General features: G+C 62.8%; 59 protein-coding genes, 2 tRNA genes and 1 pseudogene (1 of these 62 running past the window's edge). 39 read left to right on the forward strand and 23 right to left on the reverse strand.

The window, feature by feature from the left end; all coding sequences use genetic code 11:
• Entirely contained in the window at nt 1-1116 is a 1116-nt protein-coding gene (gene aroB / locus D618_RS0108810; RefSeq protein WP_017671144.1) for a 3-dehydroquinate synthase, read from the reverse strand.
• Nucleotides 1104-1628, reverse strand: coding sequence for a shikimate kinase (locus tag D618_RS0108815; protein ID WP_040370491.1), 525 nt, complete (start codon nt 1626-1628; stop codon nt 1104-1106). The genes aroB and D618_RS0108815 overlap by 13 nt, the downstream gene beginning before the upstream one ends.
• Nucleotides 1629-1747: 119 nt before the next feature.
• Here D618_RS0108815 and D618_RS19685 point away from each other — a divergent pair, with 119 nt between their 5' ends.
• The 5 genes from D618_RS19685 to D618_RS0108840 all read left to right on the forward strand — a co-directional run bounded on the left by D618_RS19685 (nt 1748) and on the right by D618_RS0108840 (nt 7286).
• Nucleotides 1748-1957, forward strand: a complete 210-nt coding sequence (locus D618_RS19685) for a hypothetical protein (protein WP_152414611.1) — start codon at nt 1748-1750, stop codon at nt 1955-1957.
• Nucleotides 1958-1961: 4 nt separating this feature from the next.
• On the forward strand, nt 1962-3785 hold the full coding sequence (locus D618_RS0108825) for a hypothetical protein (protein ID WP_152414612.1): 1824 nt from the start codon (nt 1962-1964) through the stop codon (nt 3783-3785).
• A 3-nt stretch (nt 3786-3788) separates the two neighbouring features.
• A complete protein-coding gene (locus tag D618_RS0108830) occupies nt 3789-4709 on the forward strand; it encodes a tyrosine recombinase (RefSeq protein ID WP_017671148.1) in 921 nt (306 codons plus the stop codon).
• Between the two features lie 18 nt (nt 4710-4727).
• Nucleotides 4728-5675, forward strand: a complete 948-nt coding sequence (locus D618_RS0108835) for an acetyl-CoA carboxylase carboxyltransferase subunit alpha (protein WP_026091472.1) — start codon at nt 4728-4730, stop codon at nt 5673-5675.
• 129 nt (nt 5676-5804) lie between these two features.
• Nucleotides 5805-7286 (forward strand): M48 family metalloprotease, encoded by a 1482-nt coding sequence (locus tag D618_RS0108840; RefSeq protein ID WP_026091473.1) that lies wholly within the window; start codon nt 5805-5807, stop codon nt 7284-7286.
• A gap of 81 nt (nt 7287-7367) precedes the next feature.
• On the opposite strand, the gene D618_RS0108845 is transcribed toward D618_RS0108840, so the two are convergent.
• Both D618_RS0108845 and D618_RS19365 read right to left on the reverse strand, forming a co-directional pair.
• The gene (locus D618_RS0108845; protein ID WP_017671151.1) at nt 7368-7538 is read right to left on the reverse strand and encodes a Flp family type IVb pilin; all 171 of its coding nucleotides are present in this window, start codon (nt 7536-7538) and stop codon (nt 7368-7370) included.
• A 138-nt stretch (nt 7539-7676) separates the two neighbouring features.
• Nucleotides 7677-7847 (reverse strand): Flp family type IVb pilin, encoded by a 171-nt coding sequence (locus D618_RS19365; protein WP_017671152.1) that lies wholly within the window; start codon nt 7845-7847, stop codon nt 7677-7679.
• A gap of 88 nt (nt 7848-7935) precedes the next feature.
• Here D618_RS19365 and D618_RS18090 point away from each other — a divergent pair, with 88 nt between their 5' ends.
• From D618_RS18090 to D618_RS0108885, 7 genes are all read left to right on the forward strand, one after another.
• Complete coding sequence (locus D618_RS18090) at nt 7936-8391, forward strand: (deoxy)nucleoside triphosphate pyrophosphohydrolase (protein ID WP_040370385.1); 456 nt, start codon at nt 7936-7938, stop codon at nt 8389-8391.
• A 66-nt stretch (nt 8392-8457) separates the two neighbouring features.
• A tRNA-Arg gene (locus tag D618_RS0108860) sits at nt 8458-8534 on the forward strand.
• A 163-nt stretch (nt 8535-8697) separates the two neighbouring features.
• Nucleotides 8698-9801: a 4-hydroxyphenylpyruvate dioxygenase gene (gene hppD, locus D618_RS0108865; RefSeq protein WP_017671154.1), complete on the forward strand. Its 1104-nt coding sequence runs from the start codon at nt 8698-8700 to the stop codon at nt 9799-9801.
• Complete coding sequence (locus D618_RS0108870; RefSeq protein WP_017671155.1) at nt 9798-10346, forward strand: VOC family protein; 549 nt, start codon at nt 9798-9800, stop codon at nt 10344-10346. The genes hppD and D618_RS0108870 overlap by 4 nt, the downstream gene beginning before the upstream one ends.
• An 11-nt stretch (nt 10347-10357) precedes the next feature.
• Nucleotides 10358-10621: a hypothetical protein gene (locus D618_RS0108875; protein ID WP_017671156.1), complete on the forward strand. Its 264-nt coding sequence runs from the start codon at nt 10358-10360 to the stop codon at nt 10619-10621.
• 2 nt (nt 10622-10623) lie between these two features.
• Nucleotides 10624-10803, forward strand: coding sequence for a DUF4169 family protein (locus tag D618_RS0108880; RefSeq protein ID WP_026091474.1), 180 nt, complete (start codon nt 10624-10626; stop codon nt 10801-10803).
• On the forward strand, nt 10803-11006 hold the full coding sequence (locus D618_RS0108885) for a hypothetical protein (RefSeq protein ID WP_017671158.1): 204 nt from the start codon (nt 10803-10805) through the stop codon (nt 11004-11006). The genes D618_RS0108880 and D618_RS0108885 overlap by 1 nt, the downstream gene beginning before the upstream one ends.
• Here D618_RS0108885 and D618_RS0108890 read toward each other — a convergent pair.
• On the reverse strand, nt 11003-11908 hold the full coding sequence (locus D618_RS0108890) for a haloalkane dehalogenase (RefSeq protein WP_026091475.1): 906 nt from the start codon (nt 11906-11908) through the stop codon (nt 11003-11005). The genes D618_RS0108885 and D618_RS0108890 overlap by 4 nt on opposite strands.
• Before the next feature lie 185 nt (nt 11909-12093).
• On the opposite strand from D618_RS0108890, the gene D618_RS0108895 reads away from it, so the two are divergent.
• The 3 genes from D618_RS0108895 to D618_RS0108905 all read left to right on the forward strand — a co-directional run bounded on the left by D618_RS0108895 (nt 12094) and on the right by D618_RS0108905 (nt 14056).
• Complete coding sequence (locus D618_RS0108895; protein ID WP_026091476.1) at nt 12094-12729, forward strand: TIGR02281 family clan AA aspartic protease; 636 nt, start codon at nt 12094-12096, stop codon at nt 12727-12729.
• Between the two features lie 350 nt (nt 12730-13079).
• Nucleotides 13080-13562 (forward strand): cytochrome c oxidase assembly protein, encoded by a 483-nt coding sequence (locus tag D618_RS18095; protein ID WP_343207525.1) that lies wholly within the window; start codon nt 13080-13082, stop codon nt 13560-13562.
• A 107-nt stretch (nt 13563-13669) separates the two neighbouring features.
• Entirely contained in the window at nt 13670-14056 is a 387-nt protein-coding gene (locus D618_RS0108905) for a hypothetical protein (RefSeq protein WP_193746702.1), read from the forward strand.
• Here the strand turns inward: D618_RS0108905 and D618_RS0108910 are convergent.
• Complete coding sequence (locus D618_RS0108910) at nt 14020-14532, reverse strand: DUF2231 domain-containing protein (RefSeq protein WP_017671163.1); 513 nt, start codon at nt 14530-14532, stop codon at nt 14020-14022. The two genes, D618_RS0108905 and D618_RS0108910, sit on opposite strands and share 37 nt — an antisense overlap.
• 36 nt (nt 14533-14568) lie before the next feature.
• Here D618_RS0108910 and D618_RS0108915 point away from each other — a divergent pair, with 36 nt between their 5' ends.
• From D618_RS0108915 to D618_RS18100, 3 genes are read left to right on the forward strand one after another with little or no spacing between them, the layout of a single operon-like run.
• Nucleotides 14569-15264, forward strand: coding sequence for a hypothetical protein (locus D618_RS0108915; RefSeq protein ID WP_017671164.1), 696 nt, complete (start codon nt 14569-14571; stop codon nt 15262-15264).
• Nucleotides 15261-17786 (forward strand): cytochrome c oxidase subunit I, encoded by a 2526-nt coding sequence (locus tag D618_RS0108920; RefSeq protein ID WP_017671165.1) that lies wholly within the window; start codon nt 15261-15263, stop codon nt 17784-17786. The genes D618_RS0108915 and D618_RS0108920 overlap by 4 nt, the downstream gene beginning before the upstream one ends.
• Nucleotides 17783-18103, forward strand: a complete 321-nt coding sequence (locus D618_RS18100) for a hypothetical protein (protein WP_040370386.1) — start codon at nt 17783-17785, stop codon at nt 18101-18103. Before D618_RS0108920 ends, D618_RS18100 begins: the two co-directional genes overlap by 4 nt.
• A 15-nt stretch (nt 18104-18118) precedes the next feature.
• Here D618_RS18100 and D618_RS0108930 read toward each other — a convergent pair whose 3' ends face one another.
• Nucleotides 18119-18922, reverse strand: a complete 804-nt coding sequence (locus D618_RS0108930) for a formate/nitrite transporter family protein (protein WP_017671167.1) — start codon at nt 18920-18922, stop codon at nt 18119-18121.
• A complete protein-coding gene (locus tag D618_RS0108935; RefSeq protein WP_017671168.1) occupies nt 18919-21207 on the reverse strand; it encodes an FdhF/YdeP family oxidoreductase in 2289 nt (762 codons plus the stop codon). Before D618_RS0108935 ends, D618_RS0108930 begins: the two co-directional genes overlap by 4 nt.
• Before the next feature lie 274 nt (nt 21208-21481).
• On the opposite strand from D618_RS0108935, the gene D618_RS0108940 reads away from it, so the two are divergent.
• Nucleotides 21482-22543, forward strand: coding sequence for a hypothetical protein (locus D618_RS0108940; protein WP_017671169.1), 1062 nt, complete (start codon nt 21482-21484; stop codon nt 22541-22543).
• Nucleotides 22544-22659: 116 nt separating this feature from the next.
• Here the strand turns inward: D618_RS0108940 and D618_RS0108945 are convergent, their stop codons facing one another.
• Together D618_RS0108945 and D618_RS19020 are read right to left on the reverse strand one after the other, a co-directional pair.
• On the reverse strand, nt 22660-23322 hold the full coding sequence (locus D618_RS0108945) for a response regulator transcription factor (RefSeq protein WP_017671170.1): 663 nt from the start codon (nt 23320-23322) through the stop codon (nt 22660-22662).
• 54 nt (nt 23323-23376) lie between these two features.
• Nucleotides 23377-25281: a sensor histidine kinase gene (locus tag D618_RS19020; RefSeq protein WP_193746703.1), complete on the reverse strand. Its 1905-nt coding sequence runs from the start codon at nt 25279-25281 to the stop codon at nt 23377-23379.
• A gap of 239 nt (nt 25282-25520) precedes the next feature.
• Here D618_RS19020 and D618_RS0108960 point away from each other — a divergent pair, with 239 nt between their 5' ends.
• The 5 genes from D618_RS0108960 (at nt 25521) to D618_RS0108980 (ending at nt 28966) form a co-directional block, all read left to right on the forward strand.
• A complete protein-coding gene (locus D618_RS0108960) occupies nt 25521-25829 on the forward strand; it encodes a hypothetical protein (RefSeq protein ID WP_017671172.1) in 309 nt (102 codons plus the stop codon).
• A 331-nt stretch (nt 25830-26160) separates the two neighbouring features.
• Nucleotides 26161-27000: a hypothetical protein gene (locus tag D618_RS0108965; protein WP_152414613.1), complete on the forward strand. Its 840-nt coding sequence runs from the start codon at nt 26161-26163 to the stop codon at nt 26998-27000.
• A 104-nt stretch (nt 27001-27104) separates the two neighbouring features.
• Nucleotides 27105-27866: a copper resistance protein CopC gene (locus D618_RS0108970; RefSeq protein ID WP_152414614.1), complete on the forward strand. Its 762-nt coding sequence runs from the start codon at nt 27105-27107 to the stop codon at nt 27864-27866.
• A gap of 144 nt (nt 27867-28010) precedes the next feature.
• Complete coding sequence (locus D618_RS0108975; protein ID WP_081590465.1) at nt 28011-28451, forward strand: copper resistance protein CopC; 441 nt, start codon at nt 28011-28013, stop codon at nt 28449-28451.
• 116 nt (nt 28452-28567) lie between these two features.
• A complete protein-coding gene (locus D618_RS0108980; RefSeq protein WP_017671176.1) occupies nt 28568-28966 on the forward strand; it encodes a hypothetical protein in 399 nt (132 codons plus the stop codon).
• Nucleotides 28967-29060: 94 nt separating this feature from the next.
• On the opposite strand, the gene D618_RS0108985 is transcribed toward D618_RS0108980, so the two are convergent.
• Nucleotides 29061-29150 (reverse strand) — tRNA-Ser (locus D618_RS0108985).
• 207 nt (nt 29151-29357) lie between these two features.
• On the opposite strand from D618_RS0108985, the gene D618_RS0108990 reads away from it, so the two are divergent.
• From D618_RS0108990 to mazG, 10 genes and pseudogenes are all read left to right on the forward strand, one after another.
• Complete coding sequence (locus D618_RS0108990) at nt 29358-30452, forward strand: lytic murein transglycosylase (protein ID WP_017671177.1); 1095 nt, start codon at nt 29358-29360, stop codon at nt 30450-30452.
• A 24-nt stretch (nt 30453-30476) separates the two neighbouring features.
• Nucleotides 30477-31604, forward strand: a complete 1128-nt coding sequence (locus D618_RS0108995; protein ID WP_017671178.1) for a septal ring lytic transglycosylase RlpA family protein — start codon at nt 30477-30479, stop codon at nt 31602-31604.
• Between the two features lie 57 nt (nt 31605-31661).
• The gene (locus D618_RS0109000) at nt 31662-32807 is read left to right on the forward strand and encodes a D-alanyl-D-alanine carboxypeptidase family protein (protein ID WP_017671179.1); all 1146 of its coding nucleotides are present in this window, start codon (nt 31662-31664) and stop codon (nt 32805-32807) included.
• A 6-nt stretch (nt 32808-32813) separates the two neighbouring features.
• A complete protein-coding gene (gene tmk / locus D618_RS0109005; RefSeq protein ID WP_017671180.1) occupies nt 32814-33440 on the forward strand; it encodes a dTMP kinase in 627 nt (208 codons plus the stop codon).
• A 4-nt stretch (nt 33441-33444) separates the two neighbouring features.
• Entirely contained in the window at nt 33445-34455 is a 1011-nt protein-coding gene (locus tag D618_RS0109010; protein WP_017671181.1) for a hypothetical protein, read from the forward strand.
• Between the two features lie 39 nt (nt 34456-34494).
• A pseudogene (gene metG, locus D618_RS0109015) lies at nt 34495-36069 on the forward strand (methionine--tRNA ligase); the annotation flags it as partial.
• Nucleotides 36069-36848 (forward strand): TatD family hydrolase, encoded by a 780-nt coding sequence (locus D618_RS0109020; protein ID WP_017671183.1) that lies wholly within the window; start codon nt 36069-36071, stop codon nt 36846-36848. The pseudogene metG and the gene D618_RS0109020, both read left to right, overlap by 1 nt.
• Complete coding sequence (locus D618_RS0109025; RefSeq protein WP_017671184.1) at nt 36845-37624, forward strand: MBL fold metallo-hydrolase; 780 nt, start codon at nt 36845-36847, stop codon at nt 37622-37624. The genes D618_RS0109020 and D618_RS0109025 overlap by 4 nt, the downstream gene beginning before the upstream one ends.
• Nucleotides 37621-38238, forward strand: a complete 618-nt coding sequence (locus D618_RS0109030; protein ID WP_017671185.1) for a TIGR02281 family clan AA aspartic protease — start codon at nt 37621-37623, stop codon at nt 38236-38238. Before D618_RS0109025 ends, D618_RS0109030 begins: the two co-directional genes overlap by 4 nt.
• Before the next feature lie 44 nt (nt 38239-38282).
• Nucleotides 38283-39086, forward strand: a complete 804-nt coding sequence (mazG, locus tag D618_RS0109035) for a nucleoside triphosphate pyrophosphohydrolase (protein WP_017671186.1) — start codon at nt 38283-38285, stop codon at nt 39084-39086.
• On the opposite strand, the gene hflX is transcribed toward mazG, so the two are convergent.
• The 7 genes from hflX to dusB form a co-directional block, all read right to left on the reverse strand.
• Nucleotides 39081-40388 carry a GTPase HflX gene (gene hflX / locus D618_RS0109040; RefSeq protein WP_017671187.1) on the reverse strand — a complete coding sequence of 436 codons (1308 nt, stop codon included), beginning with the start codon at nt 40386-40388 and terminating at the stop codon, nt 39081-39083. The genes mazG and hflX overlap by 6 nt on opposite strands.
• Before the next feature lie 39 nt (nt 40389-40427).
• Nucleotides 40428-40925 carry an RNA chaperone Hfq gene (gene hfq, locus D618_RS0109045; protein ID WP_017671188.1) on the reverse strand — a complete coding sequence of 166 codons (498 nt, stop codon included), beginning with the start codon at nt 40923-40925 and terminating at the stop codon, nt 40428-40430.
• A 151-nt stretch (nt 40926-41076) separates the two neighbouring features.
• Nucleotides 41077-42441, reverse strand: a complete 1365-nt coding sequence (locus D618_RS0109050; protein ID WP_026091480.1) for a sigma-54 dependent transcriptional regulator — start codon at nt 42439-42441, stop codon at nt 41077-41079.
• A gap of 3 nt (nt 42442-42444) precedes the next feature.
• Entirely contained in the window at nt 42445-44778 is a 2334-nt protein-coding gene (locus tag D618_RS0109055) for an ATP-binding protein (protein ID WP_238550630.1), read from the reverse strand.
• A gap of 75 nt (nt 44779-44853) precedes the next feature.
• Nucleotides 44854-46269: a sigma-54 dependent transcriptional regulator gene (locus D618_RS0109060; protein WP_017671191.1), complete on the reverse strand. Its 1416-nt coding sequence runs from the start codon at nt 46267-46269 to the stop codon at nt 44854-44856.
• Nucleotides 46270-46283: 14 nt separating this feature from the next.
• Nucleotides 46284-47360 (reverse strand): ATP-binding protein, encoded by a 1077-nt coding sequence (locus tag D618_RS0109065; RefSeq protein ID WP_017671192.1) that lies wholly within the window; start codon nt 47358-47360, stop codon nt 46284-46286.
• Nucleotides 47360-48367, reverse strand: coding sequence for a tRNA dihydrouridine synthase DusB (dusB, locus tag D618_RS0109070; RefSeq protein ID WP_017671193.1), 1008 nt, complete (start codon nt 48365-48367; stop codon nt 47360-47362). Before dusB ends, D618_RS0109065 begins: the two co-directional genes overlap by 1 nt.
• 87 nt (nt 48368-48454) lie before the next feature.
• Here dusB and D618_RS0109075 point away from each other — a divergent pair, with 87 nt between their 5' ends.
• From D618_RS0109075 to D618_RS0109085, 3 genes are read left to right on the forward strand one after another with little or no spacing between them, the layout of a single operon-like run.
• Nucleotides 48455-49639 carry a bifunctional 2-C-methyl-D-erythritol 4-phosphate cytidylyltransferase/2-C-methyl-D-erythritol 2,4-cyclodiphosphate synthase gene (locus tag D618_RS0109075; RefSeq protein ID WP_051041315.1) on the forward strand — a complete coding sequence of 395 codons (1185 nt, stop codon included), beginning with the start codon at nt 48455-48457 and terminating at the stop codon, nt 49637-49639.
• Between the two features lie 18 nt (nt 49640-49657).
• A complete protein-coding gene (locus D618_RS0109080) occupies nt 49658-50212 on the forward strand; it encodes a hypothetical protein (protein WP_017671195.1) in 555 nt (184 codons plus the stop codon).
• Nucleotides 50209-50712: a CinA family protein gene (locus tag D618_RS0109085; RefSeq protein ID WP_017671196.1), complete on the forward strand. Its 504-nt coding sequence runs from the start codon at nt 50209-50211 to the stop codon at nt 50710-50712. The genes D618_RS0109080 and D618_RS0109085 overlap by 4 nt, the downstream gene beginning before the upstream one ends.
• Here D618_RS0109085 and D618_RS0109090 read toward each other — a convergent pair.
• Entirely contained in the window at nt 50670-51134 is a 465-nt protein-coding gene (locus tag D618_RS0109090) for a type II toxin-antitoxin system RatA family toxin (RefSeq protein ID WP_017671197.1), read from the reverse strand. The genes D618_RS0109085 and D618_RS0109090 overlap by 43 nt on opposite strands.
• Nucleotides 51135-51144: 10 nt before the next feature.
• A complete protein-coding gene (gene lipA / locus D618_RS0109095) occupies nt 51145-52086 on the reverse strand; it encodes a lipoyl synthase (RefSeq protein WP_017671198.1) in 942 nt (313 codons plus the stop codon).
• A gap of 107 nt (nt 52087-52193) precedes the next feature.
• Here lipA and D618_RS0109100 point away from each other — a divergent pair, with 107 nt between their 5' ends.
• On the forward strand, nt 52194-52832 hold the full coding sequence (locus D618_RS0109100) for a pyridoxamine 5'-phosphate oxidase family protein (RefSeq protein WP_017671199.1): 639 nt from the start codon (nt 52194-52196) through the stop codon (nt 52830-52832).
• Between the two features lie 37 nt (nt 52833-52869).
• On the forward strand, nt 52870-53628 hold the full coding sequence (locus D618_RS0109105) for an NYN domain-containing protein (protein ID WP_017671200.1): 759 nt from the start codon (nt 52870-52872) through the stop codon (nt 53626-53628).
• Between the two features lie 3 nt (nt 53629-53631).
• Here D618_RS0109105 and guaA read toward each other — a convergent pair whose 3' ends face one another.
• The 3 genes in view from guaA to D618_RS0109125 are tightly spaced (at most 45 nt apart) and all read right to left on the reverse strand, a layout consistent with a single transcriptional unit that may run on beyond the window.
• Nucleotides 53632-55197, reverse strand: coding sequence for a glutamine-hydrolyzing GMP synthase (gene guaA, locus D618_RS0109110; RefSeq protein ID WP_017671201.1), 1566 nt, complete (start codon nt 55195-55197; stop codon nt 53632-53634).
• Nucleotides 55198-55237: 40 nt separating this feature from the next.
• Nucleotides 55238-55687, reverse strand: a complete 450-nt coding sequence (locus D618_RS18105; protein WP_040370387.1) for a GxxExxY protein — start codon at nt 55685-55687, stop codon at nt 55238-55240.
• Nucleotides 55688-55732: 45 nt separating this feature from the next.
• On the reverse strand, nt 55733-55747 hold the final stretch of the coding sequence (locus D618_RS0109125; RefSeq protein ID WP_017671204.1) for a class I adenylate-forming enzyme family protein. Its footprint extends 1542 nt past the window's final position; 15 of the gene's 1557 nt are visible here — the last part of the coding sequence; its start codon lies off the right edge, out of view; it ends in the stop codon at nt 55733-55735.

The following is a 55747-nucleotide window of genomic DNA, read 5'->3' on the forward strand; positions in this document are numbered from 1 at the left end:
TCATTCTGCGGCGCGACGGTGCTCCTGGTCGAGGAACTGAGCGACATCGTCCAAATCGACGTCGTGACAGACGAAAGTCTGGCCGATCCCGCGCAGAAGCAGGAAGGGGAGTGTCCCTCCGGTCATCTTCTTGTCGTGGCGCATGTGATCCACCAACGCTGCTCCATCGGCAGTGACACCTGCTGCTGCAAGTGTGGTCGGCATGTTGCAGGCAGTCAGGTGCGCCGCGAGCCGATCCGCATCGGATGGGGCGCACAGGCCGCGCCGCGCCGAATAGCGCAACGCCAGTACCATCCCGGTTCCGACAGCCTCGCCGTGCAACAGCCTGTCGCCAAAGCCGGTATCGGCCTCCAGAGCGTGTCCGAACGTGTGCCCCAGATTGAGCAGCGCCCGGCGATCCTTGGTCTCGCGCTCGTCTTCGCCGACGATCCTTGCCTTCGCAGCCACGCTGGTCACGATCGCCTGCTTGAGCGATGAGGCTTGCCGGGCCAGGACGTTCTGGCCATGCGTCTCGCACCAGTCAAAGAAGGGTGCATCGTCGATCAGGCCATATTTCACGATTTCGGCATAGCCCGCCCGCATTTCGCGCGGAGGCAGCGTGGCCAGGACCAGCGGGTCGATCAGCACGAATCGCGGCTGGTGGAAGGTCCCGACCAGATTCTTGCCTGCTGCAGTGTTAATCGCGGTCTTGCCTCCCACAGAGCTGTCCACCTGCGCCAACAGGGTCGTGGGGATCTGCACGAATTCACACCCGCGCTTGACGATCGACGCGGCAAACCCGGTGAGGTCGCCGATCATGCCGCCGCCGAGCGCAAAAATGGTGTCGCTGCGCTCGACGCCTTTCTCGAGCAGCCAGTCGATGATGCGCGCCAGCTCCGCCCAGCTCTTGCTCGCCTCGCCTGCTGGCACGATGTGGAGATGCGCCGCGATCCCGGCTGACGCCAGCTGGGCTTCGATTTTGGGCCAATGATGCCGTGCTACCTGGCTGTCGCTGATCCACAAGGTGCGACCGCGCTTGATCCAGGGGCTCAGGTGATCGGAGATCCGGTCAAGGGTGCCGGCTTCCACCAGGATATCATAGCTGCGCTGACCCAGCGCGATGTTCAGCTGTGCCATTGGGTCAATGCCTCCAGAATGGAAAGAACCGTGCGATTGTGCGGGCCGTCCTTGCTGCGGACATGCAGTTGCGCCTGCGCGTAGATCGGGTTGCGGACGTCCGCCAGCCGCGCGAGCACTTCTGCGGGGTCGCCATTGCGCAGCAACGGCCGGGTATTGCGGCGGCTGACCCGGTCGACCAGTGTCTGAAGATCGGCATTCAGCCAGATCGCGATCGCGCCGCCGAGGATCAACGTGCGGGTTTCGTCATTCATGAAAGCGCCACCGCCGGTGGCGATGACTCGCGGTGTGCCATCGATCAGCCGTGAGATCACCCGCCGCTCGCCATCCCGGAAATAGGGCTCGCCGAATTTCTCGAAGATCTCGGCGATGCTCATCTGCGCAGCCTTTTCGATCTCCTCGTCGGCATCGATAAAGTCGATTCCCAGATCGCCTGCCAGTCGCTTGCCAACGGTCGATTTGCCCACGCCCATCAGGCCCACCAGCACGATGGGCCGGTCAAGCCAGCGCATGATATCGCCCGCCAGCTGCGCGGGGTCTGATTTTCGGTTCTGCAGCATTGCCGCGCAGCCTATAAATAGGCTAGGCGGTGGCGCAAGCTATCTTGACCTATACGGAGCATATCCTGGCCATGGCCATTCTGGGACAGAATTACGGACGACGCAGACGGCCTGTGGGGCCGATCATCCTGGCAGCGCTGGGCGTGGTGTTGATCGCGTTCGTGGTCCTCGCCTGGTCGCGCGGCGGCGAAGTGCCGACCGAGCGCGTCGAAAAGACGATCCCGCTGCCGACTGCCGCTGCGAGCAGCGCCGGTCCGGACGCTTCACTGCCTGAAGGCTGATACAATGCGGCGGGGGATGTATCTGGCCTGCGCCAGCCTGTTGGCGTTGGCATTCGTTTCGGCACCGGTGATTGGACAGAACGAGGCCCCTGAATCGCTTCTGCCACCGGGGTTCAACGATCCCGCGCCAGCACCCTCCCAGGCTGAACCACTGCCGCTCGCAGAACCCGGCAGGGCAGTACCGGCGCCCGGCCCGGCCGTGCCTGTGCCTGTGGTGCCGCTGCCTTCGGTTGCCGAGCAGGAACCCACTGACGAGGAACTGAGCGCGGAGCTGGCGAAGCTGCAGGAAGAGATGGCAGCGCAGCTGGCGTTGACCCAGGCGCTTCCGCCCAGCGCCCGCCGTTCGCTCGATCGGATCGGCCCGCTGACCGAAAGCCACGGCGGCTATGCCGCAGCTTCGCTCGGCAATATCGGCGGTGCCTATGCACAGACACTGGTGCGCCGGACGGGCGGACGCATAGTCTCCCGTTGGGCTTCACTGGGTCTGCAAAAGCTGCTTCTGAGCGAACTTGCGACACCGCAGGGGCTCAACGGCGCGAACTGGGCCGCTGAGCGTGCGGCATTGCTGTTGCGGATCGGGTCCGCCGATGGCGCGGTGCGCATGGTGCAGGCGGTCGATCCGCCAGCAGCCACTCCCCGCCTGCTCAACGTCGCGCTCGACAGCTATGTGGCATCTGCCGACCCGTTGGGCATGTGTCCGCTGATCCCGTTCGTCGGTGCCTCTGCCAAGGGCAACCAGTGGCAGCTGATCCGTGCCATCTGCTCGGGCTTTTCGGGCGAGGGCGGTTCGGCGCGCGAGCAGATCGACCGCGCCAGGCGTCAGGCCGATATCGACCGGATCGATGTCGTGCTGGCCGAGAAGATCGTCGGGGCCAGCCAGAACGGCAGGCGCGCGGTGACCGTGCAATGGGACGACGTCAATCAGCTCACCCGCTGGCGCTTTGGTCTGGCGATGACCGCAGGGGTAGAGCCGCCCGAGGCGTTGTACGCCCGAGCCGACCGTAATTATCAGGCATGGCGCGCCCGCGCTCCCATGGCGCCGCTCGCCTCGCGCGTGCAGGCCGCCGACATGGCAGCGGCGATGGGTGTGCTGTCCAGCGCCGACATGATCGACCTTTATGGTGCGACGTTTGACGATCCAGGGACCAATGAGACCTTACGCGATCGCACCGCCCTGCTGCGCACAGCCTATGTCGCCGCCGACGTCGACGATCGCATTCGGGCGATGCAGGCGCTCTGGAACCGTTCGGAAAATGCGTTTGTCCGTTATTCGGCCCACATCCTGACTGCACATGCCGCCGCGCGCGTCGCGCCGTCTGAAGAACTGTCCGATTACGCAGACGACCTGATCGTTTCGATGGTCTCGGCAGGGTTCGATACCAGCGCTTCGCGGTGGATGCAGGTTGCTCCACAGGGCAGCCTTGGCTGGGCCGTGCTTGCGGTGGCGCTCCCCGGGCGCTCGCAGCTATCCGCGTCGGACGTCGGCGAGTTCTTCGACAACGATGACAGTGAAAGCGGGCGCAAGAGTGCGTTTCTGGTCGCTGGCCTTGCCGGACTCGGGCGCATCAGTGGAGCAGACCGGGATTCGCTGGCCAGTGACCTGGGCATCGCGTTCGGTGGTGAATCGCGCTGGTCGCGCGCCATCCGGGCTGCGGCTTCCGAAGGGAATGACGGCCTGGTGACCTTGCTGGTCGGCATGGGCATGCAGGGCAATGACTGGTCGGCGATGACCCCGCGACAGCTGTATCATGTTGTCGCTGCGCTTCGCGTTGCCGGACGGCAGGCCGAGGCCCGGATGATCGCCGCAGAAGCCGTCAGCCGCGCCTGACCGATGGCTGGCGACGACGCCCGGCTGATCGAACGGTATCTGGAGATGATGGCGGCAGAGCGCGGCGCATCCGCCAACACTTTGGCCGCCTATCGCCGCGATCTGGAGCAGGCATCCGATGCGCTGGGTGGCAGGCTGTGCCAGGCAGAAGATGATGCGCGCGCGGTACTCGATCACCACTGGCGCACCCTTGCATCGAGCACCCTGGCCCGCAAAAGTTCAGCACTGCGGGGTTTCTTCGCGTTTCTGAAAGACGAAGGGCTGGGGACGTCGCCCCGGCAGGCGCAGGCCATGCTCGCGCGCCCGAAGGTGCAGCGGCCGTTGCCGAAGATCCTGAGCCATGACGATATCGCCAAGCTCTTTACCCTTGCCGAAGACCGGGCATCGGCGCCCGACGCACGCCCGGCGGATATCCGCCTGTTGGCGCTGATCGAACTGCTCTACGGGTCAGGCCTGCGGGCGAGCGAGCTCGTCAGCCTTCCGCGCGGTGCGGCGCACGCCGGACGGCCACTGCTCGCGATCACCGGCAAGGGCGGCAAACAGAGACTGGTGCCGATATCGTCGCGCGCGCGCGCGGCGCTGGCGCGCTGGCTGGATGTGCCGGTCGCAGATCCGCGCTGGCTTTTTCCATCGCGCACCGGGCACATCAGCCGCATCAGGTTGTACCAGCTGGTCAAGGAGTTCGCCGCCGGTGCCGGGATCGATCCGGCGCGAGTCAGCCCGCACGTGCTTCGCCATGCCTTTGCCACGCATCTGCTCGAAGGCGGGGCTGATCTGCGCACCTTGCAAACCTTTCTCGGCCATGCCGACATCGCCACGACGCAAATCTACACGCATGTCGATAGCCGCCGCCTGATCGAACTCGTCAACAGCCGCCATCCCCTTGCGCAAATGAACCTTGCCGATACGCGGCGGCATGGCTAGCAGGACTGCATCATGACTATCACAAGCTATCTGGAATTCGAGAAACCGATCGCCGCGCTCGACGCGCGCATTGCCGAACTGCGCGAAACCGCAGACACCGGCGAGATCGACATCGAAAGCGAAATCGAGCGGCTCGCGGCCAAGTCGCGCAAGCTGCTGGCCTCCACCTATGCGGGTCTGACCCCGTGGCAGAAGACGCAGGTGGCCCGCCACCCTGCGCGCCCGCATTTCAAGCATTATGTCGCCGGCATGTTCGATGATTTCCTGCCGCTAGCTGGCGATCGCGCCTTTGGCGACGACAAGGCGATCATGGGCGGCTTTGCGCGCCTGGGCGAGCTGCGGGTGATGGTGATCGGGCATGAAAAGGGCGACACGACCGAAAGCCGCATCCGTCACAATTTCGGCATGGGCAAGCCCGAAGGGTATCGCAAGGCCATCCGGATGATGGATCTCGCTGACCGGTTTGGCCTGCCGGTGGTCACGTTGGTCGACACATCGGGTGCATTTCCCGGTGTTCAGGCCGAGGAGCGCGGACAGGCCGAGGCGATCGCCCGGTCGACCGAACGCTGCCTGACGCTGGGTGTGCCCATGGTTTCGGCCATCGTCGGCGAAGGTGGATCGGGCGGCGCGGTCGCTCTGGCCTCTGCCGAGCGCGTGCTGATGTTCGAACATGCTGTCTATTCGGTGATTTCGCCCGAAGGCTGCGCCTCGATCCTGTGGCGCACCGCCGACCGGGCTGCCGATGCGGCAGAAGCCATGCAGGTGACGGCAGCCGACCTCAAGCGGCTCAATGTCATCGACCGCATCGTCAAGGAACCAGTGGGCGGTGCCCATCGTGACCACGCCCAGGCGATCCGCGACCTTGGCAAGGCCATCCGCGAGGAGCTGGAAACGCTCAAGGCGCTCAGCCCTGGCGAGCTCAAGGCCGCGCGCGAGGCCCGGTTCCTTGCCATCGGCGCGCTCTGACCCAGCTGTAAAATCACGCAACCGCAGCGCTCCTGCATCGTTGTGCGGGCAACGCCATTTGATCCTGCGACCGCAAGGCGGCATCATGCAGGCAAAGGGCAGGGGCCCGTAACAATGAAGGAGAGCAACATGGCGCGTCGAACCAGGCATTTGGCGATCATGGCAGCGGCAGGCGCGAGCGCGCTTGTCCTGTCGAGCGGCGGCATCGCGCCGCGGGCCGAGGCGCTGGTAGCGCAGGCTCAATCGATCACTGCGGCTGAAAAGAAGCAGGGATCAGAGGTTCACCCGAAACTGCTGGAAGAGTTCGGCGGGGCCTATCAGGTGCCGCAGACCGCTTATGTGGTGCAGGTGGGCAAGGGAATCGCCGTGCAGTCTGGCCTCGGCAATGCGCGTGATGATTTCACCGTCACATTGCTCAATTCACCGGTCAACAACGCCTTCGCGATCCCCGGTGGCTATGTCTATGTCACCCGCCAGCTGATGGCGCTGATGAACGACGAGGCCGAACTGGCAGGCGTTCTGGGCCATGAAGTCGGCCACGTTGCTGCGCGTCATTCGGAAAAGCGGCAAAAGGCCGCGCAGCGCAACAGCATCATCGGCCTGCTCGGCCAGATTGGTGCTGCAGTGCTGCTGGGCGATGGCGCTGCTGGGCAGCTCGGCCAGCAGGTGTTCGGCACCGGCAGCCAGCTTTTGACGCTGAAATATTCGCGCAAGCAGGAGGAAGAGGCGGACGATCTGGGTGTGCGCTATCTCAGCACCGCAGGCTATGATCCGCAGGCTCTGTCCTCGATGCTCGCCTCGCTGGCAGCGCAACAGGCGATCGATGCCCGCGCACAGGGCGGCGATGCGCGTTCGGTGCCGGCTTGGGCGAGCACGCACCCCGACCCTGCACGCAGGGTCAGCCGCGCGGCGACCAACGCCCGAAAATTCGGTGGTACGAATCGCAATCGCGATGTGTTCCTGACCCGGCTGGACGGGCTGCTCTATGGCGATGATCCCAAGCAGGGCATGGTGCAGGGCAGGGAGTTCCTGCATCCCGAACTGGGGCTGAAGTTTGCGGTGCCGGCAGGCTATGCAATGCAGAACGGGACATCGGCAGTCACGATCAGCGGCCAGTCGGCCCAGGCGCAGTTTACTACAGCGGCGTATTCGGGCGATCTTGCGCGCTACATCGATCAGGCTTTCGCCTCTGTCGGTGGCAACACGCGGATCAATTACGACCAGATCCGGCGCACGACGGTCAATGGCCTGCCGGCCGCCTATGCCACGGGCCGGGTGACCGCCAATCGTCAGGTTCTGGATGTGACGGTGTTCGCCTATGCGTTCGCCAACAACCGCGCCTATCATTTTGTGGCGCTGGCCCCCGCCGGGCAAAGCGGTGTGTTCACGCCGATGTATCAGAGCGTTCAGCGTCTGAACGGAGTGGAAGCTGCGCAGATCAAGCCAAAGCGGGTGCGGATCGTTACTGTCCAGCGCGGCGACACCATTCAGCGGCTGGCGTCACGCATGGCCTTCGATGACCTGAAGACCGAGCGCTTCATCGCGCTGAATGGCCTGGCCGCCAACAGCACGCTCAATCCCGGCCAGAAGGTGAAGATCGTCACCTTCTGATCCAGGCACATGAAAAAGGGCCGGTGATCGCTCACCGGCCCTTTCGCAAAAGCTGTAAAGGTTTGGAGTATCAAGCGATACTCAGTTGCCCTTTGCCACTTCCGAGCCGACCTTGTTGAAGGTGCCCGACAGCTTGGTGCCCAGGCTGCTCATGGCAGTGATGGCGGCGACGGCGATCAGAGCGGCGATCAGGCCGTACTCGATGGCGGTGGCGCCCTTGTTGTTCTTGATCAGGTTACGAATGGTCGTCATGTCAGGTCTCCTGTAAGGCTATCTTCACTTCCCCGCTGGCTCCGGCGTTCAATCCGGATGAGCCAGAACGGTTTATTTCAGATTGGTTTTGAATTGGTTAAAGTGCGGCAGTTATAAAATTTCTCGACAGTTTTTGGATCAGTTGTTGGTCACTTCTGAGCCGACCTTGTTCCACATATCGGTTGTTTCGGACGCGACCGATTGGATTGCCGTCATGGCAGCAACAGCGATCAACGCAGCAATCAGGCCGTATTCGATGGCCGTTGCCGCTTTTTTGGATCTGGCAATTTTCATGATTTTCTGGCGCATTGCGGTTCCGAAACTTGCCGGGGACCAGTTTGCCCCCGCGTGAAAATCGCTCGAAATTCTTGTAAAAAGGTTAAACCCGGTTGTTGTGATGGAAAATAGTCCGACACTTTTCCCCGTTGTGGCGGCATTGCTGTGCGACTCCCGCGGTCGCGTGCTGGTGCAGCAGCGCCCCGAGGGCACAGCGATGGCAGGTCTTTGGGAGTTTCCCGGCGGAAAGATCGAGCCTGGTGAATCGCCAGAAATCGCCTTGGCGCGCGAACTGGCCGAAGAACTGGGCATTGCGGTAGACCCTGCCGATTGCGTGCCGATGACCTTTGCCAGCGCGCCATTGGGCGGCAAGCATCTGGTGCTGCTGCTGTTTCGCTGCGTTGCCTGGCAGGGCGAACCGCAGGCACTGCACGCCACGGCGTTGCAATGGGCTAGCGTGGAAGAGTTGTATGCGCTGCCGATGCCGTCTGCGGACCTGCCGCTGCTGGCAATCATTCAACAGATGCAAGGGGCAGGCCCCACGCCTGCGGGCACCGTGGAGGGCACATGCATTTAATTCTTGCCGGGGCCACAAAAAGGTGTTGCCAAGCTGAAAACCTGTGTCTATCTGCGCCACTCCAACGCGCCCGTAGCTCAGCTGGATAGAGCATCAGACTACGAATCTGAGGGTCGGACGTTCGAATCGTTCCGGGCGCACCATTTTCCTTCACCGGAAAAATGAGGACTGAAAAGGCGGGCAATTTGCCCGCCTTTTTCTGTTTGTGCAGCTCCCTTGGGGCCATCTGCAATATGGTTTCATTTGACACCAGTTTGGTCGCGGACTATCCTTCAGCGACAACAGTGGCGCGAAGAGGATGATGTCATGGCCGATCTATTCGAGAATCCCCTGGGACTGGACGGGTTCGAGTTCATCGAATTCTGTGCCCCAGAAAAGGGTCTGCTCGAGCCGGTCTTCACGGCCATGGGCTTCACCCGCATCGCACAGCACCGATCGAAAGACGTCCATCTGTGGCGGCAGGGCGACATCAATCTGATCGCCAATTACGAACCTGCCAGCCCCGCAGCCTATTTTGCCGCAGAGCACGGCCCGTCGGCCTGTGGCATGGGCTTTCGCGTACGCAATGCCCGTGAGGCGTATCAGGAAGCACTCGCACGCGGCGCAGAACCGGTGGAAACCCGTACTGGCCCGATGGAGCTGCGCCTGCCCGCCATTCGCGGAATTGGCGGCGCGATGATCTATCTGATCGACCGGTACGCATCGCTCGATGCTCCCGAGGCGCTGTCGATCTATGACATCGATTTCGAATTCCTACCCGGCGTCAACCGCCATCCGGTAGGCGCGGGCTTCCGCATGATCGATCACCTCACCCATAATGTCTATGGCGGCCGCATGAACCATTGGGCGAAGTTCTACGAGCGTGTGTTCAACTTCCGCGAAATCCGCTTCTTCGACATCAAGGGCGAATATACCGGCCTCACCAGCCGCGCGATGACCGCGCCCGATGGCAAGATCCGCATTCCGTTGAACGAAGAGGGCGCCAAGGGCGGCGGCCAGATCGACGAATTCCTGCGCGCCTATAATGGCGAGGGCATTCAGCATATCGCGTTCATCTGCGACGACCTGATCGCCTGTCTTGACCGGATCAGGGCGCTGGGCGCGCCCTTGATGACTCCGCCGCCGGCCACGTATTACGAGGCGCTCGAGGAGCGTCTGCCGGGCCATGGCGAGCCTGTCGAGGAACTGCAGATGCGCGGTATCCTGCTCGATGGATCGACCGAGAACAACGATCCGCGTCTGCTGCTTCAGATATTCGGCCAGCCGGTGATTGGCCCCGTGTTCTTCGAGTTCATCCAGCGCAAGAAGGACGAAGGCTTTGGGAACGGCAATTTCACCGCGCTGTTCAAGTCGATGGAAGAAGACCAGCTGCGCCGCGGCGTGCTGAAGGTTCAGGAACCGGCAGAATGACCGCGCCTTTCGCTCTCTCGCGCATTCACCACGTTGCCTATCGCTGCAGGGATGCCAAGCAGACGGTGGAATGGTACGAAAGGGTGCTGGGCATGACCTACACCAGCGCCTTTTCCGAGGACCATGTGCCGTCCACCGGGGCCTATGACCCCTATATGCATGTCTTCCTCGACTGCGGCGGTGGCAATGTGCTGGCGTTTTTCGAGCTGCCCGAGCAGCCCGAAATGGGCCGCGATGCCAATACGCCCGAATGGGTGCAGCATATCGCCTTCGAGGTCGCGGACCTGGACGCTCTTCTCGCCGCAAAGACCCATATCGAGGGGCTGGGCATCGACGTGCTGGGGCCGACGTTCCATGGTATCTTCCGCTCGATCTATTTCTTCGATCCCAATGGCCACCGCGTCGAGCTGGCGTGCAACATCGGCAAGCCCGAGCATTACGCCGAGCTCAAGCGGGTCGCGCCCCTGATGCTGGAGGAATGGAGCCAGACCAAAAAGGCTCCGCGTCATGCGGACTGGTTGCACAAGGATCCCGATGCGTCCTAAGGGTGCTCGCCATGACCTTCGAAGACCAGCTTGAGCGCTATTTCGGCACGCGCAACCCGACTGCCATCGCCCCTCAGGCCGTACCTGCAGCTATCGAGCGCATGCAGGTCGATCTGGGGCTTTGCACGGTTTCAGGCGAGCGCTTTGCCATCTGGTGCATGCTGTTTATGTTTGGTCAGGCCCCCGATATCGATGAAACCTTTGCCGAGCGCTCAGAGCGCGATCTGGCGCGCGACTTCATCGAGATGTCGGAACAGGCCGAGCAGGGGGGGTGATCGTGGCAGAGATCATCAACCTGAGGCAGGCGCGCAAGGCGCTCAAGCGTAGACAGGGCGAGACCATTGCCGCTGCCAATCGCGCCAAATTCGGTCGCACCAAGGCCGAGCGCTTGAGCCAGACGAGCGATCAGGACCGGGCAGCGCGGCTGCTTGAAGGTGCACGGCGGGAGCAGGATTGATGCGATCGACCGGAGACAGCGTCAGCGTGCGCCTTTACCATCTGGATGGAGAGGCGGAAGGCGGGGCGGCCAGTACGCTGTTCTACGGTCCGTTGGTCGAAGCGCTTCGCCTTGCCGATCAGCAACCTGCCGAGGTGCAGGAAGGGCTGTTCATCGCCACCGACAATGATGTTGTGGCGTATCTCGACCTGATCGAGACCTAGGCTCTGGCCTGCTCCGCAACATCGAGTATGCATTCGACAAAGCCCTGCGGGTCATCCTCCTGAATGAAGTGACTGCCGCTCAAGGTGCAGTGTTTCTGCCCCTCGGTGCCGGGCACCCGCCCGACAAACAGCGCGTCGCCGCCGCGGGTGATCGGGTCACGGTCGCTGAAGCAGCACAGGAACGGCTTTTCCCAGCGATCAAGAACCTCCCATGCCTTCAGCTGATCGGGCACCGCAACGTTCGGGCCCAGAGGTACAAAGCTCGGGAAGATGCGCGCGCCAGCCTTGGTGCTGCCATTGGGGAAGGGGGCATCATAGGCCGCAATCTCGGCCTGTGAAAGCTCGCGCGAGGTGCCCTTGGCGATGATCTTGCCGATCGGGAACACAGGGCTCCATTTGGAGAACGCCCGCCAGATGGCAAACGCGCGCGGCGCATCCTGACCGGCGGGCAGTCCGCCGTTGGACAGCACCACACCATTGAACCGTTCGGGCATTTCGGTGACGAGGCGCAGTCCGATCAGGGATCCCCAGTCCTGGCAGGCCAGGGTGATGTTGGTGAGGTCGAGCTTTTCGATCCAGCGCCGCATCCAGCCCACATGCCGGGCATAGCTGTAGTCGCTCTTGCGCGCGAGCTTGTCGGATTTGCCGAAGCCGATGAGATCAGGCGCGATGGCGCGATAGCCAGCAGCCGCAATGGGCCCGATCATGTGACGATAGAGATAGCACCAGCTGGGTTCGCCATGGAGCATCAGCACCACCGGAGCATCGCGCGGACCTTCGTCGACATAATGCACGCGTAGCCTCGTGCCATCGGTCGGGTCAGCAATTTCGGCGTAATGCGGTGCAAACGGGAAATCCGGGATCGCTGCAAATCGTTCGTCCGGCGTCCGTAAAACTCGCATATGTCCTCTCCTTCAATCTAATGACATAGCAAATGACATATTACGTTAGTGGGTGCAACGCACTGTGTCGCGGCGCCAAGAATTTCCCGGTGCTCACGTGGACAGCAACTGTTGACCATCCCGGCAGGACGAAGTTGCTCCAGCCGATCGCCGGATCGATCACTGGCGTCAGGTGTAGACGCACCATGCCCATGTCCATCTCTCCCGAATGGCAGCAGCTCGCCATTTATGCCGCCGCAGCGGCAGTGCTGCTCGTCGTGTTGTTCAATCTGCCCTATGTCGGGCGTGCGCTGCGGTCGCTGTTTTCGGTTGCGCTGCTGGCGTTGTGCCTGTTCGTGCTGCTGCAGCAGGCTCCATTCGACCCCACGCTTTCGCGCGTGGCGGGGCAGCTTGGGATCGACGGCCAAACGGTGCAAGGCAACGAGGTCCGGCTGCAAATGGCCGGTGACGGTCACTTCTGGGCGCAGGCATCGATCAACGGGATCGAGCGGCGCATGCTGGTGGATAGCGGCGCGACAGTGACTGCATTGTCGAAGGCTACCGCCGACGAGGCGGCGGTCGCGCTGGGAACAGGGTTGCTACCGGTGATGCTGCGCACGGCCAATGGCACGGTGCAGGCGAACACCGGCACCGTAGATCAGTTCAATCTTGGAACCATCGAGGCGCGCAATCTGAAAGTCGTGGTCTCACCGGCGTTGGGCGATGTCGATGTGCTGGGCATGAACTTTCTATCGCAGCTGGAATCCTGGCGGGTCGAGGGCAGAACCCTGGTGCTCGTTCCCAAGGTTTCCGGGGCCGAGAGCAAAGTGACGCACGAATAGGCCGGATTTTTAGCCGCCTTGAAGGAACCGCTGGCGCAGTGTGCCGTAGCCTTTGTTGCCGGGCAGCATCCCAACAACGAAGGACCAAGCGGACGATGGTTTCCGAAACGTTACTTGCGGTGCCATATTGCGGGCTCACCGCTGCGGATCGCTGGATGGGCAGCTGGAACCTCGACCCGGGGGTGATCAGCCTCATTGGCGTTGTCATGGTCTTGACGGTTCGAAGGCCCGCAGGCGCGCTCCGATGGCGTTGGGCTGCGGTTGCGTTGATGGCGCTGTTATGGGTTTCGCCCTTCTGTGCGGCATCTGCCAGCCTGCTTTCCGTGCGGGTCGCGCACCATATGGTCGCAATGCTGCTGCTCGCCCCCGCGCTGGCGCTGGGTTGGCCGAAGGTCCACATCGGCGATATGACAGGTTGGGCGATCGTCGCCGCCATCTCGCTGAGTGCCTGGTTCGTGCCTGCAGCCTATAGTTTTGCCTGGGAATGGGCTGCAGGCTATTGGGTGCTGCAGCTGGCTATGGTCGGCGCTGCGTGGCAGTTCTGGTCCAACTGGTTCCATCCTGCTGCAGAAGGCCGGCCGCTGGTCATGGCGGGCACCCCGGCGTTGCTGGCAATGGTGATGGGCTTTGTCGGCGCGCTGCTGACCTTCGCGCCCCGGCCTCTTTATGCCGAGCACATCTTTACCACCGTCCAGTTCGACGTCTCGGCGTTATGGGATCAACAACTCGCCGGATTGCTGATGTGGACCATCGGGATGGTGCCGATGGCGGTGCTTGCATTCGTGCGGCTTGGCAAAATGGCAGGTGCCACAGGTGAACGCGCCGCATGCTGATCATCTGGTCGACCCTGATATTCAAGGCACTGCATATTTCGACAATATCGTTGTGGGCGGTGGGTCTGGTGATGCAGCCGCTGCTCTTTCGCGGATATCGACCCCAGATGAGCGACACTGCTTATATCCGGTTCCGCCAGCTCACCCATTACAGCTACATCCGTTTTCTGACCCCCGCAGCCGTGATCGCAGTGGGGACCGGCATCGTGCTGATCCTGCTGCGCGGCATTTTCGAGCCGTGGCTGTTCGCCAAGCTGGCACTGGTCTCGCTGCTGGCGATGCTGCACGCCTATGTCGGTCACATGATCGTGCTGACCGCCGAGACGCGCGGGTCGGTACGGTTGCCGTCGCCCCTCATGGTGCTTGGACCGGTGCTGCTGGTGCTGACGGGAATACTGGTTCTGGTCCTGGCCAAGCCGGTGGTGACGGTCGAATGGCCGCAATGGATGACCGAACCTCAGTCCTTCTCGCTGCCGCGCTGGGTGCCGATTTGATAATCGAACACCAGCTTGCCGCCGTGCCATCCGGTCAGGCCCGTCATGATGACGCACAGCGCAGACAGCATGACGCCGTAGGGCAGCACTGCGCCTGCCGGATCGGCGAGCCGCACGCCCCAGTTTCCGCCCAGCACGGACAGCAGTGTCATGGCGAGGATGAAATGCGTCCAGCTTGCCGCCCGCACCCGGATGCCGGGGACGGCCAGCAATTCCACCGTGCCGACAATTCCGGCCAGAACGCCGAAGACAAAGCCCGATCCGATCGCCCACAAGGCGGCGCGCGCCCAGAAAACGTCGCCGGTGGCCCAATAGAACAGGTCCGCGCCAAAGGTGCCGAAGGCGGCGGTGATCGGGAAGGCGACCATCATCGCGTGGATCGGGTGGCTGGCGATAGCCATGCGCGATTCGGTCTCGTTGAACATGCGGCTCGACAGGATTGGGTCGGCCCGCAGAGCCTCGGTATCTTCGGTCATCGCACGAAATCATCCTTCAGCCGGTTGCATCAGGTAATGCGCGCATCACTTATCGGTTCCCTCGGGCTGCTGGCGGCATGCCAGGGGCCGCTCTCGACGCTCGATCCGGGCGGCCCGCAGGCACAGTCGGTTTTCGTGTTCACCTCGGTCATGGTCGGGGTGGCGTGCCTTGTCTTCGTCATTGTCATCGCCCTGTTCGCGATCGCGCTGCGGCGCCGCCGGCGAACCGCGCGCAGCCGGGATGCTGATCAGACGGATGCTACGGCATCGCGTGCGGAGCGTCGCTGGATGCTGGGACTGGGCATTGCCTTTCCCATGAGTGTGCTCACCATCTTGCTGGCTGCGACCTTGTGGGTCGGCGAGAAACAGTTCTTCCGGAACGACAATCTGCCGATATGGCGGGCAACTGCTTCGCAATGGGGATGGCGCTTCGCGCCGCTCCGTGGCGATGGGTCGGTCGGGGCGAGCGCCGAGAGGCTGGTCATCCCCGCTGGGCAACCGGTGATTGTCGAGATCGTCTCGACCGATGTGATCCACAGTTTCTGGGTTCCGCGCCTCGCGGGCAAGATGGATGCAGTGCCCGGCAAGCCCAACCGCCATCTGATCGAGGCCGATCAGCCGGGCACCTATCTGGGCCTTTGCGCCGAATATTGCGGCATCGGGCATGACCGGATGCGCTTCGAAGTGGTGGCGACATCCCCACGGGCAACAGCTGCCGGGGGCATGCGATGACGACCGATCAACTTCAGCATCAACCGCCAGCGCAGCCGCGTGATCCTGCTGCGCTGCATGCAGAGCTTGATGCGGTCTGGAAGGCTCTGCCGGGCTGGCGTGGGTTCGTGTGCGAGGTAAACCACGGCGCGATCGGCCTGCGCTTCATGGCGACCGCGATCGTGTATTTCGCGATTGGCGGGGTGCTTGCGATGCTGATCCGCGTCCAGCTGGCCAGCCCGCGCGCGGCCTTCATCGGGCCGGACATCTACAACCAGTTGTTCACGATGCACGGCACGATCATGATGTTCCTGTTCGCTATCCCGATGCTGGAGGGGCTGGCGCTTTACCTGCTGCCCAAGGTGATGGGCGCGCGTGACATGGCCTATCCGCGGCTCTCGGCTCTGGGCTGGTGGTGTTATGCGCTGGGCGGGCTGATCCTGCTGGTGGCGATGCTCGCGGGCGTTGCGCCCGATAGCGGGTGGTTCATGTACACGCCGCTGTCGGACAAGGTGCACACACCGGGGATCAATGCTGATGTCTGGCTGCTTGGCATAACCTTTGTCGAGATATCGGCGATCTGCGCGGCGGTGGAAATCACCGTGTCGATCCTCAAGCTGCGCGCAGAGGGCATGGCGCTGACGCGTCTGCCGCTGTTTGCCTGGTACATGCTGGGCACGGCGGCGATGATGCTGATCGGCTTTCCGCCGCTGATCCTGGGATCGATCCTGCTCGAGGCGCAGCGGGCGTTCGATTGGGCGTTCTTCGATCCCGCGCGCGGCGGCGATCCAATCCTGTGGCAGCACCTGTTCTGGCTGTTCGGCCATCCTGAGGTGTATATCATTTTCCTGCCCGCAGCAGGCGCGCTCTCGATGATGATCGCAACCTTCGCGCGCCAGCCGCTGATCGGCCATGCGATGATCGTTGCTGCGATCTGGGCGATGGTGTTCCTGAGCTTCGGGCTGTGGGTGCACCACATGTTCACCATCGGCATCCCGCATCTGGCGCTGGCGTTCTTTTCCGCCGCCTCCATGCTGGTCGCGGTGCCGACATCCGTGCAGATCTTCGCTTGGATCGGCACCTTGTGGAGCGGCAGGCCGCGCTGGTCGCTGCCGATGCTGCACATCACCGGCTTTTTCCTGACCTTTGTGCTGGGCGGACTCACCGGTGTTATGCTCGCCGCGGTGCCGTTCAACTGGCAGGCACACGACACCGCGTTCGTCACCGCGCATCTGCACTATGTGCTGATCGGCGGGTTCGTCTTTCCGATGCTGGCAGCGATCACTTACTGGATGCCGCATTTCACCGGGCGCGCGCCCGTGCGCGGGCTCAGCACGGCGGCGTTCTGGTTGATCTTCACAGGCGTGCACGGCACGTTCCTGGTGATGCACCTGACCGGCCTGCTCGGCATGCCGCGCCGGGTGAGCATCTATCCCGACAATCCCGAATGGGAGCTGCTCAACCTGATCTCATCGGTCGGTGGGTTCATCATGACCGCCGGCTTCGCGCTGTTTGCGGTCGATATGGGGCTGCAACTGTTCATGGGGCGGCGCACGCGGCGTAACCCATGGCGGGCGACCAGCCTGGACTGGGCGATGCGGCTACCACCGCCCTCATACAATCTCGCGTCACTGCCGCGCGCGGACACGGAAACCGACGAGCGCAAGCTGACGCCATCCCGGCTCGATACGCTGGCCACATCGCTGGCGATGGGTGAGGGGATGCTGGCCGGCGCTCCGCGCGGCGTGCGTGAAACGCTGATGATCGATGCGGTCAGCGGCAAGGCTGAGGCAGTCGCGGTACTGCCGGGCAACACGATGCGTCCGTTCATGACCGCGCTGACGATCGGGCTGTTCTTCCTGTCGATGCTGGCGGGCTTCTACTGGGCTGCGGCAGCGGCGTTGGTGCTGGTCGCGATTGTCTGCGCCAGCTGGATCCGTCCGGTCGTGCCGGCTGACCCGGACTATGGCGCTGTCGCTGATCGGATCGAAGGACTGCCGGCAACGCCATTCTATTCGCATGGGCCGGGCTGGTGGGGCTCTGCCGTGCTGCTACTCGCCAATAGCAGCCTTTTCCTCTCGTTGCTGTTCGCGGTCGCGTTTCTGGCGGTCGTCGCTCCAGGCTGGGACACTGTGCCAGCGGATAATGCTCTCAGCGCTGGGCAGCTGGCCGGATTGCTGGTCACGGCCATTGGCGGTGCACAGCTTCTATGGGCTGCGATGTGCTCAAGGTCGCATGGCGGCATGGCAAGCCGGGCATTGGCATGGTCGGGCATTGTGGTGGTCGCTGCCGGGGCGCTGGTATCTGCCGTGCTGCTGGACGGGTCCCCGACGACCCATGCGCGCTATGCGGTGCAAGGCGCGATTTTGGCGTATCTCGTCATCCACGTCCTGATCCTGGTGACCATGCATCTGGCTGCTGCGCGCGCGCATCGCATCGGCGTTCAGCGCATCGTCACCCACGGCGTCCTTGCGCAATGGCACAGCTATACCGGTCTGGCGGCGATCATCGGCGCGCTCGCTCTTGGAGTGGAGGCGCTATGAGAGAGGGCCCGACCTTGTTCCGCGTGACCTTGGCGCTGCTGTCTGGGCTGCTGCTGTGGGCGGCCTGGTTTGCGCTCGCCTATGCGCTGCACGGTGCGCAATGTGCCGGGTCCACAGGCCTTTCGCAGACAGGGGGCCAGATCGCGCAGGTGGCATTGCTGCTCGCCACCCTGGTCATCATCATTCTGCAGGCGCGCTGGGTAACCCAGCCACAGACGGCTAGCGGTCTGCACCGCACGGCGCGGTATCTTCAGGTGACGGCGATCGTGGCGACGGCGTTTGTCGGGGTGCCGATTTTCGTGCTCGCACCCTGTTGATCAGATGGCCCGCGTTCAGGAGTTGGCGCTGGCGACCCTGCCCAGGGTCGCGTGTCCGTAGGCGATAGCCAGACCCAGCGTCGCGCCGCCTGCGATATTGCCCAATGTGCTGAACACCAGATTGGCGAGCATGGCCCCAAGATCGGGCGCAATCGATGGATCGGCAAGCCAGCCCAGCGGCAGGATCGACATGTTGGCGACCGAGTGTTCCAGCCCGGCTGCCACGAAGATCATCACCGGGCCGAGGATGACCAGCAGCTTGGTGACGATCGATTTCGTGGCCATTGCCATCCACACCGCAAGGCACACCAGCACGTTGGCCAGCACACCCGAACAGAAGGTGGCGAGCGGGGTCTTGTCAAGCTTGGTGTCTGCCAGGGCGGCCGCCGCATCGCCCACACCTGCCGACAAGCCACCGGCTGCCCAGAACAATAGCGCGAGCATGACAGATCCGACCAGATTGCCGATCCAGACCATGGTCCAGGCACCGATCATGCGGCGAACCTTCAGGTCACCGGTCGAGACGGGAAGAACCATCAGCGTGTTGCCGGTGAACAGTTCTGCACCCACGACCATCACCAGCATCAGGCCGACCGAAAATGCTGCACCTGCCAACAACTGGACAGCGCCGCCGTCCCCCATGTCCGACTGCGCAACCAGCGACACAATTGATCCGAACCCGATGAACACGCCTGCCAGAATCGCCAGTACCAGCATCCGGGGCCAGGCATGGCCAGCCTTGGCGGCAAGAAGCTCTGGCGCCACCTCTGCAATGGCATCGCCGACCGGATCGATGATAGCCTGCTGAGCGATGTTCAATCTCCGGCCGAGATTCGAACAGGCACGGCCTTGCTCGCCGGGGTCTTCGATGCGCGATCGTGATGCGACAAGGCGATCAGCGGATTGAGCTCGGGATAATAGCCAACGATCGTGCCCGAAGGCAGATCGAACGGCACCACCTCCAGATTGTCGATCCGCCGGTTGTGGCCGTCCTCGGCGTCGCCCAGCAGCGAGATACGTTGCCCCGCAACCAGTCCTGCCGCCTCAATGTCGTCGTGACTGATCAGCACCACATCGCGCTTGCCTTCAATCCCGCGCAGCCGATCGCTGTAGCCATAGATGGTGGTGTTGAACTGGTCGTTGGAGCGGACCGTCACCAGCCGGTACCGCCCGGGATTGTCTGCCTTGTCCGTCGCGGCGAGCATGGCGGGGGAAGTGAACGACGCCTTGCCGCTCTCCGTTTTCCAGATGCGCTCGCGGGCACCATTGCCACGATAAAAGCCGCCCGGCTCGAACATGCGCGCGTTCATGTCATGGAATTCGTCATGATAGGTTTCGGCAATCAAGTCGCGGATCAAGCCATAATCGCATGTCCATGCATCCCAGCGGACCTTGGGATTGGGCGCAAGCGTCGCCTTGGCGATGCCGGCAACGATCGCAGTCTCTGACAAGAGGTGCTCGCTCGCAGGTGTGCGGTGGCCGAGCGATCCGTGGATGTGGCTGAAACTGTCCTCGACCGTCACCGTCTGCGGGCCGGAGGCCTGGATGTCCTCTTCGCTGCGACCCAGGCAGGGGAGCAGATAGGCCGTGCGACCGTTGAACAGATGGTTGCGGTTGAGCTTGGTGGCGATCTGCACGCTGAGCTGCAGCTGCTCCCATGCCGGCTCGACCCGGCTCTGATCGGGAATGGCGCGCAGGAAATTACCGCCCAGCCCGATAAAGGCCTTGGCGCTTCCGTCCAGGATCGCCTCGCAGACCTCGACCGTGGTCATCCCGGTATCGCGCGGCGGTTCGAAACCGAATTGCTCGGCGATCTTGTCGAGCGGCACCAGCTCGGGCTTTTCGGATATGCCGACCGTGCGCTGGCCCTGAACGTTGGAATGCCCCCGCACCGGGCAAATGCCTGCGCCCTTGCGCCCGATATGCCCGCGCATCAGCAGCAGGTTGACCAGCATCGCGATATTTTCAAATCCGTGGACGTGCTGGGTCAATCCCATGCCATAGACGCCGATCACGCGCTCTGCTTCGACATAGACCCGGCCGGCCTCCTCGATGTCGGAACGGCTCAAGCCAGACTCCGCCTCGATTTTCTCCCACGAGGTCGTCTCGGCCAGCGTGCGGAACTCCTCGAAGCCCGTGCAGTGCTCGGCGATGAACGCGGTATCGATCAGACCGCCGCCGCGGGCCTGGTCCTGCGCAAACACATATTTGCACAGGCCCATGATGGCGGCGATATCCCCGCCGGCCCGCACCTGAAGATACTGGCAGCTGATATCGGTATCGCCGCCTGTCAGCATCTGCCCCGGACGCTGGGGATTGGTGAAGCTGAGCAGTCCTTTTTCGCGGATCGGATTGAAGGTGACGATCTTGCATCCACGCTCGACTGCCTTTTGCAGCGGGTGCAGAAAGCGAGGGCTGTTGGTGCCTGTATTCTGACCGAAGAAGAATATCGCATCGCACGCCTCGAAATCCTCGAGGATGCATGTGCCCACGGGAGAGCCGATCAGTTCGTTGAGCGTGACCGACGTCGTCTCATGGCACATGTTCGAGCTGTCGGGCAGATTGTTGTGCCCATATAGCCGCGCGAACAGCGCGTAGAGATACGAGGTTTCCAGGCTTGCCCGGCCAGAGGCGTAGAACACCGCTGATTTGGGATCGATGGCCTGGAGTTCGGTGCCGATTGCGGCAAAGGCCTCGTCCCAGCTGCATTCGACATAATGGTCGCTGGCGGCATCATAGCGCAACGGATGGGTGAGGCGGCCGACATGTTCCAGATCATGGTCGCTCCATCCGCGCAGTTCGCTGACGGTGTGCTTGGCGAAGAATTCTGGCGTGCACCGGTGGCTGGTCAACTCCCAGAGCGTTGCCTTGGCACCATTCTCGCAAAATTCGAACGCATGCGGGTGCTTGGGCTTTCCCCATGCACAACTGGTGCACATGAACCCGCCCGTCTTGTTCTGCGACGACAGTGTCGCGAGCGCTCCGGGGGACGACATCTCGCGGGCCATGGTCTGTACCATGCCGCGCATCGAGCCCCATCCGCCCGCAGAGCTGTCGTACGAAACCGTGTCGGGGTCTTGTTCGGTGCTCGAATGCTTCGTCATGATATGCTGTTCTCCCAGGAGGCCCACGACAATTAAGCTTCACACGGCGTTGAGTTCCGGCGTTTTTTCCCGGGGCTCGGTACGATGGCAGCATCATGGGCCATGCGGTTGCGAACCATCCGAAAATCCAGCTTTCGATGTGACACGGCGTCGAGGGGCTTCGGTATTGGACGGCTCGACAATTCCCGCAGCTTCGCCCAGTGTCCGGCAGATGCAGCCGTTGTCGCACTCCAAGCCCTTGTCCCGTCCCTGTCTTGCATGGTTCGTCGCAGCGATGTTCGGGATTGCAGCGCCCGTCGTGGCGATGCTGATGCTTGTGGAGGCACCGGCGCCGGCACCGCTGGCATTGGTCAGTGGCCCGATCCTGGCTCTCGGCCTGATGGGCACCGGCATGATCGCGGCGGCCATTGCCGGCCGACTGTGGGTGGGCGTTGGTCTGGCGCTGCTCGCCGGTGCCGGGCTGATCACGATGGCCCGTGCGCTGGGCATGCCGCCGCTACCGCATCCGTTCTCAACCGGCCTGGCCGTCATCATCGCCAGTTTCAGCTTTGCTGCACGGGGCAGCCTGTTTGCCCGCTCGGCTTCCGACAAGGGCTGGTGGATCGCCGTCTTCGTCGTCGGCGGCGAGGCGGCGATGCTGTTGACTGCCTCTGCCATGCCGGGCGCCTTGCCGGATTGGCTGTTGGTGCTGCTGCCGGCGCAATGGGCCAGCGTGGCGATCCAGACCGCGCTCACCGGCACCGGTACGCGCGCGGCCAGCGCGGCCTTGCTTGCCCTGGCGGGCACCGGAGGTGTGACAGTGCTGGTCGCCCGGCTATGGCCGCGTCGCTGGCCCTACCTGCTGATGTTTTCAGCGTGGCTTGGCCTGTCTGCGCTTGTCTGGCACCAGCCCGGCCCGCCGATGCCGCGCGCCGATTTGGTAATCGCCGCTGCACCCGTCGGACCGATCGCGCCGTTTGCGAAGACGCCGCCGGATGCCGCAACCGCCAGTGCACTCGCGCGCGTTCAGCGTCAGGTCGCCAAATGGCCTCCCGCTGCCGAACCCGACCTGACGCAGCGTGCGCGCAACCTGCTGCTGATCGCAGCCGTCGCCGATCTGTACGACACCGAACCCTTGCAATCCCATCTGCCGGTGCTGGTCGCCGCCGAACTTGAAGCGCGCGTGCCTGCCGAACAGCGCGCCGCGATCCTTGCCGCCATCGCCGCCGATCCGGCTGCCGGGAGCGTTGCCGCGCGCGAATCCCTGGCGATGCTGGGCCTGCCAGCAAATGTCGGGGATGCAGCGCCGGTGCGGAACCGGATGGGGCTGTATGCAGCGCGACTGGCCCGTAACTAGTACGCCCCGGGCGCGATCGGCCGTCTTGCGGATTGCTGCAGTGCCAAGGCTCAATGCGCACACGATGGCGCAAGGGATGGTCGCAGCCACCCCGCAGCGTCACCTTACCATGCGCTCTACGTCTGTCCGGTGCGCAAGGCTGCTCGGATCGCGTCGCTGCGTGAGTTGACTTCGAGCTTGCGGTAGATGGATTTGACGTGCGTGCCGATGGTGTGGGGCGAGATCGCCAGCGTGCGGGCGGCCTCCTTGTAGCTTTGTCCCTTGGCAAACGCCTGCAACAATTCGGTCTCCCGGGCGGACAGGCGGTTTTCGGGTTTGGCTGGGGCGGTTGCGGCGGCCAATGGCTCCGCGCGCAGAAAGCTCAACAGGTAGATCGCGGCAGACGGGCTGACCGGCGCTCCGCCTTCCAGCGTGGCGGCGATGCCGTCCAGGATGACTTCCGGGCTGCTGTCCTTGAGCAGATAGCCATCTGCTCCGGCGACGATCGCCTTCACCACCGTATCACGGTCTCCGAAGGTGCTGATGATCAGCGCCTTGGCCTGGCTGCGCGCCTTGATTTGCGGGATCAAAGTGTAGCCAAGCCCATCGGGCAAGCCGATGTCGAGCAGGAAAAGGTCCGGTGACTGGTCCAGCAGCGCATCGGCGCTGGCAAGATCGGGCGCCATGCCGATGATCTCGAAGTCTGGCTGCATGGCGATGATGCCCTGGAAATACTGGCGCACGATCGGATCGTCCTCGACGACGGCGATGCGGACAGCAGGGGATGACGACTCGCTCATGGGCGCATTATCGACCAGTTCGCATGCGCTGCGAAGATACCATGATATGGCATGTCACAGCGCCACATCCGCCCGTTCCAGCGGCAGTGCCAGCACGATCCTGGTGCCCCGGCCATCCTGACCGGGCAGGATGCTGGCAACACCGTTCACCGATTGTGCGCGCGATTTCATGTTGGCCAGGCCGCGACCGACACTCTCGTCGGTGCCCAGACCTTTGCCGTCATCGGCCACTTCAAGCACCAGCCCGTCGTCACTACGTGCCGCCGTGACCGCGATCCGGCTGCACTGGGCGTGCTTGAGCGCGTTCGTCACAGCCTCTTGCAACACACGGAAAATCTGGAGCACATCGCGTGGGCCAAACACGCTGATCGCGCCGATGCTCTCGTCTTCCTTCCAGACGAAGTCGATCCCCACCGCCTGAACCCGGGGCTGAACCCGCGCCTTGAAGGTCGCCAGCGCCGATCCCAAGGATTCCCCGACAGAGTCCATGGAATCGACCATCAACCGCATCTCGTCGATCACCGATTGCAGCCCTTCTGCCACCGTCGCTGGTTCGGCGATGCCCACCCTTGCCGAAAGCATGATCGACATCAGCTGGCTGCCCAGGCCATCGTGGAGATCGCGCATGATGCGGCGGCGTTCCTCGTCGAGCGCCTGTTCGCGGACCAGCGCCCGTTCGCGCTGCGCAGCCTCGGCCAACTCGGCCTCGCGCAACGCCACCTTCGCCTGCAACATGTCGTTGAGCGCGCCCTGCGACTGGAACAGGCGGAAGTTGCGCGCAAGGAAAGCCGCCATCATGGCCAGGATCAGGAAGGCCGACGAATAGCGGACATTGCCCGCCGGCAGGTGCTGCTCGGGAAACCAGGCCGAACTCGCATCAAGAAATAGTGCCGCCGCCATCACCGTCAGCAGGCTGCTCTCGAGCAGCCGGTCTTCCTGCGTGGTAACAAAGTGCCACAGCAGACGGGCAGCCACGGCAATCGCCGAGCCCATCAGGTGCCAGATCCAGATCAGCGTGGGCACATCAAAGCCCTCAGGCATCGGGACCGTATAGATATACCAGCCGATCACCGCGATCACGGCGGCATAGACCGCCATGGCGGCGGGCTGGAGCCATGGCACCGGCCTGCCGGTCCAGCTATCGACAAAACACAGCATTGTTGCGGGAATCAGCCCGGAGATTGCGAAGAAGGCTAGCATTCGGCCCCAGCCATCAACCGGGGGATCGAGCCACAGGAAATAGCCGAACAGGGCGACGAACGAACCGCACAGCAGGCTGAGCCAGGCGGCAAACCGCCAGTCGTCCGAGCGAAACACCATGATCGTTGCAAGCAGGCCGAGCAGGCCCAACAGGGTTCCGCTGACCAATGGGAAACCGGAGGCAAGGAACAAGCTGCGCGCGCTATAGGCTTCAAGCGCTCGGTAATCGGCGATCTTGGGTGCAAGGATGTCGGTATAGGGAAAACCATCACGCAAGGTGATGTAGGTGAGGGTGTTGTCTCCGGGTCGCAGCAGACCGGAAGGTATGCGCGTAAGCGTGCGGATCTGCCCATCGAAACTGCCCGCTCCCGGTTCCATGCCGCCGCGTTCGACAATGGGTGTCCCGTTGACGGCGAGAATGTAGTTGTCGACTTCAAGATAGGAGATGATGCCAAGGCCATTTGCGGGCACGCTATCGACCGCAAAGGACATGCGAACCGCGAACAGGGCGGTGTCGCAGCAATATGTCCATGGCAAGGTCACGGGCTGGTAGCTGGCGGTCGCGGCTTCGGCGAGAGTGGGTTGCCTGATCCGGGCGATCTCGACATCGCTGATCTGTGCCATCGCCGGGGCATCGCCTGGATCGGCACGAAACACCAACTGGTCAATCACCACCCAGTACAGGGCCTGCGCCATGCCAATCGCCAGCGTCAGCATGGCCAGCTGCCGCCAGTTCATCCGCCTCAAAACCAGTGCCACGTTATCCCCCCGAATTACGCTGGCGTGATGCAAGAAATGCATGCCCTTGGGAAGGAACAAAATTTCTGCCGTGCATCAATGACCATCGCGGGGTGTGCCTGTCAGGCACTGCCCCTTCAGGGTGAACCGATCAGGGCGTCGATATCCCATGTTATGGGAGCCATAAGTCATGGGGTATCGTGCCGCCCAGCCTGCCTCTAGCTCTGCTGCCACAGCATTGATTGCCCAGAGGACAAGCCATGAGAAAAGCCTTCATCGCAGCAGCCCTTTCACTCGCCAACCTGGCTCTGCTCGGCGGTATCATCGTCGCCAGTGCGAACCTGCCGGCCCATGCGCAGGGACAGAATCGCGAAGGTGTCAAGAAAACGAGCAAGGCTGTTGCCTGCCCCAGCGGCTGGAGCAGCACCAAGAACAGTGAAACCGACGTCTCGATGTGCTTCCCGCTGGGGTCATCCTCGCCAAAGCTGTACGCCAAGAGCGAAAAGGAAACCTGTGCCGAGGGCTATCATGAAGTGTCGCGTCTGTGGTGCTCTACCAAGAAGCCCTGAGGCTCCGTTCCGGATGAGCTGAAGACACACAAGGATGTTGACCGCACCGGTTGAATGCGACCCGGACCAGTGCGGCCGACCGGCAGCGCGGCCACCCCGCCGCGCTGCCAAAATCACACCTCGCTGGCCACTGCGTTACGACGCGGGCTGTGGTCGCGGCGGTCGATCCAGGTCCGCGGGGTCGTTGCGACCCGGCCCCGTGGGACACTTGCGGGGGCGCTGCCGCGACGCGGCGCTCCTGCGTTTTTATCCAGTTACCAAGCAGGCAACCAGCGCGATTGCATCAGCATGGGAGCCATCTGTTACCACGTTCACATCAGGGGAATATTCGATGCGTTCACTTTCATCCAAGACCATGCTGGCTGCTGCCGGGCTTATCCTGTGCGCCGCCGGTTCGCTGGCAACTGCCCCATCGGCTGGGGCGCAGGGACGCACAACGGGGCGTCTGGAATTGCCAAGGGAAAGGGGCCTATGCCCTTATGGATGGAATCGTGAGACTGACACTTTTTGTGTGCCATCTATAGTCGTCAAACCAATGCCAGCGGTTTATGTCCGAGAGAACAAGAGTACTGCGTGCAATCAGGGCTATTTTGTCGATACAATCAATGATCTGGTGTGCACCTCATATGACAGGATGACCGTGCGCTTTGCCGACGTATCCGGCGGCATCGCGAGGGCCGGCATCCTCAACCGCTGCCCAACCGGCTGGCGCGCATCGACCAATAACAAGCAGTGCTTCACGGAAATCAAAAACGCGCCCATTGCGCGCTTGAAGAACGGCAAGCCGTGTGCGCCGGGTGAGCTGGACGATTGGGGCATCTGGTGCACATCGAATTACGAGCACCTATCCTATGCTGAAGTTGATCTCGCTGCGACCAGGGACTTCAACGACATCTACGCGAACGCCATGAACGATGGGCTGGATTATAACTCGATCCCATCAGGCCTGTCTCCCGATGCCAAGGCCTTCTTCAAGGGCGCAGACAAGTCTTCGGGCGCATCCTCCGCTGCGCCTGCTTCGGCAAGCGAACCTGCCACCACAGCAGCCGATTGCATCTCCGGATCGGACGTTGGTGCAGCTGTCGGCGGCGTGCTCGGCGGCCGCACCGGGGCGGCCCTGGGCGGCGCGCTCGGCGGGCTTGGCAAGAAGAAGAAAAAAGGCGGTTGCTGAACCAACGGCGGCGCTGCCGGCGTCCGCATCCCCCCAGGGAAATGGGACGATCAAGGCAGCGCCTCTGTTACAGCATCAAGCCAAGGTAACCGAAGGAATTCAGAGTGAAGCGCCGATTTTCGATGGCTGCAGTGGCAATGCTGACGGCGTTGGTCGCCGTCCCCGCTGCGGCACAAAATCCGCAATCCGCCAAGGTGGTCCAATCATTCCCGGCGAAGGACGACGTGCTGAAAGAACAGCCGCTCACCGCAGTGCGGTTGGAGTTCGATAAGCCGGTCGAACTGGTCCTCTTAAGCATCTATGACCCGTCGGGCGAGGAGATCAGCGTCTATCCCCCGGACAACGATTTCTCCCAAAGCACGGCGCCTGCCAAGGTTTTCGAGCTGCCGCTACCCGCTGCGCTGACCGAAGTGGGCAGATACAAATTGTCATATCTTGTGTCCGGAAAATCGGTCAAATCGCTGAACGGCTACATCTATTTCGAATTGCAGGGAAAATATCCCCCGCCCAAGTTTTATGTGCAGATGCCTCAAAATGGTAGCTATCTGTCGGAACCGCTCACCGAGATTGTGATGAACCTGGACCAGGTCATTACGCTGCAAAGCCTTGATCTGGTGCGGATGGTGGAGGTCGATGACGGTGTCTCCATTGAAACCGTCATGGAAACCATCGCAACGATTGTTGGTGCCGATACGCCGGTCACAGGCGAGCTGACCGGGCAGAAGTTCAAATTTCCCGTCGACCCCAGCCTGACGCCTCCGGGCAAGTATGGCATCAAATACAGCTTTACCGTGTCGCATCCCGACGGCAGCGTATCGGAGACGACAAGCACCGCCAAATTCACGGTCAGTGGTCCCGGCGAATGACATGTAAATGGCAACGTGTCGGCAGTAATCGCCTGCCCGTCGCCCCCCTGTCGTTCCCATGAAACTGATCGATCAGCTTATGCCAGCGGCGGCCAGGCCGACGCTAGCGCTGTTCAGACACCAACCCGACTGGAGACAGAACTCATGAGACTTGCCAAATCCTTGCTGGCGATCGCGCCCCTGTTTTGCGCAGCACCCGCCTTTAGCCTGCCTGCGAAGACAGATCTGACCTATTCCTCCCCGAAAGCCGACAGTATCGAGCGGGAGGAAGTGCAATTTGTGCAAATCGGATTTGAAGGCACCGTGGATCTGGTGTCTGTGACAATCGTCAATCCCGATACGACCCAGACTGAAGTCTACAATGCAGAGACGGCCTTCTTTCCGAAGAAAGGCGAGATGTTTGCGTTCACCTTACCCAAATCTTTGACCGTGCCCGGGCAATACCAGATCAGCTACGCGGTCGCGGTTGCAGGCACAGGTAGCACCGCCGATCCGAAGTCTGGCTCGTTCAGCTTCACCCTCGACCTGCCCGTACCGCAATCTGCAGTCGGATCGGACGAGGCCAAGCCCGCCGACCCCGGCTGACATGGCGCTTAGCCGGCGCAGGCGCCTGTAGTGGATACAGGGCGTCAGTGTGATGCGAGTGATGGAATGGCGAGAACAAGCGGGTCGTCCGTTTTCAAGTAGTTGGAGGAATTTGCATGCTCAAGACATCGTCGCTGGTATTGATGGCAAGCCTTGTTGCCGCCCCCGTGTCGGCGCAACCGCGATATTCGGGTGGCAACGAGCCTGTTACCCTGAGCGCGACGGGCACTGACCCTTGCAGCTATGGTGTCATCGCGGATCAGCCACCAGAAAGCGCTGTGGGCGTATACCCGGGTTACAGCACAGATCTGGAGATTGTTGATTATCTGGCAGCCGGAAACCCCGTCTGGGTGTGCGAACACAGCATTGACGGATCGATGGTCGGCATTGTTTACAGCATGTTCCCCGACATTGATTGCGGGGTCACCACGCCGGTAGAGACAGAGACCGATTACCTCGGAGAGTGCGATTCTGGCTGGGTCGAAGCTGTTGAAGTCAAGCTGCTGGCTGGCTGATACCCGGCATGCTGCCCAGCGAAAACCCAGCCCGAGCAGTCCGTTAGAAATGCAATGCCAATCGCCACCGCAGATCCGCTCGAGGTTCTGCAGGTGGCGGAAGAGGTGGGATTCGAACCCACGGAGAGCTTGCACCCTCGCCGGTTTTCAAGACCGGTTCCTTAAACCACTCGGACACTCTTCCACTGACCAGCGCGGGGCAGGGCGTGCAGCCTCGCGCTGTGCGGCGCGTTTGTTAGCGGAGGCGGTAAAATCTGCAAAGCGAAACTTGTAAGGCACCGCGCAACGTGGTTCAGCGCCGGTCAAGCGTGGCCATGGCGGGATGGGTGACCGATGTTCGCTCTTTCCCCTTCGTCGCATTGTGTGGCACAACCGGTGCCGGGAGTATCGCATGGATTTCAATATCGTACACAGGCTTGGCAACCGCCTGGCCGTCGCCATTGGCACTACGGCGCTGCTGGCTTGCGGGTCGCCCAGCACGGCGCAGCGGGAGATCGTGCAGCCGCTGCCGGGTGTGGATACCCAGGTTTCGCAAGGGTTCCGGGCCTATCTGGAAGGGAGCGTCGCTGCACGCGCGCGGCGCGAGGGCGTATCGCAGCGGACCATCGATGCGGTTCTGCCCGGCCTCAGTTTCGACGACAGCGTAGCTGCGCTCGATCGCCGCTTTGCGCCGACGCCTGCAGGACAGGCGTTCCCCTCTTTCGGGCCCGAAATGGCCAAGCGGATCAACGCTGCCAAGATCCGGCAGGGACGCCAGGTCTATGCCGATGAGGCCGCCCGGCTGGTCGGGATCGAGCAGCAGACCGGCGTGCCGGCGTCGATCATGGTGTCGATCTTCGGGCATGAGACCAGCTATGGCACGATCATGGGAAAGACCGATCTACCGCGTGCGCTGGCCACCCTGGCGTACGAAGGCCGTCGGCGCGAGCTCTTCGAGGGCGAGCTGATCGCGGTGCTCAAGATGGTCGACATGGGTGTGCCGCGCTCGGTTCTACGGGGCAGCTATGCCGGGGCGTTCGGCTATCCCCAGTTCCTGCCCTCGGTGTATCTCAAGCTCGCCAAGGACGGCGATGGCGATGGCAAGGCAGAGATCTGGTCGAGCCGGGCGGATGCCTTTGCATCGATCGCGAATTACATGGTGGCGGCCGGCTGGCGGCGGGGCGAGCCCTGGGGCTTTGCGGTATCTGTACCCTCGAGCCTCAACGTCGATGCCATCGCCAACCGCGAGCCAGTGCGCAAATGCGCGCGTGCGGTCGAACGGCATAGCGAGTGGAAGACGATGCGCGAATGGAAGGCGCTGGGCGTGTATCCGGCGGGCGGCGTCTGGCCCGATGACGACAAGGTGCAGGCATCCTTGCTGATCACGCTGGGGCTGGATGCGCAGGGCTATCTTCTGACGCGCAACTACCGGGCGATCCTCGACTATAACTGCTCCAATTATTATGCGATGTCGGTCGGCCTGCTGGCAGATGGCGTACGCAACTAGGCCTGTGGCCAAGGGGGACGGGTTATGAAGACATGGATGATCGCAAGCGCGGGTGCAACGGCGCTCCTGCTGTCGGGCTGTGGCGGCGGCAGCAATGTCAGCCGCAGCCTGGATACGGCGCCTCCCCAAGTGGCTGGCAGCGTCGCAGACTATCCCGTCAAGCTGGGCGAGCCCTATGAACTGGGCGGTATTACCTACATTCCGGTCGATGTGTTCAATTACGACGAGGCCGGTTATGCCAGCTGGTACGGCAAGGAACTGAACGGCCGCAACACCGCCAATGGCGAGCTGTTCAACCCCGATGGGATCACCGGTGCGCATCGCACCTTGCCGCTGCCGAGCTATGTCGAGGTGACCGCACTCGATACCGGCAAGACCATTCTGGTGCGTCTGAACGATCGTGGTCCTGCAGCCTCCAACCGGTTGATCGACCTGTCTTATGGCGCGGCACGGCAGTTAGGCGTTCTGGAGAAGGGGGCGTTCCCGGTGCGGGTCCGCCGCGTCAACCCGCCAGAAGCAGAGCGTGCGATGCTGCGCACCGGTCAGCCGGTGGCGATGCGGATGGATACGCCTGAATCGCTGCTCGTGCCGTTGCGGCTTAGGCTCGAAGGCAAGGATCGCCCGTCGAACACCGCGGCCGCACCGGTCGCGGCTCCTGTTGCTGCAGCAACGCCGCCCGCCGCCACACCCGGCAAACCCGGCAAGCTGCCGAGGCCAGCAAAGACTAAGCCCGTCAGCCAGGTCGACAGCCAGGCAGCAACGGCTCAGCCTGTGCCCGCGACACGACCTGCCCCGCAGCCGCCGCGCGCGCAGAGCGGGGACCGGTTTATCGTCGAGGGCGGGCCGCAGCGCCCAGTGGCATCGGAAAGCAACGCCAGCGGCAACCGGCCGTCGGCCGCCTCGACACCATCGGCACAGCCTGCTGCTGCCAGCGCCTCGTATTTCGTTCAGGTCGCCGCCTTTTCATCCAAAGCACGCGCCGATGAACTGGCCAAGCGCATAGGGGCAAAGGCGCAGCCCAGCGGCGATGGCAAGATATTCCGCGTGCGTTATGGCCCTTATCCCAGTGCCGATGCTGCTCAGCAGGGGGTTACTCTGGCCAAGAGGAACGGCTATCAGGGGGCTCGAATCCAGCAAGACTCCGGTCGCTGAAGAGAACGGGCTGGAGCCAAGGCCCGCGCCCCTGAACAAGCAAACCATGGAATACTGATGAAAACCCCGATTCTCGGCCTCGCTCTGCTTTCGCTGCTCGCAACCCCGGTCGTCGCCGCTGCACCCGCTTATGTGTCTGAAGCGCCCATCGCCTATATGACCGACCTGTCCTCTGGCGCCGTGCTGTTCTCGCGCGACGCGGACAAGCCCATTCCACCGGCGTCGATGGCCAAGATGATGACCGTCTATGTCGCCTTCGATCTGCTCAGGAAGGGCGAGATCAAGCTAGACCAGACGATGACCGTGTCGCCCGAGACATGGCGCAAGTGGAACAACCAGGGATCGAGCATGTTCCTGGCGGTCGGCAGCAAGGTGACCGTTGCCGATTTGCTCGACGGCATCGTCACCCTGTCGGGCAATGACGCATGCGTGGTCCTGGCCGAAGGTATTGCCGGGTCCGAAGAAGCCTTCGTCGACATGATGAACAAGAAGGCCAAGGAAATCGGTCTCGACAACAGCCGGTTCGGCAACAGCAACGGCTGGCCCGACGAAGGGGTGACGATGGTCACCGCGCGCGACCTGGGCACATTGGCAACCGCGACGATCCGCAACCACCCCAAGCTGTACAAGCGGTTCTATTCCAAGGGCAGCTTCACCTGGAACGGCATCACCCAGCCCAATCGCGATCCGCTGCTGGGCCGGGTGGATGGTGCGGATGGCCTGAAGACCGGGCACACCGACGAGGCAGGCTATGGCTTTACCGGTTCGGCCGAACAGAACGGCCGCCGTCTGGTGATGGTCGTTGCGGGGCTCGACAGCTTCAACGGACGTGTCGATGAATCGGTCAAGTTCATGAACTGGGGCTTCCGCTCGTGGAAGTCTGTTCCTTTGTTCACCAAGGGCAAGACCGTCGATACCGCGCCCGTGCAACAGGGGAGCGCCCGCGCGCTGCCACTGGTGGCACCGCGTGATCTGTCGCTGACTCTGCCGCGCACCGCCGATACCGACAAGGTCTCGCTCAAGGTCATTTATCAGGGTCCGCTCAAGGCGCCGATCGCAAAGGGCCAGCAGGTCGCCAGCCTCGTCGTGTCAGCGCCGGGCATGGACCGCCAGGTGATGCCGCTGGTGGCTGGCGAAGCGGTCGAGGAGGCTGGATTCTTCGGGCGCATCTGGGCCGGAATCCTCTCCTTCTTCGGCGCCTGACGCGCAATGCGCGGTCGCTTCATCTCGATCGAAGGTGGCGAGGCGGTCGGCAAGTCGACTCAGATCAGGTTGCTCGCACAGCGGCTGCGCGATCGGGGGCTCAGCGTCACCATCACCCGTGAGCCGGGCGGTACCGACAGCGCAGAGGCCATCCGCAGCCTGTTGCTCGAAGGTGGTGCAGACCGCTGGAATGCGCGTAGCGAAGCGCTGCTGTTCGCCGCCGCTCGCGCCGATCATGTGGCCCGGTTGATCCGTCCAGCGGTCGAGGCTGGGGGCTGGGTGATCTCCGACCGGTTTCTCGACAGCAGCCGCGCCTATCAGGGCGTCGCAGGCGGCCTTGGCGATGAGGCAATCCTGAGCCTGCACCGCTTCGGGTCCGAGGGCTTCCTTCCCGATTGTACCTTGCTGCTCGAGCTCCCGGCTGACGAGGCAGCGCGCCGTGCGGTGCTGCGCGATGGGGCAGACAGCGACCGGATCGGCGGGCGCGATGCAGATTATCACGCGAAGGTGGTTGCCGCGTTTCGCAGCTTTGCCGAGGCCGAACCCGAACGGTTCCGTCTGATCGACGCGAGCGGGACCAGCGACGCCGTGCACGCCCGCATCGTTGCGGCGCTGCAGCCGTTGATGGCATGACGTCATGACGCCATCGACCGCCCAATGGCAGGGCCATGCAGAGCCCGAAGCCACGCTGTTGCGGGCGTTCCAGGCGCGCCGCCTGCATCATGGCTGGCTGCTTGCCGGGCCCGAAGGTATCGGCAAGCGCAGCTTCGCACTGGCTGCCGCTGCACATCTTCTGACCCGCAGCCCCCATGACCAGGGCGATCATTTCAACGGCAACCTCGAAGGGCCCGAAGGGCGTCTGCTGGTGCAGGACAAGCATCCGGACTGTCACTACATCACCCTGGGGCCGCAGAACGACAAGGAAGCGCGCAAGGCCGAAGACGGCAAGCCCTATGATCTGGCGCGCAACATCAAGGTCGATCAGATCCGTGCGCTGCAGCGCCGGCTGACCGTACGCCCCAGCCTGGCCGATCGGCGCGTGATCATCTTCGATTCAGCCGATCTGCTCGAACGCAACGCCGCCAATGCTCTGCTCAAAAGCCTGGAAGAGCCGCCGGCGGACACCGTTTTTCTGCTGATCGCGCATAATCCGGGGCGGCTTTTGCCCACCATACGCTCGCGCTGCCTGGTGCTCGATTTTCCTGCGCTCAGCGATACCGACATGGCTGATGCGCTGCGGGCGGCGCGGCCTGAACTGCCCGATGCCGAAATTGCAGCGCTGGTCCGGCTGGGGCAGGGTGCGCCGGGCCAAGCGCTCAAGTTTGCAGGGCTCGATATGGCGCGGATCGATGCGCTGCTCACCGAAATTGCCGATCATGGCGATCCGGGGCACCGCGCGCGCATCGCTCTGGGCGCGCTGGTGGCCAACAAGGCCAACCGTGACCGTTTTCAAGCGCTGCTGCATTATGCGCCGCGTTTTGCCGCACGGCGCATACGCAACCTGCGCGACGACCGGCTGCCTGGTGCGATCGCCGCCTGGCAGGAGATCGGCGCGCTCGCCTCGCGTGCGGTGGTGCTGAATCTGGACGCGGCAGCGGTCGCCTTTCAAATTGGCGGCTTGCTGGCGCGGCTGGCCCCGCCTAGATAGCAGCCATCCAGATCCGGCCAACCTCAGCAAGAACGGCAGAAACGCAACGCCATGGGCGAACCTTATTACATCACCACCGCGATCAGCTATCCCAATGGACGCCCGCATATCGGCCATGCCTATGAGGCGATCGCTGCCGACGTGATCGCCCGCTTCCAGCGGCTGATGGGGCGCGATGTGCGCTTCCAGACCGGCACCGATGTTCATGGCCTCAAGATGCTGCAAAAGGCCCGCGAGCTCGAGACAACGCCGCGCGCATTGGCGGATGAAATGTCGCAGTATTTCAAGGAAATGTGCGACAAGCTTGATGTCAGCTATGATCGTTTCATTCAGACATCGGAAGACGATCATCACGCTGCCAGCCAGGCGATCTGGCAGGCGATGGAAGCCAATGGCGACCTGTACCTCGACCGCTACGAGGGCTGGTATTCGGTGCGCGACGAGGCGTACTATGCCGAGGATGAGCTGATCGACGACGGGCAGGTGGGCAAGCTCTCGCCGCAGCAGACGCCGGTCGAATGGACGGTCGAGGAGAGCTGGTTCTTCCGGCTCGATCAGTATCAGGACAAATTGCTGGCGCTGTACGAGGAGCATCCCGAGTTCCTCCAGCCCGACACGCGCCGCAACGAGATCGTCAGCTTCGTCAAATCGGGTCTGCGTCCGCTGTCGGTCTCGCGCACCAGCTTCGACTGGGGGGTCAAGGTGCCCGGCAGCGATGGCCATGTGATGTATGTCTGGGTCGATGCGCTGACCAACTATCTCACCGGGTTGGGCTATCCCGATGCGGACAGCGACCTGATGAAATACTGGCCGGCGGACCTCCACCTGATCGGCAAGGATATCGTGCGTTTCCACGCCGTTTACTGGCCAGCCTTCCTGATGAGCGCAAACATCCCGCTGCCCAAGCAGGTCTTCGGCCATGGCTTCCTGCTCAACAAGGGCGAGAAGATGTCGAAGTCAGTCGGCAATGTCGTCGATCCGATGGCGCTGGCGGATGCCTTCGGCGCCGACCAATTGCGCTATTTCCTGCTGCGCGAAGTCAGCTTCGGACAGGATGGCAGCTATTCGCCGCAAGCCATTGCGATGCGGTCGAATGCCGATCTGTCAAACAGCTTCGGCAATCTGGCGCAGCGCATCCTGAGCTTCATCGCCAAGAACCTCGACGGCAATCTGCCCGCGATCCATGGCCACCAGCCCGCCGATACCGCGCTGTTCGAGGTTCTCTCTGACGCGCTCCAGGTCGAGATGCCCAAGGCGATGCAGGACCTGGCGCTGTCACAGGGCATCGAAGCGTGGATGCGTGCGGTGTTCGCCTGCAACGCCTATGTTGACGAGCAGGCCCCCTGGGCGCTCAAGAAGACCGATCCCGAGCGCATGCAGACCGTGCTCGCGACGCTGTATATCGCCATCTCGCAGCTTGCGATTGCCATCTCGCCGGTCATCCCGGGCAGTGCAAAGGCGCTGCTCGATCATATGGGCGTGCCCGATGATGTCCGTTCGATCGCCGCGATGGGCAGCCATTGGTACTCGGCGCTGGCCGAGGGCGGCTATCAGGTTGGCGTCCCCAAGCCGTTGTTCCCGCGCATCGATCTGCCTGCCGAAGACGCCGAGTGATGCTCGTCGATTCGCACTGTCACCTGAACTACAAGGGCATGGCCGAGCAGCAGGGTGATCTGCTGGAGCGGGCGCGCGCTTCGGGTATCACGGCGATGCTCAACATCTCGACCCGCGCCAGCGAATGGGACGCGGTCACCGCGACCGCGCATCGGGAAGCCGATGTGTGGGCCAGCATCGGCATCCATCCGCATGAAGCCGACGCGCACGCTTACATCGATACCGCCCGGCTGACCGCACGCGCCGAAAGCGATGATCGCGTGGTCGGCATCGGCGAGACCGGGCTCGATTATTATTACGACCATTCCGACCGCGATCAGCAGCGGCGCAGCTTCATCGCGCATATCGCAGCATCGCGCGCGACGGGGTTGCCGCTCATCATCCATACCCGCGATGCCGAGGACGACACGGCAGCGATCCTGGCGGACGAGATGGAGAAGGGGGCCTTTCCCGCGCTCATCCACTGTTTCACCGCCAGCGCAGATTTCGCCGCCAAGGTGCTGAAAATGGGGCTGTCTATCTCGATCTCGGGCATCGTCACCTTCAAGAACGCCAAGGATCTGCAAGCCGTCGCGCGCGAGCTGCCTGCCGACCGCTTGCTGGTCGAAACCGATGCCCCGTTCCTGGCACCCGTGCCGCATCGCGGCAAACAGGGCGAGCCTGCATTCGTGGCCGATACCGCACGCTTCCTCGCCAATCTGCGTGGTGAAAGCTATGAACAACTGTGCGAAACGACGGCGCGCAACTTCTACGCTCTGTTCAATCGGGCGCGTCCGTGAAGGCGATCCTGCTGGGCTCGGGCACGTCGGGCGGCGTCCCGCGCATCGGCAATGACTGGGGCGCGTGCGATCCTGCCAATCCGCGCAACCGGCGTTCGCGCGTGTCGATGATCGTCGAACACGCCGGGCAGCGCATCCTGATCGACACATCGCCGGACCTGCGGCAGCAATTGCTGAGCACAGATATTGGTTCGCTCGATGCCGTGATCTGGACGCACGATCATGCCGACCACAGCCATGGGATCGATGATCTGCGTGCGCTCTATCACGCCACGCGCAAGCCTTTGCCAGGCTATGGCAAAGACTATGCACTGCAGAGCCTTGTCAGCCGTTTTGACTATGTTTTTGAAGACAGCAACGGCTATCCCGCGATCGTGACCCCGCATCCGCTGCACGATCGGCAGGAGATTTGCGGCATGGCTGTACGCGGCGTTGACCAGCCGCACGGACCTGTGCTGTCGACCGGTCTGCGGTTCGATGTGCACGGCGTATCAGTCGTCTATGCCACCGATTTCAGCGAAATTACCGACGAGATGGTGGCCCTTTATGCAGATTGCGATCTGTTGGTCACCGATTGCCTGCGCTATGAAAAGCATCCGACCCATGCCAGCCTCGACATGGCGCTCGATCTGGCGAGACGGACACGCGCGCGGCATACGGTGCTCACGCACATGGACAAAAGCCTGGATTACGCGACTTTGGCAGCCGAACTGCCCGATACGGTCGAGCCCGGATACGATGGGCTGGTGATCGAGGTTGCGAGGCTGGGACAATGAGCGGCGGCGATACCGCCAGTCTGGTCTACAGCCTGCTGCTGCTTGTGCTCGTCGGCAGCGCTCTCGTGTCACGCACCTTGCCGATTGGTCAGACGCTCAAGATGGCATTGGGCTGGGTTGGGATATTCGCGCTGATTTTCCTGCTGGTCAGCTTTCGTCCCGAAATCCGGGTGATCTGGCAGCGTGTGACTGAAGAGCTGGGTTTTGGCGGTCAACCGGCGATTTCCGGTTCGCCGATGACGCTGCGCAAAAGCGATGATGGCCATTTCTGGGTGGCGGCTGATGTCAACGGTCGGCCGATGCGCTTTCTGGTGGATAGCGGCGCGACAGTCACGGCAATCTCCGCGCAGGCTGCGCGCGCGGCGGGTATCGAACCTGGCGGCCTGGGGCTCAAGACCGTGATCGAAACCGCAAACGGCATCGTTGAAGCGGATCGTGCGACGATCAGCGAGTTGCAAGTCGGGTCGCTGCGCATCCGCGATCATGATATCGTGATCTCGGATGCGTTGGGCGATACCAATCTGCTGGGGATGAACTTTCTGTCCGAGCTGGAAAGCTGGCGCGTCGAAGGCAATCAGATGATCCTGGTACCGAAGCAGAACCAGTCTCGCTGAACGACCTATGATTTAACATAATATATATTATCGGACTTACAGACATGGCCATCGAGACAGCAGCGACCGATCCGTCCAATCCTTCCTCCGCGCACGCTGTGCCACTCGACCGGCTGGTGGCGATCATGGCACGGCTGCGCGATCCTGAGGCTGGATGCCCTTGGGATGTCGCTCAGACCTTTGCCACGATCGCGCCATACACCATCGAGGAAGCCTATGAGGTCAGCGACGCGATCGAGCGTGATGACATGGCCGCGCTCAAGGATGAACTGGGCGATCTGCTGCTGCAGGTGGTGTTTCACAGCCGCATGGCCGAAGAAGCCGGACATTTCAGCGTGGCGGATGTGATCGGCGCGATCAGCGACAAGATGGTCCGCCGGCATCCGCATATCTTCGCAGACCAATCGGTCGAGAGCTGGGATTGGGAAGCGATCAAGGCAGAGGAACGCAGCGACGGCGGTTCGTCGAGCGCGATGGATGGCGTGGCTCTGGCGCTGCCAGCCCTGATGCGTGCGCAGAAGTTGCAAAAGCGCGCGGCGCGCACCGGGTTCGACTGGCCCGATGTCATGGGTGCGGTCGAAAAGATCGGCGAGGAAATCGAGGAACTGCTGGAGGCAGAAAACGAGGCCGAACGTGTCGACGAGGCCGGCGATCTGCTGTTTGCCGCCGTCAACATGGTCCGGCATATGGGGGTCAGCGCCGAAGACGCGCTGCGGGCCGCCAACGCCAAGTTCGAGCGGCGGTTTCGTGGCATGGAAGCGATCGCCGGCGATAGCTTTGCGGCGCTCTCGCTCGATGACAAGGAACTGCTCTGGCAGCGCGCCAAACGCGGCGAAGGCAGCCTATAACGCCTGGAACCTGCCCCAGTCCTTGTCGGACAGGCGGACCGACAGCCAGATGTCATCCCCCTGCTCCCGGCTTTCCAGCACCTCGCCATGCGCATGCAGCCATGCAATGCGCTGCCCATCGTGCCGTGGCAGGTGCACTTTGTGCACGCGATGGCTGATGACGAGCGCGTCGGAGGCGGCGCGCAGCAAATCGGACACCCCTTCCCCGGTCAGCGCTGAAATCGGGCAGACCTTGCGATCGCGCGGCATCGTATCGCTCAGGTCCGCGCGGGCATCTTCATCCAGGACGTCCCATTTGTTCCACGCCTCGATCAGCGGAATCGCGAGGCCCTGCTCGGCGAGAACCGGGTCAAGCTCAAGCCCGAGATCGGCGAGGATCGTCTCGACCGACTGTGCCTGCATTTCGGCATCGGGGTGCGACAGATCGCGGACATGGATGATGAGGTCTGCGGACAGCACCTCTTCCAGCGTCGCGCGAAACGCCGCCACCAGTTCGGTCGGCAGATCGGAAACGAAGCCCACGGTGTCGGACAGGATGACCTTCTCGACGCCGTCGAGACGGATTGCGCGCATCGTCGGATCGAGCGTGGCGAACAGCAGATCCTCTGCCATCACACCAGCGTTGGTGAGGCGGTTGAACAGCGTCGATTTTCCCGCATTGGTATAACCCACCAGTGCGACCACCGGCCAGGGCGCTTTCTGCCGCCGCTCGCGGTGCAATCCGCGCGTTCGCTTGACCTGCTCGAGTTCCTTGCGCAGCTTGGCCATGCGGTCGCGGATCATCCGACGGTCGGCCTCGATCTGCGTTTCACCTGGGCCACCCAGAAAGCCGAAGCCGCCGCGCTGGCGTTCAAGGTGGGTCCAGCTGCGCACCAGCCTGCCCGCCTGGTAGTCCAGATGCGCAAGTTCGACCTGCAACCGCCCTTCGGCGGTCGCTGCGCGTTCACCGAAGATCTCGAGGATCAGCCCGGTTCGGTCGATCACCTTGATCTTCAGCCGCTCTTCCAGATTGCGCTGCTGGATCGCGGAAAGGCTTCCGTCCACGATCAGCAGTTCGGCTTTCTCGTCTTCCAGACTGGCGGCGATGATCTCCACTTGGCCGCCCCCAAACAGTGTCGCGGGACGCGCCGTGCGGATGCGGAACGCGTGCGCTGCACACACCTGGATGCCGATGGCGAGCGCAAGGCCGCGCGCTTCGTCCAGACGCGCATCAGGATCGACCGCACCGCGTCGGCCAAGTTCGGGATAGGCAATGACAGCCCGCGCGCCGCGGGCGTACTCAAGGGTTTGAGGGTCGTTCAAGTGTCTAATCTATCCTTGTCCGCCCCCGAAACCAGTGGGTCAGTCATCATCATTTTCAGTGTCCGCCCAATCGCCGGTCAGATCGACCGGGGCGTTGGGCTGAACCGTCGAAACAGCATGCTTATAGGCCAGCTGTGCCATGCCTTCACGTTCGAGCAGCATGCAGAACAGGTCATAGGCCGCGACCTTGCCCTGCAGCATCACGCCGTTGATCAGGAACATGGTCACGGGCACCCCGGTTTCCTGCACCGTGCGCAAAAACACTTCCTGCAGGTTGCGGTTCTTGGCGCTCTTGGCCCCCATCAGCCCAGCGAACATGCCAAGGTCGATCGGTTGAGCGGGCATCACGGTCGAGATGGCGTGCTTGTACACCAGCTGCGACTGGCCATCGCGGCGCAACATGACGGAGAAGTTGTCAAACCATGTGACAATTCCCTGTAGCTTGACGCCCTTGACCAGAAACATGGTGACGGGAATTTTCGATTTTCTCAGGGAGTTGAGGAACACATCCTGAATGCTTTGAGCCTTTTCGGTCATTTTTGACCCCCGGTCTTGGTGACGACGTTGCGCCACGATTCATGAAAAGCCGATCCGACACGTCCGGACCCGCTGCGCTTGCCAGAGCGCGTACTATACATAGTGCCGAACTGGCATCGCGCCAATGGCCAGTTTGCAGCTTTAGCGCTGATTATCTGTCGTGGAGACCCAGCAGTTTGAGCTTGCGATGCAGCGCCGATCTTTCCATGCCGATGAACTCAGCCGTTTTCGATATGTTGCCAGAGAAACGCCGGATTTGAATCTTCAGATATTCGCGTTCGAAACTTTCACGTGCCTCGCGCAGTGGCACGCCCATCAGGCTGGAGATGCCCGCCGCACGGCCACCATCGCCCTGTACCAGTTCGGGCGGCAGCATGTCGACATCGATGCGGCTGAGTCGGCCACGCGGCGCAAGGATGATCGTGCGCTCGATGACATTGCGCAGCTGGCGCACGTTGCCCGGCCAGTTGTAGCTTTGCAGCGCGGCCATCGCCTCGCTGCTGGTTTCGGGCGGTGTGATGCCATGTTCGCTGGCGAACCGCGCGACATAATGCTCGACCAGTGCCGGAATATCATCGCGCCGGTCGGTCAGCGCAGGAATTTCCACCGGCACCACGTTCAGCCGGTAGAACAGGTCCTCACGGAAACGCCCCTCGGTGATTTCATGCTCCAGATTGCGCGAAGTGGCGGACACAAAGCGAACATCGACCTTGATCGGCCGCGTCGATCCGACACGCGCAAAGCTCTGGTCGGTCAGCACCCGAAGGATCTTTGCCTGCGTCGACTCGGGCATGTCGGCGACCTCGTCGAGGAACAGCGTACCGCCGTGCGCACGCTCCAGAAGACCGGGGGTGGCAGGTCGGTTCGGGTCCTCTTCGCCGAACAGTTCCTGCTCGAAGCGGTCGGGGGTCATCCGCGCGGAATTGACGGTAATGAACGGCCCGCTGGCCCGCCCGCTCCAGCTGTGCAGCAGCCGTGCGGCAACCTCCTTGCCGACGCCCGCAGGGCCGGTGATCAGAAGGCGGCTGCCGCTGTTGGCCACGCGCTTGAGCGTCGCGCGCACGGTATTGATAGCACTCGAGTTGCCGGTCAGCTCATCGGAGATACCCAGCTTCTCGCGAAGCTGTGCATTTTCTCGCCGCAACCGAGCCGTCTCGGTGCCGCGCGCAACCATGTGAATCAACCGCTCGGCCTCGAACGGCTTCTCGATGAAGTCCATCGCGCCGCGCGAGATGGCGGAGACAGCCGTGTCGATATTGCCATGGCCCGAGAAGATGATGACCGGAAGGTCGGCGTCACGGCTCTTGATCTCGTCGAGCAGTTCAAGCCCGTCGAGCTTGCTGCCCTTCAGCCAGACATCGAGCAGAACCAGCGAAGGCCGGCGTTCGTCGATCGCAGCCAGGGCATCGTCGCTGCCACCTGCCGTTCGACAACGATAGCCCTCATCCTCCAGCACGCCCGATACCAGGTCGCGAATGTCGCGTTCGTCGTCAACGATCAGAATTTCCAAAGGCATAGATCAGTTGCTTTCCTCATCCGGGGCGGTCGGGCTCAGCTCGCTTCGAGGCCGTTCGCCTCGTGCTGCCATCGCCGGCATCTTTTCTGTCCCTGCGCGTCGCATATCGGTGTCATTTTCCTGATGTGCACTGCCTCGGAGCAGCGCGGCATCCATCCTGATGATCACACGTGTCCCACCTTGTACGTTCGACTCGAATGCCAGTTCGCCAAAATGTTCCTCGACGATCTTCTTCACGATCGCGAGACCCAGGCCGGTGCCCTTTTCGCGTGTCGTCATATAGGGCTCGACGATGCGGTCGCGGTCTGCGGGCAGACCGATGCCATTGTCGTCCAGCGTCAGCACCAGATGTTGCTCATCCATGAAGACACCCGCAGTGACGGTTCCCTTGTGTCCTTCGTCCCCCTGCTGTCGCGCCTCGATCGCTTCGACCGCATTCTTGAGGATGTTCGTGACAGCCTGGCCGATCTGGCGACGATCGCAGAACAGATCGCTGCCCTCGTGTGCGCCTTCGGCGGCAAAATGGATGCCGGGGTGGGCAACCTCCTGCAGGAAGATGGCCTGACGGACCAGATCGAAGAAGTTCTCTTCGCGGAAGACCGGCTTTGGCATTCGTGCGAACGAGGAGAACTCATCGACCATGTTGCGCAGGTCGCCCACCTGCCGGACGATGGTATCGGTCAGCTGCCCAAAGGTGGGATCGTCCTCGCTCACCTTGCTGGCGTAGCGCCGCTTCAACCGCTCGGCTGCGAGCTGGATCGGAGTGAGAGGGTTCTTGATCTCGTGCGCGATACGCCGGGCAACATCGGACCAGGCGGCCTGGCGCTGATCGACCAGCTGCTGCGTGATGTCCTCGAAGGTGATGACGATGCCGTAAGGTTCGCGCACCACGCGCACGGCGAGCGTGAGCAGATCGTTGCCGCGTGAATACTGGATCACCGCCTTTTCGGTGCCCTCCCCCACCAGCCGCGCAAAAGGCGGTGCGGTGCTGGACAGGGTGCAGCCCAGGCATTGTTCGGCATTGACCTGCAGCAACCGCTGCGCGGTGCTGTTCATCAGCCGGACCATGCCCATCGGATCGACCGAGATGACCCCGGCGCTGACCGATTCCAGCACCGCTTCGGTAAAGGCGCGGCGGTCATCGAGCTGGCTGTTGGCCCGGATCAGTGCGGATGTCTGTTCGGCCAGCCGGCTCGCCATGCGGTTGAAAGCACGGCCGAGCACGCCGACTTCGTCGGTCCGGTTGGCGGTATCGACCCGGATGGCGAAATTGCCGGTGCTGATGTCGCGTGCCGCGCCGGCCATATCGGTCAGCGGTCGCACCATGCGATCGGCGAACTTGAGCGCCGCCCACAGGGCCACTGCCACCAGCAGCAATGACACCACGAACAGCGCGATGTTGAAGCGCACCTGCAGGTTCTGCGAGCGCGAGAACAGCGCCTTGTAATCGGACAGGACTGTCTGCGCGCGTTCCCACTGGCTCAGCGCCAACTGGTTGGACGCACGCGCGACATACAGATAGACCTTGGCATCGCGGTCGATCGGGGTGACGACTTCGATACGATCGGACTCGGCGGAGATGACAGCGGTCTCGCCGCCGTCAAGCTTGCGGATGATATCCGGGCTGACACGGTCGGACGATGTCCGGTTGTCGGGATCGACAATCGCCGCAGTCCGCAGCACGCCATCGTCGCCCACTTCGACGATAGCCGACTCGTTCATCTTGCGGCCGACAACTTGGAAGACATAGGCCTCGGCAAATTCCGGGCTGTCGATCCGCGTCTGTTGCAGATATTCGCGCAGGTCACTCGCCATCGCGACGGTCTCTGCCGACACGTCGCGCCGCCCCTCTTCGTAATAGCCACGCGCCAGATCATTGGCATTTTCCAGCATCGTGCGCGCGCGGTCGGAAAACCAGAACTCGACGCCATATTGAAAGAGCAGCGAGGTGATGACGACGACGAGCAGCATCGGTATCGATGAGATCAGAGAAAACAGCGCCACGAAGCGGACGTGAAGCTGCCCTGTTCCTTCTTCGCCGCTCGCACTGGCACGGCTGATCGCCACGCGGCGGCCGATCAGCGCCAGCAGCGCCATCGCAGGGACAAGATTGGCCACCAGCAGCGTCGCCGTGACCGGCGCTGGCACCATCGCCTGGCGATCCTGATAGCTTCCCACCAGCCACCATGACGTCGCTATCATCGCGATCAGAAGGACGATGAACCCGATTTCCAGCACGGGAAACAGGCTCCCCTTGCGCAGCATCACGCTGAAGCGGCGCGCGAACCGGCTTTTCTTGGCGGGGGGGAGTGCGGCAGACGCAGGCATAGTGTTCATTCTACAACAGCTCTGTTGCCGCAATACAAGAGCTTTTGCGACAAATGCGGGTAATCACCGCATTTGCCAGCCATTTCAGCGCAGCTCGGTGCTGCCCATGCCGTGTTCCACCAGCTTCTTGCGCAAGGTGTTGCGGTTGATCCCCAGCATCGCAGCGGCTTTGACCTGATTGCCGTCGCACTGGCGCATGATCGCCTGCAGTAATGGGACCTCGAATGCCGCCAGCGCCTTGTCATAGACGGCGCCATGCTCTGGTCGCTCGGTCAGCAGGAAGCGACCGACAGCCTGTTCGAAATCGCTTTCCTCACGCCGGCTCTCGCCCCCACCCAGCGCCGGTTCGTCAAAGATGCTGCCCAGGGCATCGGCCGTGATAAGGTCATCGCGGCTCATGATGACGGCGCGGAAGACCAGGTTGCGCAATTCACGGACGTTTCCGCGCCAGTTGCGACGCTGCATCGCTGCGATCGCGGTGGCATCGAAGCTGCGTTTTGGCAGCCCTTCATGGACCGCCAGAGACAGGAAATGGTCAACCAGGGCCGGGATATCGCTCAACCGATCGCGCAATGGCGGAAGATCGATCGGCACGACATTGATCCGGTAGTACAGGTCTTCGCGAAACAGCCCGGCCTCGATCAGAGGACCGAACGGCTTGTTGGTCGCAGCGACAAAGCGCACGTCCAGTTCGATCTCGCGATGTCCGCCGACGCGGGTGATGCGCCCCGTCTGCAGCGTGCGCAGCAGCCGCGTCTGCGCCTGCATCGGCATGTCGCCGATCTCGTCGAGGAACAGGGTGCCGCCATGGGCCTGTTCGAACTTGCCGATGGTCTGCGAGACCGCTCCGGTAAACGCTCCCTTTTCGTGCCCGAACAGCTCGGATTCGATCAGTTCTGCGGGGATGGCCGCCATGTTGACCGCGACGAACGGCCCCTGCTTGCGGTGGCCCAGCTGGTGGATCGCCTCTGCCACCAGTTCCTTGCCGGTCCCGGATTCGCCCAGGATCAGCACCGACAGATCGTTGCGCAGAACGCGCGTGATCATCCGGTAGACGTTCTGCATCGGCGCACTGCGGCCCACCAGCGGCAGGCCACTGTCGGCAGGATCGCTATCGGCATTGCCGATGACGTCGTCGTTCCGCGCAATCGCCTGCAGCACCGCGCGGATCAGCTCGTCGAGGTCGAAGGGCTTGGGGAAATATTCGTAAGCCCCGGCCTCGCTCGCGCGCACAGCCGTATCGAGCGTATTTTGTGCAGACAGAACAATCACCGGCGTGTCGGGATGGCGGTCCAGTACGCTGCCCAGCGACGCGATGCCGTCGCCGTCTTCGAGCATGACGTCGGTCAGGATCACGGCATATTGCTTGTTCGCGAGCAGCGCATTGCGCCGCACGATCGACGTGCAATGATCGACCGTGCAGCCCTCAGCCTCGAGTGCCGCCATGATCACCTGTGCAATCGCGCGGTCATCCTCGACCAGCAGTACCGATTTAGCCATGCGATCGGTTATCCTTACGATGCCAGCGGGAGGAAGAGGCGAAAATGGGTGAGCCCCAGCGCCGTATCGCGATCGTGCACGATCCGCCCGTTCATGTCGCGCACCAGCTTCTGCACCAGCGCCAGCCCCAGCCCTTGCCCGGTCTTCTTGGTGGTGACGAAAGGCGAGAATATGTCCTCGGCGATGCCGGTGTCGATGCCGGGGCCGTTATCGGTAACGCGCACTTCCACAGGCAGGCGGATATAGCTGCCGTCGCGCGACAGCCGCATCCGCACGCCGCTCACGAATTTGGTGGTCAGCGTGATGCACGCGCCCTCCTGACCATCCATCGCCTCGCGGGCGTTGGTGATGAGGTTGAGCAGAATCTGCACCAGATTGTCGGCATCGGCCAGAACCCGCGGTATCGACGGATCGAACCGCTCGACAAACCGGACCGTATCGGGGTGCGCGGTTTCCACGATCTCGCGTACGCGACTGAGCGGTTCGTAGATGTTGCATGGCTTCATCGGCGCTGCAGTGCGACTGGTCAGTGACTGCATCTGGTCGATCAACAGAGCGATGCGATCAACCTCGGCCGTGATCAGCCCTGACAGCCTGCGCCCCGCCCCATCGAGTTGACGTTCGATCAGCTGCGCCGCGCCCTTGATTGCGGCCAGCGGGTTCTTGATCTCGTGCGCCAGAATGTCCGGGCCGCGAACGGCGAAGCCCTCCGCGCCGGCATCGCCATCGAACAGCGGCGACCCTGCGCCAGACTCATTGAGCACCAGCAGCTGCCAGCCCTCGCCCTGCCCGACCGGGCTCAGCGAGATGTCGACCTTGCGCACGCTGGAACGCCCGATGTGGACCCGCATGCCGTGCGCGGCCAGATTGGTATCGGGCTGATCGAGGGCGGCCCCGATGCGGGCATCGTCGAACCGCAGAAACTCGGAGAGAGGCCTTCCGACAAGCCGCCGGGCACTTTGTTCGAGCATGTTTTCCGCCGCAGCATTGGCTGCTGCGATGGTCCTGTCGGCGTGGAGCATGACCACAGCCATCGGCAGGCTCTGCAGCTGCGCGGCCGAATCAGGCGCCTGCTCGGCCATCGCCGTCATCAGGCGGCGGCGCGCTGCAGCCAGGGGCGATAGAATTCGCCCAGCATCGAAAGCACCACATCGGGGTTGTCGATCTGGTTCATCTTGTTGCGCAGCTCGGCGGAACCCGGCAGTCCCTTGGTGTACCAGCCCAGATGCTTGCGGGCCATCTTGACGCCGGTATCGCTGCCGTAATGCTCGAGCATGGCATGATAATGCTCGACGATGACCGCATATTGTTCATCCAGATCAGGGTCGGGCAAAGCCTCCCCGGTGCGCAACGCGTGCATCACCTGGCCGAGCAGCCATGGCTTGCCATAGGCCCCGCGCCCGATCATGACGCCATCTGCACCACTCTGTTCGAGCGCGGTGCGCGCGTCCTCGATGCTGCAGATGTCACCATTGACGATGACGGGCAGCTTCACCGCTGCCTTGACCCGAGCGACGAACGCCCAGTCGGCGCTGCCCTTGTACATCTGGTTGCGGGTGCGGCCATGCACCGTGATCAGCTTTGCGCCCAGATCTTCGGCGATCCGCGCGAGCTCCGGCGCGTTCAGGCTGTCATGGCACCAGCCCATGCGCATCTTGACCGTCACCGGCACCTTTACCGCCTTGACCGTCGCCTCGATCAGGCTGGCGGCGAGCGGCAGGTCGCGCATCAGCGCAGAGCCCGCATCGCCATTGACCACCTTCTTTACCGGGCAGCCCATGTTGATGTCGATGATCGGGGCACCCCGATCCTCGTTCAGTTTCGCCGCCTCGGCCATTGCTGTGGGGTCGCACCCCGCCAACTGCATCGACACCGGCTCTTCGACCGGATGCCATGCGGCTTTCTGCAGTGACTGGCGTGTCTCGCGGATCATCGCCTGGCTGGCGATCATCTCGGTGACGTTCAAGCCGGACCCATAGCGGCGGACCAATGTACGGAACGGCATGTCGGTCACGCCGGTCATCGGCGCAAGCAGCACCGGCTCGTCGATCTGAAGCGGTCCGATGTGGATCGGCTTGAGCGCTGGAATGTGGGTCATGATGGGATCTGTGCCTAATATTTAGGCAGCCCCATAATCGCAAAGCCGCTGGCGGGCAAGCAGCAGTTGGTCTATGCGCCCTGCCCGATGACCGACACGCCATCTCCATTGACACTCGCCCTGCCTCGCGCAGCCGCTCTCATCGTGGCGGCGGGCAAGGGCCTGCGCGCGGGCGGCGATGTTCCCAAGCAATATGCGATCTATCAAGACAAGCCGCTGCTGCGTCATAGCGTTGACGCCTTTGCGGGCTGGAATGCCAACACCCGGCTTTTTGTCGTGATCGGCGAGGGTCAGAGCGAGGCGGCAGAGCGGGCGCTGATGGGCGTGGAGAATGTGACCTTCGTCACTGGCGGAGCCGAGCGGCGCGATTCCGTGCGCTTGGGATTGCTGGCCATTGCTGCAAGCGGAGGCGCAGACCGCGTCTTCATCCACGATGCAGCGCGCCCGCACCTTCCTGCTGCGGTGCTGGATCGCCTGAACACGGCTCTGGATGGCCTGCCCGGCGCGGTGCCGGTTGTGCCTGTCGTCGACAGCATTGTGCGCGGCGCCGGCGGCGTGATGGACGCCGCTGTGGAACGAAGTGCCTTGTGGCGGGTACAGACGCCGCAGGCCTTTCATTTTGATGCGATCCTGGCTGCGCATCTCGCCTGGCCCGATCAGGCCATCGCCACCGACGATAGCCAGATTGCCCGTGCGCACGCCCTGGCCGTAGCGCTGGTCGAAGGCGACGAAGCGCTGAAGAAGATCACCTTTTCCGAGGATTTCGCCATGACTGCATCCCCCGCTGTCGTCTTTACCCGTACCGGCATGGGCTATGACGTGCACCGGCTGGCGAGCGGGGAGGAACTGTGGCTGGGTGGTATCCGGATCGCGCATGACCGCGGGCTCGTCGGGCACAGCGATGCCGATGTTGCACTCCACGCGGTCACCGATGCCCTGCTGGGAGCAATGGCGCTGGGCGATATCGGAGAGCATTTTCCGCCCAGCGATCCGCAATGGCGCGGCGCGGATTCCGCTCGTTTTCTGGCGCACGCGGCATCATTGGTGAGGGACAAGGGCGGGACAATCGCCAATATCGACCTGACCATCATCTGCGAGGCCCCCAAAATCGGCCCACACAAATCCGCCATCCAGCAAAGGATCGCCAATATCCTCGAACTTCGCCCCGATCAGGTCGGCGTGAAGGCCACCACGACCGAGCGGCTGGGCTTTACCGGACGCGGCGAAGGCATAGCGGCGCAAGCGGTCGCCAACGTGATGGTCACGGGATAACGCACAGGAAACATGTCCATGACACAGACTCATCCCATCAAGATTGCAGCCAGGTCGCTTCTGGCGCTCGCTGCCTTGGCCAGCACGTCTGCACAGGCTGCCCAGACGGCGGCGGCCTGCCTGACCCCCGCAGAGGCGCAGTCGGTCGCGGTCGCAGCATTGCCCGATGCGCTGGCCAGCGCGCGGCGCGCATGCCTGCCGCATCTGCCAGGAACGTCGGCGCTGAGCCGAGCAACGACGCGCATCAGCCAGGTGTATCAGCCCGCTGCCGACAGGGCGTGGCCCAAGGCCGGGCGTGCGTTCATGTCAGCGGTCGAACTTCCCCTGCCCCCCGGCACCGACCCGGCGCTGGTACGTCCGTTGCTGACGGCGGCAATCTCTGCGATGGTTGAACAGGAGATCAAGCCGACCGATTGCGGCGCGATCGACGAGTTCTATGGCGCGCTCGAACCCTTGCCGCCCGAGAATGTCGGCAAGCTGCTGGTCGCTGTTCTCAAGATGGACGACGCCTCCGACAAGCCGGCGAAGCGCGATGCCAATCCGTTCACGATCTGCAAGGACGGCTCGAAATGAACAACCTCCTGCCGCCGCGCTTGATCGATCTGGCAGCGCGCGTCGTTGCCGAGAACGCTGCGGTAGACCGCAAGGTCGCCCTGGTGGAAAGCTGCACCGGCGGCCTGGTCTGCGCTGCGCTGACCGAAATTCCGGGTAGCTCCGCAGTGCTGGATCGCGGGTTTGTGACCTATTCCAACGATGCCAAGATCGAATCCGTGGGGGTCAGCGCCGAGCTGATCGATACCTTTGGGGCGGTTTCGGTCGCGGTCGCCTGGGCGATGGCGCGCGGCGCGCTCAAGCACTCGGACGCAGATGTTGCCGTGGCGATTACCGGTGTTGCAGGCCCCGGCGGCGGCAGCGACAGCAAGCCTGTCGGCACCGTGATCTTTGCCTGCGCGCTGCGCGGCCAGAGCGAAAACGACATCAGCGCCGAGCAGAAGAATTTCGATCCCACGCTCAGTCGCGCGGAAATCCGTCAGGAAGCTGCGCTGGCCGCGCTGGAACTGCTGCTGCCGTAAAGCTCTGCCGCGCGCGTTTCAAAGGCGCCGACCATCTTGCGAAACGCGCGGTCGAAATACTGGCCGGCCAGCGATTCGAACAGGCGGTTCTTGAAGGTGAACGACACGTAGAAATCGAGCGTGCAGCCGCCCTGCCCGTCGCTGGCGAACTGCCAGACATTTTCGAGGTTCTTGAGCGGCCCGTCGAGATACTCGACCTCGATCCGCTCGCCCGGCACCTTGGTGACGCGCGAAGTGAACTTCTCGCGCAATTGCTTGAAGCCCACCACCATGTCCGCCACCATCTCGGTCTGGCTGTCGGATTTCACCCGCGTCGCGATGACCCAGGGCAGGAATTCGGCATAGCGGGCCACATCGGCCACCAGATCGTACATCTGGTCGGGCCGAAAGGGCAGATGCCGGGTTTCGCGATGCGAGGGCATTTCCGGCCCCTTACCGCGCTGCCTGCCGCGCCAGCTTTGCTTCACGCGCAGCGCGCATCTCGGCAAAATCCTCGCCAGCGTGATAGCTCGACCGGGTCAGCGGGCTGGATGCAACCTGCAGGAAGCCTTTTGCGCGCGCGATTGCAGCATAGGCGTCGAACGCCTTGGGGGTCACGAAATCGATGACCTTGGCGTGACGCGGGGTGGGCTGCAGATACTGGCCCATGGTCAGGAAATCGACATCGGCAGAGCGCATGTCGTCCATGACCTGATGCACCTCCAGGCGTTCCTCGCCCAGGCCCATCATTATGCCGGACTTGGTGAAGATCGACGGATCGAGCCTTTTGACCATTTCCAGCAGCCTGAGCGATGCGTAATAGCGCGCGCCGGGGCGGATGGTGGGATATAGCCGGGGCACCGTTTCCAGATTGTGATTGTACACATCGGGCCGCGCGGTGACGATCGCCTCGACGGCTGCCTCGTGCTTGTTGCGGAAATCCGGGGTGAGGATCTCGATCGTCGTCTTGGGCGTCGTGCGCCGCAGCGCCTCGATCACCTTGACGAACTGGCTCGCCCCGCCATCGGCCAGATCATCGCGATCGACCGAGGTGATGACGATATGCTCGAGCCCCATCTGCGCGGCTGCGTCGGCCACATGCTGCGGTTCCTTGAGGTCCACCGCACGCGGCATGCCGGTCTTGACGTTGCAGAACGCGCAGGCGCGCGTGCACACATCGCCCAGGATCATTACCGTGGCGTGTTTCTTGGTCCAGCACTCGCCGATATTGGGGCAAGCCGCCTCTTCGCACACGGTGTTGAGGTTGAGATCGCGCATCAGTTTGCGCGTTTCATTGAACCCCTTGCTGGTGGGTGCGCGAACGCGGATCCAGTCGGGCTTGCGGACACGGGCCGGGCGACCCTCGGGGGTGGCGATGGGTGTGATGTCGTTCATGCCCCGCGCTTTAGCGCAGGGACATGCGCACTTCCACTGGTAAAAGCGCCCCGGGGGTCACACCTATGGCGCGGCAGAGCGTTTGAACAGCCAACCCTGGAGCATCCATGCAATCCGTTACCGCCCCGTCGTCTCCCCATGACCTGCCTGATGATCTCGATGCCGTGCTGGCCGATGTCTGGCAAAGGCTTGGCCGCGCTGCCAAGGATCGGCGTGCCGCGATGCACACGCCGGTCGTCGCCACGATCTTGCAGGATGGGGCGCCCAGCCAGAGGGTGATGGTGCTGCGCGCCTTCGACCGCGCATCGGCGACATTGCGTTTCCATACGGATGCGCGCGCGGCCAAGACGGAGCAGGTTGGGGCCGGCAGTCCGGTGTCGGTCCTGTGCTACGATCCGGGCGCCAAGCGTCAGTTCCGCCTGACGGGAACGGCACGGATCGAAACCGACACGCCGGCCGCCGATCAGGCCTGGGCCGAGGCAACGTTGTTCGCCAAGCGCTGCTACCTCGCCGACCCCGCACCAGGAACGGTCTCCGATATCCCGGTATCGGGCCTCGCTGCCGATATCGAGGGACGCAAGCCCGAGGACGAGGCTGAGGTCGCGCCCGGTCGCCCGAACTTTGCGCTACTGATGGCGCAGATCGACACGGTGGAATTCCTCCACCTCGCCCACACCGGCCATCGCCGCGCGATTTTTCGCAAATCAGCGGATGGATCATGGCAAGGCCAATGCCTGGTGCCATGACGATTGCTTTTGACCGGCTGACGCGCCATTTTCGGGCATGTCCAATGAAATACCGCCAAATATCGCCCTGCTGATCGATGCAGACAATGCTAGCCCCGCCGGAATCGATCCGGTACTGACCGTGCTGGCAGAGCTCGGCACGGTGAATATCCGCCGCGCCTATGCCAACTGGCGCAAGCCTGCGCTCAAGGGCTGGGCCGACATCGTCCACAAGTTCGGCATCGAGCCACAACAGCAGTTCGATCTCACCAAGGGCAAGAACGCTACCGACATGAAGATGACCATCGATGCGATGGATCTGCTGTACAGGGGCCGTGTCAACGGCTTCGGTATCATGAGCTCGGACAGCGATTTCATGCCGCTCGCGCAACGCATTCGTCAGGATGGCCTGCCGGTCTATGGCTTTGGCGGGGAAAAGACTCCGGAGGCATTCAAGCAGGCCTGCACACGCTTCATCGATGTCGGTGCGCTGATCAAAGTTCAAGGCGCCGAAAAGAAAGCGGAAATAGTGGCGTCTTCAAAGACTCCGCCGAAGCCCGACCCCAAGCCTGCCGCCGGCGGGAGTACCATCGACGGTGATGTGATCAAGCTGCTGATCGATGCCTATCAGGCCAGCAAACGCGACGAACGCGGCTTTGCCTCGCTCAGCGAGGTGGGCAAACTTGCTGGCAATCGGTCCAGCTTCGACGTCCGCAACCATGGTTTTGCGCGGCTGCTCGACATGTTCGAGGCCTCGCCGCAGTTCGCCACCGAACGGCGAGACAACGGCGGGCTTTTCGTCAAGCGGCTGCGCTGAAGGTCACTCCCACTCGATCGTGCCGGGCGGCTTCGAGGTGTAGTCGTAGACCACGCGGTTGATGCCCTTGACCTCGTTGATGATCCGGGTCGCTGTGCGCTGGAGGAAGCTCGAGTCGAACGGATAGATGTCTGCAGTCATCCCGTCGGTGCTGGTCACCGCGCGCAGGGCGCAGACATTGTCGTAGGTGCGGCCATCGCCCATCACGCCGACGGTCTTGACCGGCAGCAGCACGGCAAACGCCTGCCAGATCGCGTCGTACAATCCGGCATTGCGGATCTCGTCTAGATAGACCGCATCAGCCTTGCGCAGGATGTCGCAGCGATCGCGGGTCACTTCGCCGGGGATGCGGATGGCAAGGCCGGGTCCGGGGAACGGGTGCCTGCCGACGAACACATCGGGCAGTCCGAGCTCGCGGCCCAGCGCGCGGACCTCGTCCTTGAACAGTTCGCGCAAGGGCTCGACCAGCTTCATGTTCATCCGCTCGGGCAGACCGCCGACATTGTGGTGGCTCTTGATCGTCACCGAAGGCCCGCCGGTGAACGAGACGCTTTCGATGACGTCAGGATAGAGCGTGCCCTGCGCCAGGAACTCCGCGCCACCGATCTTGCGTGCCTCGGATTCGAACACGTCGATGAAGGTCTTGCCGATGAACTTGCGCTTGAGCTCGGGATCGGTGACCCCGGCGAGCCCGCCCAGGAACAGGGCTTCGGCCTGCACGTGCACCAGCGGAATGTTGTAGTGCCCCTTGAACAGGCTGACGACCTGATCGGCCTCGCCCATGCGCATCAGGCCGTGGTCGACGAACACGCAGGTCAGCTGCTCGCCGATCGCCTCGTGGATCAGCACCGCAGCCACCGCGCTGTCGACACCGCCCGAAAGCCCGCAGATCACCCGTGATGAGCCGACCTGCTGGCGGATTTCAGCGATCTTGGCGGCCTTGAACTCGGCCATCGACCAATCGCCGCGACAACCGCAGACATGACGCACGAAATTGGCGATCAGCTTGCCGCCATCGGGTGTGTGGACCACCTCGGGGTGGAACTGCATGGCGTAGAAACAGCGCTCGTCATCGGCGATGACCGCGAACGGCGCGCCGGGCGAGGAAGCGACGGAACGGAAGCCGGGGGCAAGCTCAGTGACCTTGTCGCCATGGCTCATCCAGACCTGATGCGCCTCGCCTTCCTTCCACAGGCCGTCGAACAGTCGGCAGCGGTCGGTGATCTCGATGAACGCGCGGCCGAATTCGCCGCCCTTCTCGCCGCCACCTTCGACCATGCCGCCAAGCTGCTGGGTCATCGTCTGCTGACCATAGCAGATGCCCAGGATCGGCACGCCGGAGTCCAGGATGACCTGCGGGGCACGCGGACTGCCGTCTTCGGTCACCGAGGCTGGACCGCCCGAAAGAATTACGCCTTTCGGTTTCAACCGGGCGAACGCCGCTTCGGCGCTGCTGAACGGAGCAATCTCGCTATACACCCCCGCCTCGCGCACGCGGCGTGCAATCAGCTGGGTCACCTGGCTGCCGAAATCGACAATCAGCACGGATTCGTCATGGGCTATGGTCATGCCTCAGCCGATAGTTTGAGCGTGCGCTCAAGTCTAGAGTTCAACGTGACCGCTGGCCATTCGGTAACCGATGATTTTGGTTCACGCGAAGACGCGAAGACGCGAAGTCGGTATGATCATTAACGACACGACGGAGGCCCTCCTTGAACGTCGCTCCGCCAAAGTTCATCAAAAGGCCAACGGGCACCTTGGCCAGTCTCAAATATGTGAGCAGTTGCTTTCCGTGTACCGGTGCAACGCGCTCGACTGATTTGATTTCGATGATGAGCAAGCCGTTCACGACGATATCGGCCCTGAAGCCTTCGCGCAGATCCAGGCCGCGATAGCGGATGCTAATCGGCAGCTGCCGCACGACTTCAAGGCCTCGCTCCGCAAGGCAATGCGCCAGCACTACCTCATAGACAGTTTCAAGAAGGCCTGGCCCCAGTTCCCGGTGAACCATAAGGCCACAATCGACCGCTATGGTCGCTATTTCTTCAACATCTCGCATCTTGCGTTGCCCTCTTCGCGGCTTCGCGGCTTCGCGTGAGCCTCTTCAGACCCCTTCCGC

It is taken from the genome of Blastomonas sp. AAP53 (genome assembly GCF_000331245.1).
In the GTDB taxonomy this organism is placed as follows: Bacteria; Pseudomonadota; Alphaproteobacteria; order Sphingomonadales; family Sphingomonadaceae; genus Blastomonas.

Coding starts and splice junctions, on each gene's coding strand:
- D618_RS0108825 (WP_152414612.1), top strand. CDS start 1,962: ATGCGGCGGGGGATGTATCTGGCCTGCGCCAGCCTGTTGGCGTTGGCA.
- D618_RS18095 (WP_343207525.1), top strand. CDS start 13,080: ATGCTGCTGCTCGCCCCCGCGCTGGCGCTGGGTTGGCCGAAGGTCCAC.
- D618_RS0109090 (WP_017671197.1), bottom strand. CDS start 51,134: ATGCCCTCGCATCGCGAAACCCGGCATCTGCCCTTTCGGCCCGACCAG.
- D618_RS0108845 (WP_017671151.1), bottom strand. CDS start 7,538: ATGACGACCATTCGTAACCTGATCAAGAACAACAAGGGCGCCACCGCC.
- mazG (WP_017671186.1), top strand. CDS start 38,283: ATGGCCATCGAGACAGCAGCGACCGATCCGTCCAATCCTTCCTCCGCG.
- D618_RS18090 (WP_040370385.1), top strand. CDS start 7,936: ATGGAAAATAGTCCGACACTTTTCCCCGTTGTGGCGGCATTGCTGTGC.
- D618_RS18105 (WP_040370387.1), bottom strand. CDS start 55,687: ATGCGAGATGTTGAAGAAATAGCGACCATAGCGGTCGATTGTGGCCTT.
- D618_RS0108980 (WP_017671176.1), top strand. CDS start 28,568: ATGCTCAAGACATCGTCGCTGGTATTGATGGCAAGCCTTGTTGCCGCC.
- dusB (WP_017671193.1), bottom strand. CDS start 48,367: ATGACCCACATTCCAGCGCTCAAGCCGATCCACATCGGACCGCTTCAG.
- D618_RS0108965 (WP_152414613.1), top strand. CDS start 26,161: ATGCGTTCACTTTCATCCAAGACCATGCTGGCTGCTGCCGGGCTTATC.
- D618_RS0109100 (WP_017671199.1), top strand. CDS start 52,194: ATGCAATCCGTTACCGCCCCGTCGTCTCCCCATGACCTGCCTGATGAT.
- D618_RS0109010 (WP_017671181.1), top strand. CDS start 33,445: ATGACGCCATCGACCGCCCAATGGCAGGGCCATGCAGAGCCCGAAGCC.
- D618_RS0108990 (WP_017671177.1), top strand. CDS start 29,358: ATGGATTTCAATATCGTACACAGGCTTGGCAACCGCCTGGCCGTCGCC.
- D618_RS0108840 (WP_026091473.1), top strand. CDS start 5,805: ATGGCGCGTCGAACCAGGCATTTGGCGATCATGGCAGCGGCAGGCGCG.
- D618_RS0108995 (WP_017671178.1), top strand. CDS start 30,477: ATGAAGACATGGATGATCGCAAGCGCGGGTGCAACGGCGCTCCTGCTG.
- D618_RS0109080 (WP_017671195.1), top strand. CDS start 49,658: ATGACACAGACTCATCCCATCAAGATTGCAGCCAGGTCGCTTCTGGCG.
- D618_RS0109020 (WP_017671183.1), top strand. CDS start 36,069: ATGCTCGTCGATTCGCACTGTCACCTGAACTACAAGGGCATGGCCGAG.
- D618_RS0109050 (WP_026091480.1), bottom strand. CDS start 42,441: ATGCCTTTGGAAATTCTGATCGTTGACGACGAACGCGACATTCGCGAC.
- D618_RS0109065 (WP_017671192.1), bottom strand. CDS start 47,360: ATGACGGCGATGGCCGAGCAGGCGCCTGATTCGGCCGCGCAGCTGCAG.
- hfq (WP_017671188.1), bottom strand. CDS start 40,925: ATGACCGAAAAGGCTCAAAGCATTCAGGATGTGTTCCTCAACTCCCTG.
- D618_RS0109060 (WP_017671191.1), bottom strand. CDS start 46,269: ATGGCTAAATCGGTACTGCTGGTCGAGGATGACCGCGCGATTGCACAG.
- D618_RS0108945 (WP_017671170.1), bottom strand. CDS start 23,322: ATGAGCGAGTCGTCATCCCCTGCTGTCCGCATCGCCGTCGTCGAGGAC.
- hppD (WP_017671154.1), top strand. CDS start 8,698: ATGGCCGATCTATTCGAGAATCCCCTGGGACTGGACGGGTTCGAGTTC.
- D618_RS0109075 (WP_051041315.1), top strand. CDS start 48,455: ATGACCGACACGCCATCTCCATTGACACTCGCCCTGCCTCGCGCAGCC.
- D618_RS0108935 (WP_017671168.1), bottom strand. CDS start 21,207: ATGACGAAGCATTCGAGCACCGAACAAGACCCCGACACGGTTTCGTAC.
- D618_RS0109105 (WP_017671200.1), top strand. CDS start 52,870: ATGTCCAATGAAATACCGCCAAATATCGCCCTGCTGATCGATGCAGAC.
- D618_RS0108815 (WP_040370491.1), bottom strand. CDS start 1,628: ATGCGCTGGCTTGACCGGCCCATCGTGCTGGTGGGCCTGATGGGCGTG.
- aroB (WP_017671144.1), bottom strand. CDS start 1,116: ATGGCACAGCTGAACATCGCGCTGGGTCAGCGCAGCTATGATATCCTG.
- lipA (WP_017671198.1), bottom strand. CDS start 52,086: ATGAACGACATCACACCCATCGCCACCCCCGAGGGTCGCCCGGCCCGT.
- D618_RS0109085 (WP_017671196.1), top strand. CDS start 50,209: ATGAACAACCTCCTGCCGCCGCGCTTGATCGATCTGGCAGCGCGCGTC.
- D618_RS0108885 (WP_017671158.1), top strand. CDS start 10,803: ATGCGATCGACCGGAGACAGCGTCAGCGTGCGCCTTTACCATCTGGAT.
- D618_RS0108870 (WP_017671155.1), top strand. CDS start 9,798: ATGACCGCGCCTTTCGCTCTCTCGCGCATTCACCACGTTGCCTATCGC.
- D618_RS19365 (WP_017671152.1), bottom strand. CDS start 7,847: ATGCGCCAGAAAATCATGAAAATTGCCAGATCCAAAAAAGCGGCAACG.
- D618_RS0108910 (WP_017671163.1), bottom strand. CDS start 14,532: ATGACCGAAGATACCGAGGCTCTGCGGGCCGACCCAATCCTGTCGAGC.
- D618_RS0108905 (WP_193746702.1), top strand. CDS start 13,670: ATGAGCGACACTGCTTATATCCGGTTCCGCCAGCTCACCCATTACAGC.
- D618_RS19685 (WP_152414611.1), top strand. CDS start 1,748: ATGGCCATTCTGGGACAGAATTACGGACGACGCAGACGGCCTGTGGGG.
- D618_RS0108895 (WP_026091476.1), top strand. CDS start 12,094: ATGCCCATGTCCATCTCTCCCGAATGGCAGCAGCTCGCCATTTATGCC.
- guaA (WP_017671201.1), bottom strand. CDS start 55,197: ATGACCATAGCCCATGACGAATCCGTGCTGATTGTCGATTTCGGCAGC.
- D618_RS0108830 (WP_017671148.1), top strand. CDS start 3,789: ATGGCTGGCGACGACGCCCGGCTGATCGAACGGTATCTGGAGATGATG.
- D618_RS0108890 (WP_026091475.1), bottom strand. CDS start 11,908: ATGCGAGTTTTACGGACGCCGGACGAACGATTTGCAGCGATCCCGGAT.
- D618_RS0108915 (WP_017671164.1), top strand. CDS start 14,569: ATGCGCGCATCACTTATCGGTTCCCTCGGGCTGCTGGCGGCATGCCAG.
- tmk (WP_017671180.1), top strand. CDS start 32,814: ATGCGCGGTCGCTTCATCTCGATCGAAGGTGGCGAGGCGGTCGGCAAG.
- D618_RS0109030 (WP_017671185.1), top strand. CDS start 37,621: ATGAGCGGCGGCGATACCGCCAGTCTGGTCTACAGCCTGCTGCTGCTT.
- D618_RS0108960 (WP_017671172.1), top strand. CDS start 25,521: ATGAGAAAAGCCTTCATCGCAGCAGCCCTTTCACTCGCCAACCTGGCT.
- D618_RS0108975 (WP_081590465.1), top strand. CDS start 28,011: ATGAGACTTGCCAAATCCTTGCTGGCGATCGCGCCCCTGTTTTGCGCA.
- D618_RS0108940 (WP_017671169.1), top strand. CDS start 21,482: ATGTTCGGGATTGCAGCGCCCGTCGTGGCGATGCTGATGCTTGTGGAG.
- D618_RS0108875 (WP_017671156.1), top strand. CDS start 10,358: ATGACCTTCGAAGACCAGCTTGAGCGCTATTTCGGCACGCGCAACCCG.
- D618_RS0108920 (WP_017671165.1), top strand. CDS start 15,261: ATGACGACCGATCAACTTCAGCATCAACCGCCAGCGCAGCCGCGTGAT.
- D618_RS0109055 (WP_238550630.1), bottom strand. CDS start 44,778: ATGAACACTATGCCTGCGTCTGCCGCACTCCCCCCCGCCAAGAAAAGC.
- D618_RS18100 (WP_040370386.1), top strand. CDS start 17,783: ATGAGAGAGGGCCCGACCTTGTTCCGCGTGACCTTGGCGCTGCTGTCT.
- D618_RS0109000 (WP_017671179.1), top strand. CDS start 31,662: ATGAAAACCCCGATTCTCGGCCTCGCTCTGCTTTCGCTGCTCGCAACC.